59 protein-coding genes and 1 pseudogene (2 of these 60 running past the window's edge) are annotated in these 54,516 nt (G+C 65.9%); 20 read left to right on the forward strand and 40 right to left on the reverse strand.

The genetic code is table 11. The features are described from left to right. The 4 genes from G4D77_RS15970 to G4D77_RS15985 form a co-directional block, all read right to left on the reverse strand. Positions 1-709 carry the 5' portion of a glycerophosphodiester phosphodiesterase gene (locus G4D77_RS15970; protein WP_193726184.1) on the reverse strand. It extends 455 nt beyond the left edge of the window, so the window shows 709 of its 1,164 coding nt (coding positions 1-709); it begins with the start codon at positions 707-709; the stop codon falls past the left edge of the window. Positions 710-779: 70 nt separating this feature from the next. Continuing rightward, positions 780-1,364 carry a methionine biosynthesis protein MetW gene (metW, locus tag G4D77_RS15975; RefSeq protein ID WP_012207840.1) on the reverse strand — a complete coding sequence of 195 codons (585 nt, stop codon included), beginning with the start codon at positions 1,362-1,364 and terminating at the stop codon, positions 780-782. Further along, positions 1,361-2,509 (reverse strand): homoserine O-succinyltransferase MetX, encoded by a 1,149-nt coding sequence (metX, locus tag G4D77_RS15980; RefSeq protein WP_026062280.1) that lies wholly within the window; start codon positions 2,507-2,509, stop codon positions 1,361-1,363. Before metX ends, metW begins: the two co-directional genes overlap by 4 nt. A 106-nt stretch (positions 2,510-2,615) precedes the next feature. Beyond that, positions 2,616-3,194 carry a TMEM165/GDT1 family protein gene (locus G4D77_RS15985; RefSeq protein WP_154832953.1) on the reverse strand — a complete coding sequence of 193 codons (579 nt, stop codon included), beginning with the start codon at positions 3,192-3,194 and terminating at the stop codon, positions 2,616-2,618. A gap of 493 nt (positions 3,195-3,687) precedes the next feature. On the opposite strand from G4D77_RS15985, the gene rbp (G4D77_RS15990) reads away from it, so the two are divergent. Together rbp (G4D77_RS15990) and rbp (G4D77_RS15995) are read left to right on the forward strand one after the other, a co-directional pair. Further along, the gene (rbp, locus tag G4D77_RS15990; protein ID WP_016447246.1) at positions 3,688-4,053 is read left to right on the forward strand and encodes an RNA-binding regulator; all 366 of its coding nucleotides are present in this window, start codon (positions 3,688-3,690) and stop codon (positions 4,051-4,053) included. Positions 4,054-4,308: 255 nt separating this feature from the next. Continuing rightward, entirely contained in the window at positions 4,309-4,836 is a 528-nt protein-coding gene (gene rbp / locus G4D77_RS15995; RefSeq protein ID WP_082001643.1) for an RNA-binding regulator, read from the forward strand. Positions 4,837-4,939: 103 nt separating this feature from the next. Here the strand turns inward: rbp (G4D77_RS15995) and G4D77_RS16000 are convergent, their stop codons facing one another. Genes G4D77_RS16000 through G4D77_RS16015 form a run of 4 tightly spaced genes read right to left on the reverse strand, consistent with a single transcriptional unit; the run spans position 4,940 to position 7,957 of the window. Then, positions 4,940-5,740 (reverse strand): SDR family oxidoreductase, encoded by an 801-nt coding sequence (locus G4D77_RS16000; protein ID WP_016447248.1) that lies wholly within the window; start codon positions 5,738-5,740, stop codon positions 4,940-4,942. 41 nt (positions 5,741-5,781) lie between these two features. Beyond that, positions 5,782-6,399 (reverse strand): LPS export ABC transporter periplasmic protein LptC, encoded by a 618-nt coding sequence (lptC, locus tag G4D77_RS16005; RefSeq protein WP_016447249.1) that lies wholly within the window; start codon positions 6,397-6,399, stop codon positions 5,782-5,784. Continuing rightward, positions 6,396-6,956, reverse strand: coding sequence for a KdsC family phosphatase (locus G4D77_RS16010; protein WP_016454196.1), 561 nt, complete (start codon positions 6,954-6,956; stop codon positions 6,396-6,398). Before G4D77_RS16010 ends, lptC begins: the two co-directional genes overlap by 4 nt. Further along, complete coding sequence (locus G4D77_RS16015) at positions 6,956-7,957, reverse strand: KpsF/GutQ family sugar-phosphate isomerase (RefSeq protein ID WP_016447251.1); 1,002 nt, start codon at positions 7,955-7,957, stop codon at positions 6,956-6,958. The genes G4D77_RS16010 and G4D77_RS16015 overlap by 1 nt, the downstream gene beginning before the upstream one ends. Positions 7,958-8,054: 97 nt before the next feature. Between G4D77_RS16015 and G4D77_RS16020 the strand changes: the two genes are divergently transcribed. Continuing rightward, positions 8,055-8,612, forward strand: coding sequence for an adenine phosphoribosyltransferase (locus G4D77_RS16020; protein ID WP_016447252.1), 558 nt, complete (start codon positions 8,055-8,057; stop codon positions 8,610-8,612). 17 nt (positions 8,613-8,629) lie between these two features. Here the strand turns inward: G4D77_RS16020 and G4D77_RS16025 are convergent, their stop codons facing one another. From G4D77_RS16025 to G4D77_RS16130, 22 genes and pseudogenes are all read right to left on the reverse strand, one after another. Continuing rightward, on the reverse strand, positions 8,630-9,367 hold the full coding sequence (locus G4D77_RS16025; protein ID WP_016447253.1) for a hypothetical protein: 738 nt from the start codon (positions 9,365-9,367) through the stop codon (positions 8,630-8,632). Between the two features lie 166 nt (positions 9,368-9,533). Then, positions 9,534-10,013 carry a Crp/Fnr family transcriptional regulator gene (locus G4D77_RS16030; RefSeq protein WP_016447254.1) on the reverse strand — a complete coding sequence of 160 codons (480 nt, stop codon included), beginning with the start codon at positions 10,011-10,013 and terminating at the stop codon, positions 9,534-9,536. Positions 10,014-10,235: 222 nt separating this feature from the next. Then, positions 10,236-11,657 carry a tRNA uridine-5-carboxymethylaminomethyl(34) synthesis GTPase MnmE gene (mnmE, locus tag G4D77_RS16035; RefSeq protein WP_016454193.1) on the reverse strand — a complete coding sequence of 474 codons (1,422 nt, stop codon included), beginning with the start codon at positions 11,655-11,657 and terminating at the stop codon, positions 10,236-10,238. Positions 11,658-11,996: 339 nt separating this feature from the next. Then, on the reverse strand, positions 11,997-12,230 hold the full coding sequence (locus G4D77_RS16040; protein ID WP_017407699.1) for a DUF2274 domain-containing protein: 234 nt from the start codon (positions 12,228-12,230) through the stop codon (positions 11,997-11,999). Beyond that, the gene (locus G4D77_RS16045; RefSeq protein ID WP_017407700.1) at positions 12,227-13,489 is read right to left on the reverse strand and encodes a TraB/TrbI/VirB10 family type IV secretion system protein; all 1,263 of its coding nucleotides are present in this window, start codon (positions 13,487-13,489) and stop codon (positions 12,227-12,229) included. Before G4D77_RS16045 ends, G4D77_RS16040 begins: the two co-directional genes overlap by 4 nt. A gap of 2 nt (positions 13,490-13,491) precedes the next feature. Beyond that, positions 13,492-14,484: a P-type conjugative transfer protein TrbG gene (trbG, locus tag G4D77_RS16050; RefSeq protein WP_035884620.1), complete on the reverse strand. Its 993-nt coding sequence runs from the start codon at positions 14,482-14,484 to the stop codon at positions 13,492-13,494. Beyond that, a complete protein-coding gene (gene trbF / locus G4D77_RS16055; RefSeq protein ID WP_035884621.1) occupies positions 14,481-15,185 on the reverse strand; it encodes a conjugal transfer protein TrbF in 705 nt (234 codons plus the stop codon). Before trbF ends, trbG begins: the two co-directional genes overlap by 4 nt. Positions 15,186-15,203: 18 nt before the next feature. Then, positions 15,204-16,547 (reverse strand): P-type conjugative transfer protein TrbL, encoded by a 1,344-nt coding sequence (trbL, locus tag G4D77_RS16060; protein WP_035884622.1) that lies wholly within the window; start codon positions 16,545-16,547, stop codon positions 15,204-15,206. After that, the gene (locus G4D77_RS16065) at positions 16,544-16,867 is read right to left on the reverse strand and encodes an EexN family lipoprotein (protein WP_017407589.1); all 324 of its coding nucleotides are present in this window, start codon (positions 16,865-16,867) and stop codon (positions 16,544-16,546) included. The genes trbL and G4D77_RS16065 overlap by 4 nt, the downstream gene beginning before the upstream one ends. A gap of 11 nt (positions 16,868-16,878) precedes the next feature. Next, a complete protein-coding gene (gene trbJ / locus G4D77_RS16070; protein ID WP_035884623.1) occupies positions 16,879-17,607 on the reverse strand; it encodes a P-type conjugative transfer protein TrbJ in 729 nt (242 codons plus the stop codon). After that, positions 17,604-20,042 (reverse strand): conjugal transfer protein TrbE, encoded by a 2,439-nt coding sequence (gene trbE / locus G4D77_RS16075; protein ID WP_035884624.1) that lies wholly within the window; start codon positions 20,040-20,042, stop codon positions 17,604-17,606. The genes trbJ and trbE overlap by 4 nt, the downstream gene beginning before the upstream one ends. Before the next feature lie 9 nt (positions 20,043-20,051). Further along, complete coding sequence (locus G4D77_RS16080) at positions 20,052-20,324, reverse strand: VirB3 family type IV secretion system protein (RefSeq protein ID WP_017407881.1); 273 nt, start codon at positions 20,322-20,324, stop codon at positions 20,052-20,054. Continuing rightward, a complete protein-coding gene (locus tag G4D77_RS16085; RefSeq protein WP_035884625.1) occupies positions 20,321-20,704 on the reverse strand; it encodes a TrbC/VirB2 family type IV secretion system protein in 384 nt (127 codons plus the stop codon). The genes G4D77_RS16080 and G4D77_RS16085 overlap by 4 nt, the downstream gene beginning before the upstream one ends. Then, a pseudogene (gene trbB / locus G4D77_RS16090) lies at positions 20,701-21,739 on the reverse strand (P-type conjugative transfer ATPase TrbB). The gene G4D77_RS16085 and the pseudogene trbB overlap by 4 nt, the downstream one beginning before the upstream one ends. Further along, positions 21,736-22,182, reverse strand: coding sequence for a CopG family transcriptional regulator (locus G4D77_RS16095; RefSeq protein WP_017407929.1), 447 nt, complete (start codon positions 22,180-22,182; stop codon positions 21,736-21,738). Before G4D77_RS16095 ends, trbB begins: the two are co-directional and overlap by 4 nt. After that, entirely contained in the window at positions 22,179-24,176 is a 1,998-nt protein-coding gene (locus tag G4D77_RS16100) for a conjugal transfer protein TraG (RefSeq protein ID WP_035884626.1), read from the reverse strand. The genes G4D77_RS16095 and G4D77_RS16100 overlap by 4 nt, the downstream gene beginning before the upstream one ends. 217 nt (positions 24,177-24,393) lie before the next feature. Beyond that, a complete protein-coding gene (locus G4D77_RS16105; RefSeq protein ID WP_016452519.1) occupies positions 24,394-24,621 on the reverse strand; it encodes an EexN family lipoprotein in 228 nt (75 codons plus the stop codon). Between the two features lie 25 nt (positions 24,622-24,646). Then, complete coding sequence (locus G4D77_RS16110) at positions 24,647-25,561, reverse strand: LysR family transcriptional regulator (protein WP_016452520.1); 915 nt, start codon at positions 25,559-25,561, stop codon at positions 24,647-24,649. A gap of 17 nt (positions 25,562-25,578) precedes the next feature. Further along, positions 25,579-26,523: an electron transfer flavoprotein subunit alpha/FixB family protein gene (locus G4D77_RS16115; protein ID WP_026382503.1), complete on the reverse strand. Its 945-nt coding sequence runs from the start codon at positions 26,521-26,523 to the stop codon at positions 25,579-25,581. 1 nt (position 26,524) lies between these two features. Then, the gene (locus G4D77_RS16120) at positions 26,525-27,274 is read right to left on the reverse strand and encodes an electron transfer flavoprotein subunit beta/FixA family protein (protein WP_035884627.1); all 750 of its coding nucleotides are present in this window, start codon (positions 27,272-27,274) and stop codon (positions 26,525-26,527) included. Positions 27,275-27,298: 24 nt separating this feature from the next. Further along, positions 27,299-29,080: an acyl-CoA dehydrogenase gene (locus G4D77_RS16125; protein ID WP_016452523.1), complete on the reverse strand. Its 1,782-nt coding sequence runs from the start codon at positions 29,078-29,080 to the stop codon at positions 27,299-27,301. A gap of 157 nt (positions 29,081-29,237) precedes the next feature. Next, positions 29,238-29,939 (reverse strand): nitroreductase, encoded by a 702-nt coding sequence (locus G4D77_RS16130; RefSeq protein WP_016452524.1) that lies wholly within the window; start codon positions 29,937-29,939, stop codon positions 29,238-29,240. A 294-nt stretch (positions 29,940-30,233) separates the two neighbouring features. Here G4D77_RS16130 and G4D77_RS16135 point away from each other — a divergent pair, with 294 nt between their 5' ends. Next, positions 30,234-31,262, forward strand: coding sequence for an AraC family transcriptional regulator (locus G4D77_RS16135; protein ID WP_016452525.1), 1,029 nt, complete (start codon positions 30,234-30,236; stop codon positions 31,260-31,262). Positions 31,263-31,284: 22 nt separating this feature from the next. Here G4D77_RS16135 and G4D77_RS16140 read toward each other — a convergent pair whose 3' ends face one another. Beyond that, positions 31,285-32,055 (reverse strand): SDR family NAD(P)-dependent oxidoreductase, encoded by a 771-nt coding sequence (locus G4D77_RS16140; protein ID WP_026062536.1) that lies wholly within the window; start codon positions 32,053-32,055, stop codon positions 31,285-31,287. 286 nt (positions 32,056-32,341) lie between these two features. On the opposite strand from G4D77_RS16140, the gene G4D77_RS16145 reads away from it, so the two are divergent. The 15 genes from G4D77_RS16145 (at position 32,342) to G4D77_RS16215 (ending at position 46,731) form a co-directional block, all read left to right on the forward strand. Then, entirely contained in the window at positions 32,342-33,373 is a 1,032-nt protein-coding gene (locus tag G4D77_RS16145; protein WP_017405984.1) for a helix-turn-helix domain-containing protein, read from the forward strand. A 147-nt stretch (positions 33,374-33,520) separates the two neighbouring features. After that, on the forward strand, positions 33,521-34,666 hold the full coding sequence (locus G4D77_RS16150) for an acyl-CoA dehydrogenase family protein (protein WP_016452528.1): 1,146 nt from the start codon (positions 33,521-33,523) through the stop codon (positions 34,664-34,666). An 11-nt stretch (positions 34,667-34,677) separates the two neighbouring features. Then, positions 34,678-35,730, forward strand: a complete 1,053-nt coding sequence (locus G4D77_RS16155; protein WP_035884637.1) for a CaiB/BaiF CoA transferase family protein — start codon at positions 34,678-34,680, stop codon at positions 35,728-35,730. Positions 35,731-35,741: 11 nt separating this feature from the next. Next, the gene (locus tag G4D77_RS16160) at positions 35,742-37,409 is read left to right on the forward strand and encodes a long-chain fatty acid--CoA ligase (RefSeq protein WP_017405987.1); all 1,668 of its coding nucleotides are present in this window, start codon (positions 35,742-35,744) and stop codon (positions 37,407-37,409) included. A 44-nt stretch (positions 37,410-37,453) separates the two neighbouring features. After that, complete coding sequence (locus tag G4D77_RS16165; protein WP_017405988.1) at positions 37,454-38,635, forward strand: thiolase family protein; 1,182 nt, start codon at positions 37,454-37,456, stop codon at positions 38,633-38,635. Between the two features lie 11 nt (positions 38,636-38,646). Further along, positions 38,647-39,432 carry an enoyl-CoA hydratase/isomerase family protein gene (locus G4D77_RS16170; RefSeq protein ID WP_223301378.1) on the forward strand — a complete coding sequence of 262 codons (786 nt, stop codon included), beginning with the start codon at positions 38,647-38,649 and terminating at the stop codon, positions 39,430-39,432. A gap of 29 nt (positions 39,433-39,461) precedes the next feature. Next, positions 39,462-40,244 carry an SDR family NAD(P)-dependent oxidoreductase gene (locus tag G4D77_RS16175; protein ID WP_026062537.1) on the forward strand — a complete coding sequence of 261 codons (783 nt, stop codon included), beginning with the start codon at positions 39,462-39,464 and terminating at the stop codon, positions 40,242-40,244. A gap of 147 nt (positions 40,245-40,391) precedes the next feature. After that, a complete protein-coding gene (locus G4D77_RS16180) occupies positions 40,392-41,114 on the forward strand; it encodes a glutathione binding-like protein (RefSeq protein WP_017405991.1) in 723 nt (240 codons plus the stop codon). A 45-nt stretch (positions 41,115-41,159) separates the two neighbouring features. Further along, positions 41,160-41,768, forward strand: a complete 609-nt coding sequence (locus G4D77_RS16185; RefSeq protein WP_017405992.1) for a 2-hydroxychromene-2-carboxylate isomerase — start codon at positions 41,160-41,162, stop codon at positions 41,766-41,768. Between the two features lie 84 nt (positions 41,769-41,852). After that, complete coding sequence (locus tag G4D77_RS16190; protein ID WP_227472655.1) at positions 41,853-43,019, forward strand: ABC transporter substrate-binding protein; 1,167 nt, start codon at positions 41,853-41,855, stop codon at positions 43,017-43,019. Positions 43,020-43,035: 16 nt separating this feature from the next. Further along, entirely contained in the window at positions 43,036-43,803 is a 768-nt protein-coding gene (locus tag G4D77_RS16195; protein WP_017405994.1) for an ABC transporter ATP-binding protein, read from the forward strand. Beyond that, on the forward strand, positions 43,800-44,516 hold the full coding sequence (locus G4D77_RS16200; RefSeq protein ID WP_026062538.1) for an ABC transporter ATP-binding protein: 717 nt from the start codon (positions 43,800-43,802) through the stop codon (positions 44,514-44,516). The genes G4D77_RS16195 and G4D77_RS16200 overlap by 4 nt, the downstream gene beginning before the upstream one ends. A gap of 20 nt (positions 44,517-44,536) precedes the next feature. Continuing rightward, positions 44,537-45,409 carry a branched-chain amino acid ABC transporter permease gene (locus tag G4D77_RS16205; protein ID WP_016452539.1) on the forward strand — a complete coding sequence of 291 codons (873 nt, stop codon included), beginning with the start codon at positions 44,537-44,539 and terminating at the stop codon, positions 45,407-45,409. 11 nt (positions 45,410-45,420) lie between these two features. Beyond that, a complete protein-coding gene (locus G4D77_RS16210) occupies positions 45,421-46,416 on the forward strand; it encodes a branched-chain amino acid ABC transporter permease (protein WP_227472656.1) in 996 nt (331 codons plus the stop codon). A gap of 9 nt (positions 46,417-46,425) precedes the next feature. Further along, positions 46,426-46,731, forward strand: coding sequence for a thiolase family protein (locus tag G4D77_RS16215; RefSeq protein WP_017405997.1), 306 nt, complete (start codon positions 46,426-46,428; stop codon positions 46,729-46,731). On the opposite strand, the gene G4D77_RS16220 is transcribed toward G4D77_RS16215, so the two are convergent. The 9 genes from G4D77_RS16220 to G4D77_RS16260 all read right to left on the reverse strand — a co-directional run bounded on the left by G4D77_RS16220 (position 46,724) and on the right by G4D77_RS16260 (position 54,168). Further along, on the reverse strand, positions 46,724-48,706 hold the full coding sequence (locus tag G4D77_RS16220) for a relaxase/mobilization nuclease domain-containing protein (protein ID WP_035884628.1): 1,983 nt from the start codon (positions 48,704-48,706) through the stop codon (positions 46,724-46,726). The two genes, G4D77_RS16215 and G4D77_RS16220, sit on opposite strands and share 8 nt — an antisense overlap. Before the next feature lie 477 nt (positions 48,707-49,183). After that, the gene (locus G4D77_RS16225; RefSeq protein WP_035884629.1) at positions 49,184-49,783 is read right to left on the reverse strand and encodes a S26 family signal peptidase; all 600 of its coding nucleotides are present in this window, start codon (positions 49,781-49,783) and stop codon (positions 49,184-49,186) included. After that, the gene (locus G4D77_RS16230; RefSeq protein WP_026063021.1) at positions 49,780-50,304 is read right to left on the reverse strand and encodes a DUF2840 domain-containing protein; all 525 of its coding nucleotides are present in this window, start codon (positions 50,302-50,304) and stop codon (positions 49,780-49,782) included. The genes G4D77_RS16225 and G4D77_RS16230 overlap by 4 nt, the downstream gene beginning before the upstream one ends. After that, on the reverse strand, positions 50,301-50,564 hold the full coding sequence (locus G4D77_RS16235; RefSeq protein WP_035884638.1) for a hypothetical protein: 264 nt from the start codon (positions 50,562-50,564) through the stop codon (positions 50,301-50,303). The genes G4D77_RS16230 and G4D77_RS16235 overlap by 4 nt, the downstream gene beginning before the upstream one ends. Further along, complete coding sequence (gene parA / locus G4D77_RS16240) at positions 50,561-51,199, reverse strand: ParA family partition ATPase (protein WP_035884630.1); 639 nt, start codon at positions 51,197-51,199, stop codon at positions 50,561-50,563. The genes G4D77_RS16235 and parA overlap by 4 nt, the downstream gene beginning before the upstream one ends. Positions 51,200-51,464: 265 nt before the next feature. Then, positions 51,465-52,325, reverse strand: coding sequence for a replication initiator protein A (locus G4D77_RS16245; protein ID WP_017407915.1), 861 nt, complete (start codon positions 52,323-52,325; stop codon positions 51,465-51,467). Positions 52,326-52,351: 26 nt separating this feature from the next. Then, positions 52,352-52,642, reverse strand: a complete 291-nt coding sequence (locus G4D77_RS16250) for a helix-turn-helix transcriptional regulator (protein ID WP_026063033.1) — start codon at positions 52,640-52,642, stop codon at positions 52,352-52,354. A gap of 83 nt (positions 52,643-52,725) precedes the next feature. Continuing rightward, positions 52,726-53,475: a DUF2285 domain-containing protein gene (locus tag G4D77_RS16255; protein ID WP_035884631.1), complete on the reverse strand. Its 750-nt coding sequence runs from the start codon at positions 53,473-53,475 to the stop codon at positions 52,726-52,728. A gap of 345 nt (positions 53,476-53,820) precedes the next feature. After that, a complete protein-coding gene (locus G4D77_RS16260; RefSeq protein ID WP_017407756.1) occupies positions 53,821-54,168 on the reverse strand; it encodes a DUF2958 domain-containing protein in 348 nt (115 codons plus the stop codon). A 223-nt stretch (positions 54,169-54,391) separates the two neighbouring features. Here G4D77_RS16260 and G4D77_RS16265 point away from each other — a divergent pair, with 223 nt between their 5' ends. Beyond that, positions 54,392-54,516, forward strand: partial view of a helix-turn-helix domain-containing protein gene (locus G4D77_RS16265; protein ID WP_016452551.1) — the start only. 169 nt of this gene lie beyond the right edge of the window; the window shows 125 of its 294 coding nt (coding positions 1-125); the start codon lies at positions 54,392-54,394; its stop codon lies off the right edge, out of view.

The raw sequence follows: 54,516 nt of genomic DNA on the forward strand, positions 1-54,516 counted from the left end.
TCTCGACCTCGAAGGACTGCACGAACACCGGCGCCTGCGCATGGTTCCAGCCGTTGTCCGCGAGCAGCTTGAGCAGCGCGGGCTCCAGCGGCAGGCCGATGGACTGGAAGTAGCTCGGGTGCTTGGTCTCGGGATAGATGCCGATGGTGCGGCCCGAGCGTGCGCTCTCGGCTCGGGCCAGGTCGATGACCTCCTGCAGCGTGGGCACCTCGAAACGGTCATTGAACTGCACATTCGCCGGGCGGATCGCCGGGATGCGTTCGCGCGCACGCAGCGTCTTCAGCTCGGCCAGCGTGAAATCCTCCACGAACCAGCCCGTGATCGCCTGCCCGTCGATGGTTTTGGTGGTCTTGCGCGCCGCGAACTCGGGGCGGTCGGCCACATTGGTCGTGGCCTCCTTGAGGCTGCCGTCGGCCGCGAGGATGGCGATGGCGTTCTCATGCCGCGCCACCAGCACGCCATCGCGCGTGATGACCAGGTCGGGCTCGATGAAGTCCGCGCCCGCGCGTATGGCCTCGCGGTATGCCTCCAGCGTGTGCTCTGGCCGCAGCGCCGATGCGCCGCGATGGGCGATCAGCGCGGGCCGGGGCGGCCAGTCGGCAGCGGCATCGCTTCGGGCGGGCGCCTGCGGTGCGGCGCAGCCGGCCACCAGCAGGCCGGCGGCCGCGCCGGCCAGGGCCAGCGCGCGGCGGCGTGGGAGGTTGTCCATGTCTGTCTCCGGGGTCTCGGGGCATTCGATTGTGCGCGCCGGGGATGACACGGGCATGGCCCGCCTGCGCTCAGGCGTGCTCGAAATGGAAGACCGCCGTGCCCGCCATGAGATTGGGCAGGGTACGCACGCTGCGGCCATCCTGCAGGCCGAAGGAGTCCAGTATGCGCAGCCGGTTCCGGGTGGCCAGCACCTCGAAGTCCTTGTAGGTGCCCACGCGGATATTGGGCGTGTCATACCACTGGTAGGGCAGGCGCCGCGTCACCGGCATGCGCCCGCGCAGCACGGACAGGCGGTTGGGCCAGTGCGCGAAGTTGGGGAAGGCGACGATGCCCGCGCGCCCTATGCGCGCCGTCTCCTGCAGCATGGTCTCGGCATTGCGCAGATGCTGCAGCGTATCGATCTGCAGCACCACGTCGAAGCTGTTGTCCTGGAAGATGGCCAGGCCGTCCTCCAGGTTCAGCTGCAGCACGTTCACGCCCCGGCGCACGCAGGCCAGCACGTTGGCGTCATCCAGCTCCACGCCGTAGCCGGTGCAGCCACGCTCGCGCTGAAGGTGCGACAGCAGGGCGCCATCGCCGCAGCCCAGGTCGAGCACGCGCGAGCCCTTGGGGATCAGGCGCGCAATCGCCTGCATGGTGTTCAGCTCGGTCATGCGGCCTCCTTGGCGGCTGTCGTGGTTTCCTGGGCGATGCCGTCGAAGTAGGAGCGCATCACGTTCATGTAGCGGGGGTCGTCGAGCAGGAAGGCGTCATGGCCGTGGGGCGCGTCGATCTCGGCATAGCTGACGTCGCGGTTGTTCTCCAGCAGCGACTTCACGATCTCGCGGCTGCGTGCGGGCGCGAAGCGCCAGTCGGTGGTGAAGCTGACCAGCAAAAAGCCGGCCTTGGCCACCGACAGCGCCTGGGTCAGGTCGCCGCCATGCGTGCGCGCCGGGTCGAAGTAGTCGAGCGCGCGCGTGATCAGCAGGTAGGTATTGGCGTCGAAGTAGCTGCTGAACTTCTCGCCCTGGTAGCGCAGGTAGCTCTCGATCTGGAACTCCACGTCCTGCGTGCTGTACTTCAGGTCCAGGCCCTCCCTCAGCTGGCGGCCGAACTTCTGGTTCATCACGTCGTCGCTCAGGTAGGTGATGTGGCCGATCATGCGGGCGATGCGCAGGCCGCGCGCCGGCACCACGCCATGCTCGTAGAAATGCCCGCCATGGAAATCCGGATCGGTGACGATGGCGCGCCGCGCCACCTCGTTGAAGGCGATGTTCTCCGCATTGAGGTTGGGCGCGCTGGCCACGACCACGGCATGGCGCATGCGGTCCGGATGGCGCAGCGACCAGGACAGCGCCTGCATGCCGCCCAGGCTGCCGCCCAGCACCGCGGCCAGCTGCGCTATGCCCAGCCGGTCCAGCAGCCGGGCCTGGGCGTCCACCCAATCCTCCACGGTGACCACGGGAAAGTCGGCGCCATAGATCCTGCCGGTGTCGGGATGCGCGTGCATGGGGCCCGTGGAGCCAAAGCACGAGCCCAGGTTGTTCACGCCGATCACGAAGAACCGGTTCGTGTCCACGGGCTTGCCGGGGCCGATCATGTTGTCCCACCAGCCCTCGCTCTTGGGCTGGCCCTCGTACACGCCGGCCACATGGTGGGAGGCGTTGAGCGCATGGCAGACCAGCACGGCATTGCTGCGGTCGGCGTTGAGCTGCCCGTAGGTCTCGTAGGCGAGGTCGTAGTCACGGATCGAGCCGCCGCCCTGCAGCGGCAGCGGCTCGTCGAAGTGCATGGATTGTGGTGTGGCGATGAAGGACATGAAAAAACCCGGCATCGCTAAAAACGAGGCCGGGTTCTCTGGTGTCGTCTTTAGCTGGATTTATAAAGCGCCCGCAAGCAGAAGCAAATCGGCGCATGAAGAATCATTATGCCAAAACGCCTGCCCCCGGAAGGATCAGGGCCAGCACGCCCAGCACCAGGAAGATCGCGGCCGAGATCACATGCACCAGCCGGATGGGCACGCGCTTGACCAGCTTGTCGCCCAGCCACACCACGGGAGCGTTGGCCAGCATCATGCCCAGCGTGGTGCCGGCCACCACCCACAGGTAGGCGTTGTACTTGGCCGCCAGCATCACGGTGGCAATCTGCGTCTTGTCGCCCATCTCGGCCAGGAAGAAGGCCACCAGCGTCGTGCCGAAGACGCCCCAGCGCGAGTGTCCGGACACCTCGTCCTCGTCGAGCTTGTCGGGGATCAGCATCCAGACCGCCATGGCGATGAAGGACAGGCCAAGAATCCAGCGCATGGCGTTCTCGCCAAGATAGCTGGTGATCCAGGCGCCCACGGCACCGGCCAGCGCATGGTTGACCAGGGTGGCCACGAAAATGCCCGCAACGATGGGCCAGGGTTTGCGAAAACGCGCGGCGAGCACCAGCGACAGCAGCTGGGTCTTGTCCCCCATCTCGGCAAGCGCGACGACGGAGGTTGAAATCAGGAAGGCTTCCATGGTGTGGGGATTTATCCGGCCGGATAGAGCACGCATTGACCACGCTCCGACTCCGGCCTTTGGATCGGTGCGCGGTCAATGGTCTCGATCGGTCACACGCAGCATTGCACTGCGCGCCGCATACGCCATAGGCCAGCGAAGGCCCAAGTTTGTTGACGCATGCATCCGGCTGCTGAGCCGAACGATCTACTCCCCAAAGACTGAGCCGGCGATCATAGCAGCCCTCGGATCTGCATGCCGGCCACCACTGCCGCCAAGGCACTTGCTTATGCGCTGCCGCAATTTCAGGGTAACTCCCAGGGGCATTCTGTGGCGGGCACGACGAATTTTTGCGAAACAGTAATAACGTGCGAAAACTTCTGCCACATAATGGGCGAGCTTTCGTTCGGGCTTCGGCTCAATGAGTGCTAGTGCGTTTGCGTCTCTAACGTTGTCATCCCGTGTTGACTCCCTAGGGCTCCATCGCGTTTTCCAGTTTTTTCAGGAGTCCTCCATGGGCAACAAGCTTTACGTCGGCAACCTGCCGTACACCTTCCGTGACAGCGATCTGGAGCAAGCCTTCAGCGAATTCGGCGCCGTTAACAGCGCCAAGGTAATGATGGAGCGCGACACCGGCCGTTCCAAGGGTTTCGGCTTCGTCGAAATGGGCAGCGATGCCGAAGCACAAGCTGCTATCCAAGGCCTGCACGGCCAAAACCGCGGCGGCCGTGACCTGGTGGTCAACGAAGCCCGCCCGATGGAGCCCCGCGCTCCCCGTAGCGGCGGCTTCGGCGGCGGCTTCGGTGGTGGCGGCGGTGGCGGCTTCGGCGGTGGCAACCGCGACGGCGGCTACGGCGGTGGCCGTCGCAACAGCTACTAAGCTCTCGCTTAGAGCATGCGTTAGCAAAAAAAGGGGCCCTCTGGGCCCCTTTTTTGTTGCCAAACGTTATCAGCTTGTGTTTTCGAGCATTTATCTTTTTGATTTTTGTGCTTCATAATTTAGTTTCGGGCAGACCCGTTCGAACGCTATGTGTTTAGGAAGGTTGGCCAGGCTCTTGTATACAAGGAACCTGATGTCTGTGCGTCCTGAAGCCGAGCGCAAACCAGTGAGCATTGAGGAGTTGAGGAGTTTTTGATGGGCAATAAGCTTTACGTCGGCAACCTTCCCTATGGTGTGCGTGACAACGACTTGGAGCAGGCATTCAGCCAGTTCGGCGCTGTCACCAGCGCCCGGGTCATGATGGAGCGCGACACAGGCCGTTCCAAGGGATTCGGGTTTGTCGAGATGGGCAGTGATGCCGAGGCTCAGGCTGCCGTTCAGGGCATGAATGGCCAGCCATTGGGCGGACGCAGCCTCGTGGTGAACGAAGCACGTCCCATGGAGCCTCGCCCCCCGCGTTCGGGCGGCTTTGGCGGCGGTGGCGGCGGCTATGGCCGTGGTGATGGTGGCGGCGGCGGTTACGGTGGCGGTGGCCGCGGTGATGGCGGTGGCTACGGACGCGGTGACGGTGGCGACCGTGGCGGCTATGGCCGTGGCGACGGCGGCGGTGGCGGCGGCTACGGCGGTCGTGGCGACGGCGGATTCCGCAGCCCTTATGGCTCCGGCCCCCGCAATGGCGGCCGTGGCGGCGGCTGGGGAAACAACAATAACAACGGGGAATGAGATCCACGGTTCTCAGTGTTACCCCGAATCAAAAAGGCTCCTTCATGGAGCCTTTTTTACGCACAAGATGCGTGCATGAGCATATTCCGAACGGCAATGGGCATCAGGGATTTTCCAAATGCCGATGTTTGCGCTTCCGTCCTACAAGCAGCCTGTCGAATATCGCGTTGGGGAGAATTTTCATCAACCGCCCCACCCAGGCCATTTGCCATGGAATGATGACCAGACTGCGGCGAGCTTCAATGGCACGCCAGGCCCTTGCGGAAAACTCCTGCGGCTCCAATAGGAATGGCATGCCATAGCGGTTACCACGCGTGAGGGGTGTATCCACATAGCCAGGAAGCAATGTCGTGACTTTTACGCCACTACTGCGCAATTCACCGCGAAGGCTTTCGCAATAGGCAATGACTGCAGCTTTGCTGGCGCAATAAGCGCCGTGTCCTGGCAGGCCGCGCAGCCCGGCCACACTGGAAATTCCGACCAGTTGCCCGCTTCCACGCTGCACCATGGGTGCGATGAAGGGGTGGAAGCTGGCCACAACCCCCATCGTGTTGACGGCCAGCACCTGCTGCATGGTGTCGATATCCTCGCGCATCGAGGTGTCCACGCCCCAGCTGACGCCAGCATTGGCGATCACGACATCGGGCAGGCCCTGCTGCTGCTCGCAGCGCCGGGCGGCGGCGATGATGCTGTCAGGCACGCCCACATCAGCCTCGTAGAGGGCGAAACGCGAGGAGTCCAGGCCCTGTTGCGCAGCCCATTGCGCCATCACGTCGCCGCGCCGAGCCACCAGCGCCAGCGACCAGCCTTGCTGGTAGGCGTGCCAGGCCAGGGCCTGGCCTATGCCGCTGGATGCGCCGGTGATGAAGGCCAGGGGTGCCGGGCTGCGCGAGGATGTCGTCATGGCTTGTTCTCCATCGGCATGCCTGCGCTTGCGCTGGCGCCTTACTTGGTCCTGGAAGGCTGCAGGGTGCCGCGCACGCGGCCCTGCAGTTTCATGACCAGATCCAGGTTGCTGTATTGCATGCTGTCGGCCGTGAAGCGGTCCTTGCCACGGGTCAGCACCACGGGCTGGTTGGAACTCACGCGCTCCTCGTTGGGCCAGGCGTGCAGGAATTCGCCCTGGAATTGCAACTGCGGCTGCGGCTGTTTACCTGCTGTCACAAATGGCTCGCGCGTGACGATGGCATTGCCGAACATCTGCACCTCGGAACCATCGGCATTGCTCAGCGCCCGGTTCGCACTGCCGCGCGTGATGCGGCCTTCGGGCGAGACCGCGAACATGCGGACGTTGTCGATTTCAAGCGTGTCGGTATCGGGATAGTGGCGGCCCATGCTGCCCTCGATCTGGCTCTTCAGACGCCCCGTGGCATCGAAGCTCTTGATCGAGAAATCCTTCATGAAATAGTCGGGCTCGTGCGCCACGGCCTTTTCGGTGCCGCTGGCCAGGGGCTGCGGTGCATTGCGCACCAGCCACCAGGTGCCCAGCGCCAGCAGGCCCATCAGCAGCACGGGCAGGTACAGGGAAAGCCGGTCACCGACGCGGCGCCAGGCCTGGGTCATGATGCGTATTCCGCCAGCAGCCCGGCATAGGCGCCACGCGCGGCCAGCAGCAGGTCGCACAGCTGGCGCACCGCTCCTTCACCGCCGCTGCGCGGCGTGACCCAATCGGCCACGGCCAGCACTTCGTCATGGGCGTTGGCCGGTGCGCAGGCGAAGGCGGAGCGCCGCATCACGGGCAGGTCCGGCCAGTCGTCGCCCATGGCTGCCGCCTGGTGCCATTGCAGGCCCAGCTCCTTCAGGATGGCCTCGGCGGCAGGCACCTTGTCTTCCGTGCCAAAGCGCGCATGCGTGACGCCCAGATTGCTCAGCCGCAGGCGAAGCGCGGGCGAATCGCGGCCCGTCACCACGGCGGGCGTGATGCCAGCCTTTTGCAGCAGTTTCAGACCATGGCCGTCCAGCGTGTTGAAGCGCTTGAGCACTTCGCCTTCGCCAGAGAACAGCAGGCCGCCATCGGTCAGCACGCCATCGACATCGAAGAATGCCACCCGCACGTCCTGCGCCAGCAGCAGCAGCGGTGCGTCCCAGTTCTGCACGGGCGTCAAGGGAGCGCGTGCCATCAGATTACCTTGGCGCGCATCAGGTCGCGGATATGGACCACGCCGCGCAGCTGGTGCTGCGCATCGGCCACCAGCACGGCAGTGATGCCGTGCTCCTCCATCATGCTGGCGGCGTCGACGGCCAGCGCGTCTTCGGCGATGGTGCGGGGGCCCTTGTGCATGACATCGCCGGCCTGCAGCGCGCGCAGGTCGGTGCCGGCCTCGACACGGCGGCGCAGGTCTCCGTCGGTGAAGATGCCTTGCAGCACGCCTGCCGCATCGACGATGGCCGAGCAGCCCAGGCCCTTGGCGCTCATCTCGCGCATCAACTCGACAAAGCTGGCATCGGCCCCGACCTTGGGCAGCTCTTTGCCGCTGCGCATGACATCGCGCACATGGGTCAGCAGCTTGCGGCCCAGCGCGCCGCCCGGATGGGAGCGCGCAAAGTCCTCGGCGCCAAAGCCGCGTGCATCGAGCAGTGCCACGGCAAGGGCGTCGCCCATGGCCATCTGCGCGGTGGTGCTGGCCGTGGGTGCCAGGTTCAAAGGGCAGGCCTCGCGCTCCACACGGGTGTCCAGCACCCAGTCGGCATGGCGGGCCAGCGTGGACTGCGCGCCGCCGGTCATGGCCACCAGGGGTATGCCCTGGCGCTTGATGGCAGGCAGCAGCACGGTGAGTTCATCGGCCTCGCCGCTGTTGGACAGCGCCAGCACCAGATCGATGCCGGTCACCATGCCCAGGTCGCCATGGCTGGCCTCGCCCGGATGCACGAAGAAGGCGGGAGTGCCCGTGGATGCCAGGGTGGCCGCCACCTTGCGCCCGACATGGCCACTCTTGCCCATGCCCATCACGACGACGCGGCCGGACAGGCTCAGGATGCGCTGCACCACTTCACCGAACACGCCATCCAGGCGCTGCGACATGGCAAGAAGGGCATCGGCCTCAATGCCCAGGGTGTCGCGGGCCAGGCGCAGGACCCTGGACGTATCCAGCGCATTCAAGGTGGCAGCATCAGAATTCATCTGGAAGATTTTAGGCGGTCTGGCTACCCGGCGGCGGCGGCCCCCATCGGGCGTCTGGGTACACTGGCCCGTTCTTTCCAGCCCCCGATCCAGCGCCATGCACACCACCCTCAGCGTCAACGACTACCTGCGATCGCACATACGCACCGTGCCCGACTGGCCGGCGCCCGGCGTGCAGTTCCGCGACATCACGCCGCTGCTGCAGGATCCCCAGGTCTTTCGCGTGATGACCGACGCCTTCGTGCACCGCTACATGCAGCGCGGCATGCGCCCCGACGTGGTGGCAGGGCTCGATGCACGCGGCTTCATCCTGGGTGCCGTGGTGGCCCACGAGCTGGGCGTTGGCTTTGTGCCCATCCGCAAGAAGGGCAAGCTGCCGTTCACCACGGTGGAGGAAACCTATGAGCTCGAATACGGCAGCGCCACGGTGGAGCTGCACACAGATGCCGTCAAGACCGGCGATCGCGTACTGCTGATCGACGACCTGATCGCCACCGGTGGCACCATGATGGCCGGCAAGAGATTGCTGGAAAAGCTGGGCGCCACGGTGATCGAGGGCGCGGCCATCGTGGATCTGCCCGAACTGGGCGGCTCCACCCTGCTGCGCGGTGGCGGCCTGCCGCTGTTCACGCTGGTGGATTTCGCCGGCCACTGAATCAGGCCGGCGCCCGGTCAGCGCAGTTCGCCGTACTGGGTGACACCCAGGTCCAGATGGTCCAGCGTGCTGTGGTGAAAGTCCGCGCCGCGTTCGCCTGCGCCCGGCCCGAGCAAGGGGCCCGAGCGGCGCACGCCGGCGGGCGCCGCAGCTGCAGAGCCCGCACCACGGGCTGCAGCGGGCATGGCCGCCACGGCCATCTTGAAGGCGGCCATTTCCTGATCGTCTATGGGCTCGAACGGCGCCGTGTCCTGCCTGCGGCGCTGGGGCGCCACGGCCTCCATCGCAGCCACGGCGGGTACGGCCACGGGCTGGACGGGACGCGGTGTGCGCACGGCCACGGAATGCACCTGGGCCTGGGCGGCGGCGTTCTGGTCGCTGACCCGCCAGTACACGGCTGTCACGACCGCGCCCATGCGGGCCTTGGCCGCCTGGGCCAGCATGGCCTCGATCTCGCTGAGCCGAGCGGTTTCGCTGGCATAGGCCCGTGCCAAGTCCATCATCACCACGAAGCGCTGGCCCACGCTGTCCAGCGAGAGCACCTTGAACTTGTAGCTGGCCGACAACACCCCGGCACGCACCATGACATCGCGCACCACGCCATAGAGCTGCTCACGGCGCTCGGACCGCTCGCTGCGGCGCCCGGCCGCGACGGCATCACGGCGTGCCGCAGGGTTGGCCTGGCCATCGTTTCCAGGCGAACCACGACCCTGTTCGGGCAAAGGCTTGCGGGAAAACCAGTTGAACACAGACATGGGGGCTCTCATTGTCACGAATAGTCACAAACTCGCGGCATTGTGCCTGCAACTTGGCGACATTTTGAGCACAGGTGTTGCAAAAACCGCTGTATCAATTTGTCGCAGAGCAAAGCCCGGTCTGTAATCCCACCCGGCCCCCGGAGAGCCTTCGCCCAAGTGCCGTTCAGGTGCTCGCCACCCGGCGGCGGCTGTCCACCGCGCGTCGCGCCAGGACCTGGCCGGCGGCCATGACCAGGGCCAGCGCCACCCCGGGCTGGCGGTTGCTGAGTTCGGCGAAGCGCATGGCCGTCAGGCACCACAGGCGCCCCGGCGCGGCAGCCTGCACCGTGGCGTGGCGCGCGCGGTGCGCAAAGAAGGCGCCCTCGCCCAGGATGGAGCCCGGACCGACGATGGCCAGGCGGATGCGCTCCTTGGCATCCTGGTAGTGCACGCTGAGGCTGCCGGACTCCACGAAGTACAGATTGCGGTCCAGCGAACCTTCGGCGAACAGCAGCTCGCCCGCGGCCAGAGTGACGGGCACCAGGTAAGGTGCCAGCAGATCCCACTGCTCCGAGGTCAGCGCGTTCTGCACACCGTCGACAGCCACGGCCGACGACATGGCCTGGGCCAAGGGCCGCAAATCATTGTGGGAGGAAGAAGACATGGCGGATCCGGTTCGAAGTGGGCCGCGTACCCGCTCCGGGACGGCACCCGGCGACAGGCAGCGGCAAGGGCCGCTGCGGCACGCCGCATGCTAAGCGACGGCAGCGGGCACGCCAATGCCGGCGCGTGGGTTTTCGACGGCAAATTTTGTAGCAAAAGATAAATATTGCCGCCATCCCATCAGCCGTGCTGGGCATGCCGCGCTCAGCCCGGATCCCCTCCGTCACTTGCCAATGCAAAAGCTCGAGAAGATCACACCCAGCAGGTCATCCGAGCTGAATTCCCCGGTGATGGAGTTCAGCGAGACCTGGGCCAGGCGCAGTTCCTCGGCCAGCAGGTCCAGATGGGCGGCCTGGGCCGCCAGCTGCAGCTCGGCCTCTTCCAGGTGCGCGGCCACGGCCTGCAGCGCCTCCACATGGCGTGCGCGCGCCAGGTACAGGCCTTCGGGGGCGGACTGCCATCCGGCCACATCCAGCAGGCGCCGGCGCAGCGCATCCAGGCCGTCGCCGGTGCGTGCCGACAGCGCCACGCTGCCTTCGCGCCCGCCATGCGCCTGCAGCTGGGCCGGCTCGGCGCGATCGGTCTTGTTCCAGACATCGATCACGGGCACCTGGCCCGGCAGCTTCTGGGCCAGGGTTTCGGCGATGGCCGCGTCTGCGGCCAGATAGTCGTTGTCGCCCATGCGCGTGAGGTCGTGCAGGAAGAGCACGGCATCGGCCGCAGCGATCTCCTCCCAGGCGCGGGCGATGCCGATGCGCTCGACTTCGTCACTGCTCTCGCGCAGGCCGGCTGTGTCTATCACGTGCAGCGGCACGCCCTCGATCTGGATGGTCTGCTGCACCTTGTCGCGCGTGGTGCCGGCGATGGGCGTGACGATGGCCAGCTCGGCACCGGCCAGCGCATTGAGCAGCGAGCTCTTGCCCGCATTGGGCTGCCCTGCGATCACGACCTTGATGCCTTCGCGCAGCAGCGCACCCTGGTGGGCGCGCGACAGCACCTGGTCCAGCTTGCCGCGCAGCCGCGCGAGCTGGCCGCTGGCATCGGCCTTTTGCAGGAAGTCGATCTCTTCCTCGGGAAAGTCCAGCGTGGCCTCGACCAGCATGCGCAGGTGCACCAGCGCATCGCGCAGGCCATGGATCTCCTCGGAGAAGGCTCCCGACAGCGAGCGGCTCGCGCTGCGCGCGGCGGCCTCGGTGCTGGCGTCGATCAGGTCGGCAATGGCTTCGGCCTGGGCCAGATCGATCTTGTCGTTGAGAAAGGCACGTTCGGTGAATTCCCCAGGCTGGGCCAGGCGCAGGCCAGGCAGTACGCTGCGATGGCCTTCGAGAGGCTCTTGCGCCGCCTCCAGGCAGCGTGCCAGCAGCAGCTGCAGCACGACCGGGCCGCCGTGGGCCTGCAGCTCCAGCACGTCCTCGCCGGTGTAGCTGTGCGGCGCCGGGAAGAACAGGGCCAGGCCGTGGTCTATGGGTCCGCCTGCGGCATCGCGCAACGGCAGGTAGGTGGCCTCGCGCGGCTTGAGGTCGCGCCCGCACAGCACCCGCACCAGCGGCGCCACCCCCTTGCCGGAGACGCGCACGATGCCCACGGCGCCGCGCCCCGGAGCGGTGGCGATGGCGGCAATGGGGTCGTTGTGGCGGGGCAGCATGGATGGAGCTTTCTAGGGAAGGGATTTCAGGCCGCCGATGATAGGCCGCCCATGAAAAATGTCCGCTGTCAAGTCCTTCATTCAGACATGCAGTGGGGAAAAAGCTCTTACAGGGCAATAGGTTAGGCTAGATTTCAGCCGCTGAGTGCTCTTGCTGCTTTTCGAGCTAGGTGCTGCATAGGCGCTTCGCGGCGGTAAGCGTGGGGGCGCCGCGGCGGGCAAGATCGCACCATCATAGTCTCGCCCTGCCGCAAGCCCCGTCAAAAGCGAAAGCGCAGTCAGTGGACTGCGCTTTCATCGTGAAGGGGTAGCGGATGCGTCCACATCGTCAACCCTACTTCAGGGTATGGCCTTGCTCCCGCCACCCTTCCTGAATCCCCGGTCGCCGGCCATGAACGCCTCCAGCATAAGAGGAATCAACGTAGTGGCATCGACTGCCTCGCCATACGCCTGCGAGTGCGCCACGGCATAGCGGTCGAGATCAGCTTTTAGGCTGACCGGGCACAAAAACGTGAGCTTCGTGCTCTCGGTCTTGGGTAGCGGCCCAAGCCGCAATTTCTTGGAGGTGTTCATTTCGCCGCTCCTCTCTGGACGAAAAGCGGCTGGTACGGTCGCAGCATCAGGTCACGGTTGACGATGATCCGCACCGGCAGGCCCGGCCGCCCCGTCAAGGTCGGCTGAATGTTCATGTTGCGCCGGGTCATCTCCTGGCCGACCTGATTGATGCTGTCCTGCGCGCTGTCGCGCCCGGCAATCACGATGCGGTTGCCGTTCTGCCGGTTCTCCGGCGCGGCCAGCTCCGCGCCCACGCCCAGCAGTGTCGTCAGCGCCGCACCGGCAAAGACGCGATCCCAGTGCCAATCGACGCCATCCTCCAGGCCGGAGTAGCCGGCCGGGTCGGTGCCCGCGAGGTTGTCGAGCTTCAGCGAAGACGTGTCCGGCAAGATGATGCGGTTCCACACCAACTGCACGCGGCTCTGCCCATAGCTCACCTGGCTGTTGTACTTGCCCATGAGGCGCGAGCCCTGAGGGATCAACAGAAACTTGCCGGTGGCCGAGTCGTAGACCGACTCCGTCACCGTGCCAATCACGTCGCCCGGCAGGTCAGACTTGATGCCTGTCACCAGCGCCCCGGCGATCACCGTCCCGGCCATCACCTGGTACGGCGAGGTCGGCATTTGCAGATTGCCGGAATTGCGGGTTTCCGTAGAACCGCCTTTCAGGAAAGCCTCTTTCTGGTCTTGCCGGTTCTGCACGGCGGTCGGGTCGGCAGGCAGGGCAGCCGTCGAGGCCGGCCCAGCGGCCAGCGGGTCGAAGCCCGCCAAGGTCGATGCCGGGCCAGCCGCTTGCGCATTCGCTGGCGCTGCGGTCTTGCCGGGCGTACCAGAACGGAAGAACACCGAGGAAGCCGCTGCCGCTTCGGCTTCCTTGCGCCGAGCGTCCTCCGGGTCGTGGCCCGGTGGCGCATACGTGGGTGTCACCGGCTGCTGCGCCTTCACGATGGCAGGGCCGAGATCGCCCGGCAGCGGCGGCCCCAGCTCCGGCACCTTCGGCAGCTTGGAGTAATCCGAAGGCAGGCCATCCAGCCCCTCGGACTTCGAGACTCGATCCACGTTGTAAAGCTCGGTCTGCTCGCCTGCGCCGCGCCGATGTGGCTGCAATGACCAGATCGTGGCCCCTAGCACGGCGACCGACAGGCCGCCCGTGAGCATGGCCAAGGTGCGCCGATTCAGACGTGTGACCGGGCGCGGCTGGGCGCGCAGCGCCACCGCCTCGGGCGCGACCTTGCCCGCCTGTGGCGTGCCAAGATCGCGAGTGTCGTCCTGGCTCATGGTCAGTTCCTCCGCGTGCCACCGGAAACGCCATCGGTGCGCTCGATCCGCACCACATCGCCCTTGTCTCCGCCCAGGCGCAGTTCGGCCGCACCGAACAGGCGATCCACGATGTAGTACGGCGCACGGAATCGGTAGTTCACCAGTTGCCCATCGCCCTGCGCGCCGATCACGAACAGCGGCGGCAGCTCGCCCTGCGCGATGCCCGGCGGGAACTGGATGTAGACCTTCTCGCCATCGTCGAAAGCGCGCAGCGGCTTCCACGGCGGATTGCTGCCACTGACCGCATAGCGAAAGCGGATCTTCTCCAGCGACAGGCCAGCATCGACCGGCGCGGCGGCGCTGGCCGCCTGCGCCTGGCGCTGCAAGGCCAGCATCTTGTCCTTCGGATACTCCCAGGACACCGACGCCATCCACGTCTTCTCAGTCGAAGTCAGTTCAATCAGGTACGTGCGCCGGCTGGTCGTGATGACCAGATTGGTCTTGAGGCCCGAGCGGATCGGCTTGACCATCACATTGACGCGCAGCGCATCGCCGCTGCCGCTCGATGTATCGCCCACGATCCAGCGCACGGTATCGCCGGCGGCCACCGTTACCAGTTCCTCACCGGGCTGGAGCGCGATCACCGTCACGCGACCCACGGCCGCATAGACCTGATACAGCGCGCCATCGGTGAAAGGCCACACCTGAATCGCGTTGACGTACCCCTCGCGCGTGGGCGCGATACGCGCCTCGGCGTTGGCGCGGGACACACGCACGGTTTCATCGGCAGGTTCTGCTGCGGGCTTGGCATCCGGCACAGGCTTCATCTGAGCCGGCATCGGCAGCACTTGCGGCATGGCCACCACCTCCACCGGCGCAGGCGGCTCCGGTAGCGGCTGCGCCTGTACCGGCTCGTCGAGCGAAATGGACGGCGGCGGCTTGCCCTGCGTGGCGCAGCCCGCGAGGGCAAGCAGCATGATCGGCAAGACGGATTTACGGAAAAGATCATTCATGGTTTTGCTCCTTCGTTAGCTTCCAGTTCGCGGCTCCACGACAGCCCGTTGACGTAGATGCCCAGGGGGTTCTTGCGCACACGCTGCTCGGTGCGCGGCGTCTGCTGCACGATGGACACGACAGCGTTCCAGCGTTCGGTGCGGTCCAGCGCACCGTTGACGAAACGGGTCTCCGTCCAGCGCACGTTGAACGACGTATCGCTCGCGCGAGTCACGCTGCTGACCTGCACCGTCACCGACTCCTTGCCAATGCGCGCGAACGGATCGTTCACGCGGGCGTACTCGTTGAGCACCACGGCGCCCTTGTCGGTCGTGTAGTCATAGGCATCGAGCCAGTTCTGCCGCACCACGATGGGGTCGATGGACAGCGAGCGCACCAGACCGATGAAGCGGCCGAGGTGGTAAGCAATCTGCGCATCGCTGGGCCGGTACGGCGTGGCCGCTTCGCCGACAGCGCGCACCTGACCCGAGTTGTCCACCTCGATGACGTAGGGGGTGACGATGGACTGCGCGGAACGCCAGACCAGGCCACCGGCCATCAGTACGGCCAAAGTGAGGCAGCCGAAGGCCATGAGCCGCCAGTTCTTCGCCTGTGCGCGGGCCGAGCCGATGCGCTCGTCCCAGGCCTGGGCAGCGGATTGGTACGGGGTAGCAGGCTGCGGTGTGTTGGCATAGCGCACCTGCGGTCTTTTGAATCGCATGGAAGTTCTCCTTCAAGATCAGGAATCGGAATCACGCAGGCTTGGCCCCTGGCTGGAGCTGCCGCCGTCGCCGCCGCGCAGCGTGTGGGCGGCGGTCGTCGCGGCATGGGTGAGTTGCTGCCTGCGGTGCAGGCGCTTGGCCCAGGCGGGTTGCTCGGTGGATGGGGCTGTGGCGGGAGCCTCGCTTGCGGCCTGTGCGGCGCCGCCCCCCGACGCCGATCCGGCGTCATCGGGCCGAAAGGCCGCCGCCATGCGCTCCTTCATCGACCGCGCCCCATCGGCGACTTTCTGCCCGGCCGCCTGCGCGCCGGTCTTGGCAACATTGCCCACGCCGGCGGCGGCACCCTTCAGGCCGCCACCGGCCGAAGTGGAGCCCGCCTGGTACGCCGACTTGGCGCTGCTGGCGGTCGATGCCATCGAGCGGGCGGCGGCGGGTGCCATGCGTGCCCCGGCCGCCACTGCGCTTCCGACGCCGGTAGCCGCGGCACCGACCGCCACGGCGGTTCCGGCTGCGCCGATGGCAGCACCGGCCATCGCGCCCGCGCCGAGCTGTGGCCCACCGGACACCAAGCCTGTCGCAATGCCCGGCCCAAAGATGCCCAGGGCCAGCAGGGACAACGAGGCCAGCATGATGACCAGCGCCTGGTCGATGGACGGCTCGGAACCGGGCGGTATCCTGAATTCGGCGAATAGCCCCGAGCCGATACCCACGATGACGGCGAGCACCAGCACCTTGATGCCCGAGGACACCACGTTGCCCAGCACCTTCTCGGCCATAAACGCTGTCTTGTTCCAGAGGGCAAACGGCACCAGCACGAAGCCCGCCAGCGTGGTCAGTTTGAACTCGATCAGGGTGACGAAGAGCTGCACCGCCAGCACGAAGAAGCTAACGATAACCACCAGCCACGCGAGGAACAGCACGACGATGGGCGCGATGTGGATGAACACCTCGGGGAAGCCCGCCATCTCCCTGATCTGGTCGAGGATCGGCGCCGCTGTGTCGATGCCGGCCTTGGCCAATCGACCTGGTTGCAAGAAGTTGCCCATGCTCAAGGTCGAGCCGCTGGCTGTCAGGCCAAGACCCGCGAAGGAGCGGAACAGGACACCGGCCAGCATGTTGAAGTTGCCGATGATGTAGGCGAAGGCACCGACGTACAGCACCTTGCGGATCAGCTTGGCAATCACGTCCTCGCCCTGGCCGGTCGCGTGCCCCATCGCCCAGAACAGCCCGGCGAGCGTCATGTCGATGACGATCAGCGTGGCCGTGAGGAATGCGACCTCGCCGTGCAGCAGGCCGAAGCCCGAGTCGATGTAGCGCGAAAAGACATCGAGAAAATGGTCGATGACCGAAATGTCATTCATGGCGAGTCCTCCTGCACAGGCGAGGCCGTGGCCACCGCATTGCTGTCCTCTGCGGGTTCATCGAAGCTGGGCGGAATCGGCGGCAGATCGGCCAGCGTCTGGTACTCATCTGGCCCGGTCTTGCCGGAGAGAAAGCGGCGCAAATCGGCCTGGGCCACCTGCGCGCAAGACGCGTCGTCGAGCTGGCCCGCGCGGCATTGCTCCTTGAGCAAGTGCAGCCGCGACGGATCTGCCGAGAGCGCATCGACCGAAGGCCCCTCCTGCTGGCCGCAGCCGGCCAGCAGGAGCACGAAACCGCAGAGAGCAGGCACGCGGGTCATGACAGCACCCGTCACCGGCCGTAGAAATCGACGGACTGCGGTGTGTACGGCGTGCCTTCGCCCAGGAAGCGCCGATTCACCTCGCGGCCACGCTCCACAGCAGCGGCCTGCCGTGCCAGTTCCAGCGACGCAGCGCGATCCTGGGTGATGCTCAGGCGCTGCGTCTGGATGGACTGCTTGGCTTGCAGGGCCAAGAGCTGGTTCATGGCCTGCATCGCCTGCAAGGCACCCACTGCCGATTGGCTCTTGCCCACGAGGTCGGCCAGCACGCCTTCGTCGTCGCTCAGGTTCTGTGAGGCCTGGGCCTGCATCTGCATGGTGGTCTGCAAACCATTGAGCGTGTTCTTCCAGCGTTCCTGCGTATCGCGGTACATCTGGTCGCCGCTCACGGTGGCGGCGTATTGCTCGGGATACAGGCGCTGGAACTCCCGATCCAGATTCGTCACGTCATAGGCCAGGCCCTTGGCTTGCGCGATCAGCCGCTGGGTGGTCGCCAGATTGGCGCGCAACTGGCCCACCACGCTGGACGGCAGGCTGGCCAGGTTGCGCGCCTGGTTGATGAGCATCTGCGCCTCGTTCTGGAGCTGCTTGATCTGGTTGTTGATCTGCTCCAGCGTGCGGATCGCGGTCAGCGTGTTCTGCACGAGGTTCGTGGGGTCGATCACGACCCATTGCGCCTGCACGGCGGTAGCGGTGCAAAGCATGGCCGCGACGGCGGCGGCGAGAAGACGCTTTTTCATGATGGGTTCTCCTGGGGGTGGGTGGACAGGAACGAGGACAGCAGGTCGGCGGCCCAATGCAGGCCACGGTGGCGCAGCCACGCGGCTGCGAAGGGAGAGGAATCGGAATGCGCAGCGGCAAGCACCGCGTCGATGTCGCGCTGGTCTTGCGGCGTGGAAGCACCCGCGAAGGCCAGCGTCGCGGCGCCCAGGTCGAGGTCAAACAGGCGATTGCCGAGACGCGATTGGTAGTAGTAGTCGCGCTTGGGCTGCGCGGTGGCGACAATCTCGATCTGGCGGCTGTTGAGGCCGAAGCCTTCGTAGATCGTGCGAATCTGCGGCTCGGTCGCCTGCGGGTTCGGCAGGAAGATGCGGCTTGCGCAGCTCTCGATGATGGCCGGCGCGATGCTCGAATCCTTGATGTCGGCGAGGCTCTGCGTGGCGAAGATGACGCTGACGTTCTTCTTGCGCAGCGTCTTGAGCCACTGGCGGATGCGCGCCGCAAACACCGGATCGTCAAGGAACAGCCACGCCTCGTCGAGGATCAGCAGCGTGGGGGCGCCGTCAAAGCGTTCGTCGAAGCGCGCAAAGAGGTAATGCAGCACCGCCATGACGGCGGCCTTGCTGTGCATCAGCTCCTCCATCTCGAAGCACTGCACGTCGGCCATGCCCAGCCGGTCATGGTCGGCATCCAGCAGCTTGCCGTGCGCGCCGCCGAGCACATAGGGCGCGAGGGCCTGCCGCAGTGCGTTCGATTGCAGCAGGACGGAAAGCCCTGTCATCGTGCGCTGCTCCACGGGCGCACCGGCGAGACTGCCGAGCGCCGACCAGATCGCTGCCTTCTCGTCAGGGCCAACCGCGACGCCTTCATGCCGTAGCCGGCCTTCGATCCATTCGGCCGCCCAAGTGCGGTAGCCCTCGCGGTCGATACGGGCCAAGGGCTGGAAGGCGATCTCGCCATCCATCCCGAGGTCGTAGTGCTCACCGCCCAGGCCCAGGATGGTGGCGCGCATCGAGCGCCCCATGTCGAAGGCGAAGACGCGCGATCCGCGATAACGACGGAACTGCATCGCCAAGGTGGCGAGCAGCACCGATTTGCCCATGCCCGTGGGGCCGGCCACCAGCGTGTGGCCCACATCGCCGATGTGCGTGACCAGCCGGAACGGCGTCGCGCCCTCGGTGCGGGTCACGATCAGCGGCGGGCCGTCGAGATGCGCGTTCTTCTCTGGCCCGGCCCATACGGCGGACACCGGCACCAGATGCGCCAGGTTCAGCGTCGAGACGATGGGCTGGCGGACATTGGCGTAGGCATGACCCGGAATCGATGACAACCACGCATCCACCGCATTAAGCGTTTCGGGAATGGTGACGAAGCCGCGCCCCTGGATGACACGCTCCACCATGCGCAGCTTCTCGTCGGCCACGGCGGCATCCGCGTCCATGACGATGACGGTTGCCGTCAGGTAGCCAAAGGCCACCTGGTCGCTGCCCAGCTCCTGCAAGGCAGCATCGGCATCGGCCGATTTGTTGCTAGCGTCGGTATCGACCAGCGGGGATTCCTGCTGGAAGATGGTTTCGCGCAATAGCGCGATGACGTTCTTGCGCTTGGCGAACCATTGGCGGCGCAGGCGAGAAAGCTCTCTTTCCGCATCGGCTTTGTCCATGCAAAGGAACCGGGTTGACCAGCGATAGCCAAAGCTGAGGCGGTTGAGGTCGTCCAGAATCCCCGGCCAGGTCGAGGTGGGGAAGCCCCGCACCGTCGCCACGCGCAGGTGCTGGTCGCCCAGCATCGGCGCCAGACCACCGATCAGCGGCGCGTCGGCCAGCAGCGCGTCGAGGTGGAATGGCACTTCCGGCACGCCCACGCGGTATCGCCGTGGGGAAATGGTCGAGTGCAGGTAGGTCAGCGTCTGGCTGTCATCGAGCCACGCAATCTCCGGCATCACGCCATCGAGCAGGTCGAAAATCCGATCCGTCTCCGCGACGAAGGCGGTCAGGCGCTCACGCCAGTCCACTCCCTCGGTCGGACGGTTCTCGTACAGCATTCCGGCCGCACGAGCGCGGGCTTCCTCCGGCGGCAGGTACACCAATGTCAGGTGGTAGCCGCTCTCGAAGTGGTTGCCCGAGTCCTCAAATGCGGCGCGGCGTTCTTCATCGACCAGCCAGGACAAGGGCTCCGGGAAGTCCGAGTGTGGGTAGCCGGCAGCAGCTCGCCGTTCGGCCTCGATGAACAGCGCCCAGCCCGAACCGAGCCGGCGCAGCGCGTTGTTCAGCCTCGCCGACGTGGAAATCAGTTCGCCCTGTGTCGCGCTGTCGAGGTCTGGCCCCCGAAAGCGCGCAGTGCGCTGGAAGGAGCCATCCTTGTTCAGCACGACTCCGGGCGCGATCAGCCCGGCCCAGGGTAGCCAGTCGGCCAGCAGCGCGGGCCGCTGGCGGTATTCGGCAAGGTTCAGCATGGCATCACCTCACACGTCCAGCAGCGGCCGGTGCTTGATGTGGCGGGCGAAGACCTGCATGAACTGCGGATCGACACGAGCGCCCCAGACCGCCAGCGCATGGCCGACGATCCAGAGCACCACGCCCGGAATCCACATCTGCAAGCCCAGGCCCACGGCAGCGGCCAAGGTGCCGTTGGTGATGGCCACGGTGCGCGGGGCACCGCCCATCAGAATCGGCTCGGTCAAAGACCGATGCAGCGGCACCTCGAAGCCAGGCATCCCATCGTGCGGGCCGTTCATACGACGGCCCCACCGGAGAAGCTGAAGAACGACAGGAAGAAGCTCGAAGCCGCGAACGCGATCGATAGGCCAAAGACGATCTGGATCAGCTTGCGGAAGCCGCCCGAGGTATCGCCGAAGGCCAGCGCCAGGCCCGTGGCAATGATGATGATGACCGCGATGATCCGGGCCACAGGTCCCTGGATCGACTCCAGGATGGATTGCAGCGGGCCTTCCCACGGCATCGACGAACCGGCGGCCTGAGCCGCGCCCGCAAGCAGCAGCATCAGCGCCGCGAGCATCAAGCCCTGCATGGCCGGGCGAGCCAGGCTATCCAGCCGCGGTGGCCGAGGAAGCGGATACGCGGAAAAACGGAAAGCAGGAACGATCATCTGCGTCATGGCAGTTCTCCAGAGTGGTCAGGGGACAGGGGGGGAAAAGTCGGACTGCGGCAGCAACTCCGGGAATGGAGCCTCCAGCGCGTCCGCCAGGTGATACCCAACGCCATCGAAGCCGACGACGCGAGCGATGCTCTCGATGCGGCGCTTGCGTCCGCGCCCGGCGATGTGGATGACCACGTTGACCGCTTCCGCGATCAGCGCACGGGGCGGGTTCACCGCCACTTCGAGAATCAGTTGCTCCAGGCGCAGCAGTGCGCCCAGCGCGGAGCCGGCGTGGATCGTGGCGATGCCGCCCGGATGGCCGGTGCCCCACACCTTGATGAGATCCAGCGCCTCGGCGCCGCGCACTTCGCCGACGATCACGCGATCCGGCCGAAGGCGCATGGACGAGCGCACCAGCTCGGTCATGGACACCACGCCCGCGCGTGTGCGCAGCGGCACGTGGTCGCGGGCCGCGCATTGCAGCTCCACCGTGTCTTCGAGCACCAGCACGCGGTCGCCGGTGGCGGCGATCTCGGAAAGCAAGGCATTGGCGAGCGTGGTCTTGCCGGTGCTAGTGCCACCTGCGATCAGAATGTTCTTGCGCTCGCGCACTGCACGCACCAGCAAGCCCGCCTGCGCGGCGGTCATCATTCCATCCTCGATGTAGCGCGACAGCGGGATCACGCCAAAGGCGCGCTTGCGCAGTGCGAAGGCAGGCCCCGGCGCGGCCGGCGGCAAGATGCCCTCGAAGCGTTCGCCCGTCTCGGGCAGCTCCGCCGTCAACAGCGGCTGGCCCCGATGCACCTCGGCACCGACATGGGCCGCCACGAGCCGAATAATGCGTTCACCGTCCGCTTCGGACAGCTCCACGCCCATCGGCGCGCGGCCCGTGGAAAGCCGATCCACCCAGAGCGTCCGGTCGGGGTTGAGCATGATTTCCACCACGTCCGGGTCTTCGAGCGCAGCGGCGATCAGCGGCCCCATCGCTGTGCGCAACATCTGGATGCGGCGATCTAGCGAAACGGCGGTGAAGGAAGAAGGCGTGGTACTCATGACGTACGCTCCTGCACTTCACCCATGCGCGAAGGGTCGGGATGCAGTTCCTCCACCACGTCGCGCACCAGACTGCGCCCACGCAGCAGGTGGCGGCCCAACTGCTCCACGAACTGCTCGAAGCGGGCCTTGCCCTGGGCGCGAGCGGCGTCCTGATGTGCTTCGGGCACGGGTGTGCTGACCGTGAGGAAGTAGCGGATGAACAGCGCCAGCGTCTCGATCTGAATGTTCTGGTCGCGCTCCATGCGCTCGGCGTGGCGCGACAGCCGATCCAACCGTTTGGCAATGGCCGCCTCCCGCTGGTCGGCGGCATCGGGCGACAGCCACGATGCGAGTGCCGCCGCGACGATGCTGGACTTCGATACGCCTTTGGTGGCGGCCAGTTCGTCGAGCCGTTTGCTGTGCTCCGGCTGAATGAACACATTGAGGCGGTGCTGGGTCATAGGTCGATTCCGTCGTCAGGGTCGAGGGAAGCCAGCCGGGCCGTGCGTTGCAGGGCCGGATCGAACCGGCGCGGGAGGGGAAGCGGCATGTCGTCGTCATCGAGCAGGCCAAGGTCGGCCACGGGTGCGGCCTGCTCGGGGTCGTAGGCGACGGTTTCGGAAAGCTCGGGCTGACGGCGCGGACCACCGTCGTCGGTCGAACCCAAGTTCTCCAGGCCATCAGCGGACGCCGCGGCCGGTGCGGCGGGAATCGCCAGTCCGCTCCAGTCGTCGGGACGCGATGGCGGCGCGTCGGCGTATCGCTCGCTCGCCAGCGCGGGCGGCGGCAACACGCGCCGCTTGAAATTGCTGTCCGCGTAGTAGCGCAGCTTCTTGGCCTTGATCGGCGCCACGCTGGACACCATCACCACTGCTTCGTCGGGCGGAAGCTGCATGACTTCGCCCGGCGTCAACAGCGGGCGCGCGGTTTCCTGGCGCGACACCATCAAGTGCCCGAGCCACGGCGCGAGCCGGTGGCCCGCGTAGTTGCGCTGCGCGCGCAGCTCGGTCGCAGTGCCGAGCGTCTCGGAGATCCGTTTGGCGGTGCGCTCATCGTTGGTGGCGAACGTCACGCGCACATGGCAGTTGTCCAGGATCGAATGGTTCTGGCCGTAGGCTTTGTCGATCTGGTTGAGCGACTGCGCGATGAGGAAGCTGCGGATGCCATAGCCAGCCATGAAGGCCAACGCCGTCTCGAAGAAGTCGAGGCGTCCGAGTGCCGGAAACTCATCGAGCATCAGCAGCAGCTTGTGACGACGCTCGATGCCGTCGCTGCCATCGAGTGATTCGGTGAGGCGCCGGCCGATCTGGTTGAGGATCAGGCGGATCAGCGGCTTCGTCCGCGAAATGTCCGAAGGCGGCACCACCAGGTACAGCGACCCCGGATGCTCGGCCGCGATCAGGTCGGCAATGCGCCAGTCGCAGCGCGAGGTGACTTCGGCCACCGTCGGGTCGCGGTAGAGGCCGAGGAACGACATGGCCGTGGACAACACGCCCGAGCGTTCGTTGTCCGATTTGTTGAGCACTTCGCGCGCCGCCGAGGAAACGACCGGATGCGGGCCATCGCCGAGATGCGATGTGGTCATCATCCGATGCAGCGTCAGCTCAAAGGGACAAGCCGGGTCGCTGAGGAAGTTGGCGACACCGCGCAGCGTCTTGTCTTCGCCCGCGTAGAGCACATGCAGAATGGCCCCGACCAGCAATGCGTGCGAAGTCTTCTCCCAGTGGTTGCGCTTCTCCAGCGCGCCATCGGGATCGACCAGGATGTCCGCGATGTTCTGCACGTCGCGCACCTCATGCGCGCCGCGCCGGACTTCCAGCAGCGGGTTGTAGGCCGCCGACTTGCTGTCCGTCGGATTGAACAGCAGGCAATGCGAGAAGCGCGAACGCCAACCTGCGGTGATGCTCCAGTTCTCGCCCTTGATGTCGTGGATGACGGCAGACGCTGGCCAAGAAAGAAGCGTTGGCACCACCAGGCCCACGCCCTTGCCTGAGCGCGTGGGCGCGAAGGTCAGGACATGTTCCGGGCCCTCGTGCCGCAGGTACTGCTGCCGATGCAGGCCGAGGAACACGCCTGCAGGCTGGTCAAGGCCCGCCTTGTGAATGTCCTCCGCGTTGGCCCAGCGCGCCGTGCCGTAGGTCGTGACCAGCTTGGACTGGCGCGAGCGCCAGATCGACATGCCGATGGCAACCACCACCGCGATCAGGCCGCTGCCTGCGGCAATGGCACCGCCCACGTCGAATACATGCGGCGCGTAGGCGTCGAAGAAGAACCACCACTCGAACAGGCGCCAGGGGTGATAGACCGGCGTGCCGAGGAAATCGAACCAGGGCGAACCCAGGCGTAGCTGGTAGCCCAGCGCCGCTGCTGTCCATTGCGTGGCGCTCCATACGCCAGCGATCACGATGCCGAAGACAACGGCAATCTGACCGAACAGCACGTTCGTTCCTTGCATTGGCCAACCTCCCGCTACGGCACAGGGACATGCCGTAGTGCCGAGGATCAAGGCGAGCGTGCAGGTCGGTCAAAGACCGTTATAGCGGGGATTCAGGCCAAAATGGCCAGACTTCTTGCTGTGGCGAAGGCAATAAAAATGCCGCATGCGCGAGCGCGCTGCGGCGTGATGAGGTAACAGCAAGAACTCTGTCGCGGCCAGGCGACGGCGCGGGGCGCTATTTGGATTGCTGTTCCGGCCGATCGCCGAAGAAACGCCGGTTGGCGGCTTCGGCCGCACGGCGGCAGAGTTCTTCTCCTGCCTTCGCGCGGTCTTCCTTGCACAGGCGCTGGACTTCTTTGAGGCGCTCGGGATGGGCAACGAGGAAGTCCACGGTTTCCGTCGGTTGGGATGGTCCACAGCCCGTCAGTGCGGCAACCATCAGCAGCGGCAGGAATCGGGTCATGGCTTGGGTCCTTTCAGCAGGTGGATCAGGAGTCCTCGGCGGCGCTGGAGCCATCCGCCGAATCAATGGAGGCCACTCGTTCGATGAACCGGGCCAGCATTTCGGAGGGCTCCACGTCACGGTGCAGCAGATACGTGGCCAGCATCTGCGGCTTGCCCGCCAAGCGCCGGGCCACAACACCTGGCCCACGGCCGGATGCAATGTGCGCGGCGCCCGCCAAACCGAGCGCCAATCCGGCTGAGACCAAGGTCATCATCACCTCATAGGACGCCACGCGCTGGGCGATCAGTGGCTGTTGCTCGTAGCGCTGCAAAACGCGATCAACTTGGCGTGCATGGCCTTCGCATATCGCCGGATCGCATAGCGCCAGCGGATAGCGCAACACTTCTTCCAACGGCACGTGCTTGTGGGCCAGAACAGGATGGCGAGCTGGGACCGCCACCATCAGTTCGTCTTCCCATGCAGGCCTGACCACAATGCCGTCGCCCACCTCTTCGGCCATCGAAAAGCCGACGTCATACAGGTCATCGTGCAGACCCTTGATCTGTTGATCCAACGGCACCTCAAATAGCCGAACATCAATCTCTGGATCTTCCGCTCGGCACTGTGCCAGCAGCGTCGGCATTCGCGAGGGCGTGATGCCATCGGACAAAGCGATGCGCAACTGTCGCTGAAACCCACTGGCGGCGGACTTGACGCCGTCACACGCCTGTTTCAGAGCTTCGAAGATTCGCGGCACCCGCTCCAGGAATGCCATTCCGGCAAAGGTCAGGCGGGTGCTTCGCGTGGTTCGCGTGAACAGTTGCGCCCCGAGCTCTTCCTCTATCTCCTTGATGGTGCGCGACAAAGGGGACTGATCGATGTGCAGCTTTTCCGCTGCGCGGCCGAAGTGAAGTTCTTCGGCCACCGCTATAAAGCAACGTAAATGCCGAAGCTCCATGGTGTATCTCATCCAATTTAAAAGGCCTTGACGAATTCCGGCACAACTGCGAAAAGGTCCGCCTCCAGCCCGTAGTCGGCCACGCTGAAGATCGGGGCCTCGGGGTCCTTGTTGATCGCCACGATCACCTTGGAGTCCTTCATGCCGGCCAGGTGCTGGATGGCGCCCGAGATGCCGGCGGCAATGTACAACTGCGGCGCGACGATCTTGCCCGTCTGGCCCACTTGCAGGTCGTTGGGGGCGTAGCCCGCATCCACGGCAGCACGGCTGGCGCCGATGGCAGCGCCCAGCTTGTCGGCCAGGGGGGTGATGACTTCGTCGAACTTTTCCTTGCTGCCCAGCGCACGGCCACCAGACACGATGATCTTGGCGGCGGTGAGTTCGGGGCGGTCGCTCTTGGCGATCTCGCTGCCCACGTAGCTGCTCTTGCCAGCGTCGGCGGCCGCAGCAGCGGTTTCGACAGCGGCGCTGCCACCCGTGGCGGCGGCGGCGTCAAAGCCGGTGGTGCGCACGGTGATGACCTTCACGGCATCAGCAGACTGCACGGTGGCGATGGCGTTGCCGGCGTAGATGGGGCGCTCGAAGGTATCGGCGGAGATGACCTTGGTGATGTCGCTGATCTGGGCGACGTCGAGCTTGGCAGCCACGCGCGGGGCCACGTTCTTGCCGCTGGCGGTGGCGGGGAACAGGATGTGGCTGTAGTTGCCGGCACCACTGCCATGGAGTGCCAGCACCTGGGCGGCCACGTTCTCGGCGAGGCCGTGGGCCAGGCTGGCGCCGTCGGCGTGGATGACCTTGGCAACGCCGGCGATCTGGCTGGCTTGCTGTGCGGCAGCGCCGGCGTTGTGGCCGGCCACCAGCACGTGCACGTCGCCGCCGCAGGCTGCGGCGGCCGTCACGGTGTTGAGCGTCGCGCCCTTGATGGTCGCGTTGTCGTGTTCAGCGATTACGAGTACGGTCATGTCAGATCACCTTCGCTTCGTTCTTGAGTTTCTCGACCAGGGCGGCCACGTCGGCCACCTTCACGCCGGCGCCGCGCTTGGCGGGTTCGCTGACCTTCAAGGTCTTCAGGCGCGGGGCCACGTCCACGCCGAGGTCTTCGGGCTTGACGGTGTCCAGCGGCTTTTTCTTGGCCTTCATGATGTTGGGCAGCGTGACGTAGCGCGGCTCGTTCAGGCGCAGGTCGGCGGTGATGACGGCGGGCAGCGTAAGGCTGAGGGTTTCCAGGCCGCCGTCCACTTCGCGGGTCACGGCTGCCTTGTCGCCGGCGATCTCGACCTTGGAGGCGAAGGTGGCTTGCGGCAGGTCGGCCAGCGCCGCCAGCATCTGGCCGGTCTGGTTGCAGTCGTCGTCGATGGCCTGCTTGCCCAGGATCACGAGGCCGGGCTGTTCATTGTCGATCAGGGCCTTGAGCAGCTTAGCCACGGCCAGCGGCTGCAGTTCTTCATTGGTCTCGACCAGGATGCCGCGGTCGGCACCGATGGCCATGGCGGTGCGCAGCGTCTCCTGGCATTGGGACACGCCGCACGAGACGGCGACGATCTCCGTTGCCGCGCCTTTCTCCTTGAGCCGCACAGCCTCTTCGACGGCAATCTCGTCGAAGGGGTTCATGCTCATTTTGACATTGGCGATGTCCACGCCGCTGCCATCGCTCTGGACGCGGACCTTGACGTTGTAGTCAACCACCCGCTTGACGGGAACCAGGATTTTCATGGGAGGGTTTCCTTTCAGGATCATTCAGAGTTGATCATCCGCCAGGGCCAGCGTGCTGGCGGCGCCGCCCGTGACGATGTCGCGCAACATCGGCGCCTGCACTAGGACATGCGCTGCGTAGTGGCTGGCCGTGGCACGCTTGGCGCCGAGAAAGCCCGCATCGCCAGATCTCGCCGCGAGTTGCGCAGTGGCGGCTTCGGCCATGCGCGCCGACAGCCAGCCGCCGATCACCGTGCCCGCCAGCCGCAAGAAGGGCACGGCGCCCGCCGCGCACTGCGCGGGTTGGTCGTCGTGGGCCAGCAGCCAGTCGGCCGCGTCCCCCAGCGCACGCGCCGAAGCCGCTAACACGCCGCCGATCTGCGCCAGCGCGGCATCGGGCATCTCGGCCAACCGGCGCGCATCGCCGTCGATGCGGCCCAGCAGTGCCTTCAGCGTGCGCCCGCCCTCGCGCGCCAGCTTGCGGCCAATCAGGTCGTTGGCCTGGATGCCCGTCGTGCCTTCGTAGATGGTCGTGATGCGCGCGTCGCGCAAGTGCTGTGAGGCGCCGGTTTCCTCGACGTAACCCATGCCGCCATGCACCTGCACACCATCGGACGTGATGCCCTGTGCGCTGTCGGTGCACCAGCCCTTGACCACCGGGATCAGCAGGCCGACCAGGGCCAGCGCCTGCTCGCGCTCTTGCGCGTCGGCGTGGCCTGCGGCGCGGTCCATCTGGCCGGCGCAGAAATAGGCCAATGCGCGCATGGCCTCGGTGCGGGCCTTCATGTCCATCAGCATGCGCCGCACGTCCGGGTGGCCGGCGATGGTGGTGCTGCCGCTGAGCAGTGGCTTGCCCTGCACCCGCTCCAGCGCGTAGGCGCGTGCGCGCTGGTAGGCGCGCTCGGCGATGCCCACGCCTTCAAGGCCGACGTTCAGCCGCGCATGGTTCATCATCGTGAACATGCAGGCCAGCCCCTGGTTCGGCTCGCCGACCAGGTAGCCGATCGCGCCCCCGCAGTCGCCAAAGCTCATCGACGCCGTGGGGCTGCCGTGGATGCCCATCTTGTGCTCGATGGAGGTGCAGGCCAGGTCGTTGCGTTCGCCCAGGGAGCCGTCGTCGTTGACCAGGTACTTCGGGCACAGGAACAGCGAGATGCCTTTCACGCCGGGCGGTGCATCGGGCAGGCGCGCCAGCACGAGGTGGACGATGTTCTCGGCCATGTCGTGCTCGCCCCAGGTGATGAAGATCTTGTTTCCGCTGACGCGGTAATGGTCGCCTTCGGGCACGGCGCGACTGCGCAGCGCGGCCAAGTCGGAGCCTGCTTGGGGCTCGGTGAGGTTCATGGTGCCGGTCCAGCGGCCCGCGACCATGGGCTCCAGGAAGCGGCGCTTGAGTGCGTCGCTGCCATGGTGCGCAATGGCTTCCACCGCGCCCAGCGTGAGCATCTGGCACAGGCTGAACGCGAGGTTGGACGACTTCCACATCTCCAGCACGGCTGTGGACACCAGCGTGGGCAGGCCCTGGCCGCCCCATTCGGTGGCAGCGGGCATGCCGTTCCAGCCGTTCTCGCAGAAGCTGGCCCAGGCTTCGCGAAAGCCATCGGCTGGCGTGACCTGGCCGTCGTGCCAGCGCGCGCCCTGCACGTCGCCGGTGCGGTTCAGCGGATCAAGCACGCCGGTGGCGTAGTGGGCAGCCTCCTGCAGGATGGCCTCGACCAGGTCGGGCGTGGTTTCTTCATGGCCCGGCTGGGCACAGATCGCATCCAGGCCTCCGACTTCCTTCATCGTGAACAGCATGTCGCGCAAGGGCGCGGCGTAGGTAGACATTGCTTACTCCTCTTTGTGGGTTCAACCCGTCTGCCCCATAGGGCATACATCCATGCATGACCCTACCCACCAGGACAAGGCCCGGTCGATCAACCGCTTCAGGGCGGCTGAATTTCTCAGGCGGCTTACGACGCGATTAGTTGGTATGACAAGATTTCTAGAAGCCGCTGAAGCGTGTGAAGTTCTCGACCGGCTCACGCTCGGTGCGCACGCGGTTCACCACGGCCGCCGGGTCGGCATAGCCCAGTGCCATGCCGCACAGGACCATCTGCCCGTCCGGGATTTGCAGGGCTTCAGCCAGAAGGCGCGGGTAAAGGGTCCACGCCATCTGCGAACAGGTATCCAGGCCTCGTGCGCGGGCCGCCAGCATGATGTTCTGTAAGAACATCCCGTAGTCCACCCAACTGCTCTGCACCATGCGCCGGTCCAAGGTGAAGATCAAACCGACCGGCGCATCGAAGAAGGCAAAGTTGCGTGCATGTTGAGCGCGCATGGCATCCGTATCTCCCTTGGAGATTCCGACTGCGGCATAAAGAGCGAAACCGCACCGACGCCGCCTGGTCAGGTAGGGCTCGAAGAACTCGGCCGGGTAGATGTCGTATTCGGACTGGTGCTCTCCCTCTTCATGGTGAAAGGCGTGCAATACACGGTCGCATAGGCGCTTCCTCGCCTCGCCCGCCACGGCAATGACATGCCACGGCTGGGTGTTGGTGCCACTGGGCGCGCTGGCTGCCACCGACAGAATCTGGGCCACCGCTTCTTGCGACACCGGGGTCGGCAGAAAGGCGCGCACGGAACGACGTTCGCGCATCACCGCATCAATCAGCATGTTGCGCAAAGGCACGGCGCAGACAGACATTCACTCTCTCCTGGTTGCTGGGCTATTCGGGTGAGCACACCGACATGCCGTTGCCGAAGAAGCATTCATGCGAATGCATCGATGCCGAACGTCCACGGGTCGTCCCTGGGTGTGCTACCAAGCGGTATTCTGGGCACTCGGCACATACGCGTCTTGCCCGCCAGTGCATGGCGAGTTGACTTTGTATGCACAAGGCAAAATCCGGTTGACCGCAGCCGGACGCTACATCGTTAGCGGGCCGTTTTCTTGGTGTAATTTCGGATTCAGCGCCAGCTATCGTTGCTCCCTTTGACCATGTTGAAACCCGTCGTCACTGTTCCTGTTTTTGCCGTGCATGGCCTGCTCGACGGCGCGCGCAGCAAAGGACTGGCCACCGAGTCCTGGCTGGATGGCGTTCTGGCGCAGGCCCGCATCGCCGAGTCGCTGCTGCATCTGGAGCAGTCGCGTGTGACCATAGAGCAATACATCGCACTCTTCAGTGCCGTGAAGAACAGCTTGGACGACGAATGCCTAGGCCATCTACACGGTCGGCCGTTGCGCTGCGGCAGCTTTGCGCTGATGGCTCGCTCTACGCTCGGGGCCAAGACGCTGGCAGCCGCCTTGCAGCGCGTGAGTGCATCCTTCGCCCTGCTGCAGGACGACGTGGCGCTTGTGCCCGTCTCTGATGGCTTGCTCAAGGGTGCTGCTCTGGACGTGCGCCACGCCCTGGGCAAACATTCAGACTTCCTGCACGGGCTGCTGTTGCGCGTTTTCTGGCGTCTGCTGGTATGGCTGCACGGCGGCCGACTGGTGCCCAGAGGGCTCGATTTTGCCTTCGAGCCACCGCCGCGTGCCGCAGACTATGCCCAAATCTTCTCGGGCACGTTGCGGTTCGGGCAGGCGCGGTCGGCGGTCTGGTTCGAGGCATCCGCATTCACGCAGCCGATGCGCCGTGACACCGCCGCGCTCCAGACCTTTTTGCGTGCCACACCGGGCAACCTGATCGGCCCGCGTCTAATCGAGCGGACAGCCAGCGCGCGGGTGCGCGCGCTATTGCAGCAAGCGTGCCCGGAGTGGCCCGATCTGACTGTCGCCGCGCAGCGCTTGCACATGTCGGTCAGCGCACTGCAGCGGCATCTGGCCGTGGAGGGCAAGTCCTTTCAGGTGCTGAAGGACGAGTTACGGCGCGACATGGCGATCGTTCGGTTGACCAGCACCGATGCCGCGCTGAGCGCCATCGCCGCCGAGTTGGGGTTCGCCGACGGCACCGCCTTCCAGCGGGCCTTCAAGTCATGGACCGGCAGCACGCCAGGCGTCTATCGTTCGCGCACCCAAAAAACGTAGCGCTGCTTCGACGCGGTCGCACTCAAAGCGACGAGCACAGATGCCCGCCATCCACTGGCACGCAGGCGCCGGTCATCCACGACCCGGCCTCGGTCGCGAACAGCAGGAACAGACCGTTGAGCTCCTCCGGCTTACCCAGGCGGCGCATCGGGATGCGCTTGATAAGCGCCTTGCCATGGTCGGTATCCCACATGGCATCGGTCATCTCGGTGTCGATGTAGCCCGGCTCGATGGCATTGACGCGAATGCCGTGGCGCGCCCATTCGAGCGCCAGGCTCTTGGTCATGTGCACGACTGCAGCCTTGGACGTGGCATACAGCATGGCGCCCGGCATCACGCGTTCGCCCAGGATCGATGCGATGTTGATGACTGAGCCTCCCCGCCCCGCATCCACCCAGCGCTGCGCGGCACGCGCGGCCACCAGCCACACGCCGCGCACGTTGGTCTCCATCAGCGAGTCGAAGTCGGACGCAGGCAGCGTGAGCGACAAGGCGTCGTTGGAAGCCCCGGCGTTGTTAACCACCACGTCGAGGATGGTGCCCGAGGCGTCTATCTCGGCGAAGGCGTCGTCGATGGACTGCTCGGAAGCCACATCCATTTCCAGCACCGTGACCTGAGGCGAACCGAGCTTTTCGAGTTCCTGGGCGAGTTTGTCGAGCCGCGCCTTGCGCCGCGCCCCAATCACTACCTTGGCCTTGCAACCAGCAGCCAGCCGAGCGAAGTTCTCGCCCAGGCCCGACGAGGCCCCCGTGACCAGCACCCGCTTGCCTGCCAGCATTGCACCCAGATCCATCATCGTCTCCTTGCATCTTCAGTTCGCCGTCGATGCCGGGAGGTTAGCGCAGGGCCGCTCGGCTGCGGGGTTGCCTCGCTCCCCCATCCGTCGAAAGAGGTGCCTTGTCAGTTGATCGAGACCATCCGTCATTGCCGCGCCAAGCACCGCTGCCTACGATTGCCTGTATGCCTTGGGTACCCTGAGCGCCGCACGAAAGCACGCCACGGTGTCGACGCTCCGGTCCCGATGGGCTGCGGCGTCTGGGGGCAGATTCAGGAGACGACAAGTGCTGCAACAGTCACCCATGGAATGGTCCATCGACCATGCGCCCATCGAGGGCAGGATAGATGCGACGGAAGCGATCCTCAAGGACTCCTTCCAGCGCTGGAGTCTTTCCTCCCCGGCGAAGCCTGCTGCATTCCAGGCGAAGTTGCGGCGACACGAACTCGCCGGAGCCTCCTTGGTATGCACCGTGACCGGTGCTTGCGTCGAGCAGTCTCCTCCTGGACATTCGTCATTCGACGATGAGTTCTGCCTGGGGCTGCAGCTGAACCTGAGCGGCCGAGTACAGTTGCAGCAGTGGGACACGCCAATCTGCGAGGGCGACATGTTCCTCTGGCGTACCGATCAGCGGCAAGACTATGAGGTGCTGGAACGAACCCACAGCGTGTCGTTGATGATTCCCTGGCAGCTCATGCGCGAGCATCTACCGGGCCGCAAGCAGCCGCCCGCAGCCTGCCGCATTGACAGTCACACAGGCGTGGGCTCACTGCTCAGCCAACACCTGATGGGGTTGGCAAAGGAGATCGGCGCCGTGCCGCCCTCCGCCCACGTCGCCCTTTGCCGCACGGTGATCGGGCTTCTGGACATTGCGCTGCCAGAGCCGGAGAGCGCCACTCGATTCACGGCCATGGCCGCGTTGCGCGAACGAGTACTTGCCTACATCGCCCAGCATTTTCAAGAGGATGACCTGAGTCCGGCACGCATCGCCGCGGCGCACGGTATTTCACTGCGTTACCTTCATGCGCTGTTTGCGCAGGGCGATACCACGGTGGTCGGCCACATCCTGGAAAGCCGATTGCAAGCGTGCTGGCGGACACTCGTTGACCCGGTCTGCCGGCATCTGCAGGTCTCGGCGATCGCCTTTCACTGGGGCTTCAACTCCACCAGCCATTTCTGCCGCGCATTCAAACAACGCTTTGGAGTGTCGCCCAGCGATGCACGCGGCATGACTGCTCACGGCTCCGCCATCGGCCCGGTCGAGTCAGCCGGGCTTTCCCTTGCACACGCAAAGTCAACTTGCCATGCACTGGCGGGCAAGACGCGCACGGGCTGAATGCCGACCATATGCCCTGGACAGACTGAGAACGCAGAGATTCGACGCTTCGCCCGCCCCGTTGTGGGTATGCGGGCATGACCCGGGGCCGCATCGCTGGCCAAGTTTTCAAACCTTCATCGTACAAACCTTCTGAGGAGCGCTCCCATGCTGCCGCAATTGCACCGTCAACCCTGGATGGACAGCGACATCGAGACCTTTCGCGACCAGGTGCGCCGCTACATCGCCGCCGAGATGGCTCCGCACCTGCCCGCTTGGCGCGAACAGGGCTACGTCCCGCGCGAGACCTGGCGGCCCTTCGGCGAGATGGGGTTCATGCTGCCCGAAATGCCCGAAGCCTACGGCGGCACCGGGGCCAGCATTGCCTACCAGCTGGTGGTACAGGATGAGTTGACCAGAGCGGAAATGCCCAACAACGTCCAGGTGAACAGCATCGCTGCGCACTACATCATGGACTACGGCACCGAGGAGCAGAAGCAGCGCTGGCTGCCCAAGCTGAGCAGCGGCGAGATGCTGCTCGGCATTGCGATGACCGAACCCGGCTGCGGGACGGACCTCAAGGCCATCGCCACCCGCGCGCGCCGTGATGGCGACCACTACGTGATCGACGGTGCCAAGACCTTCATCACCAACGGCTACACCTGCAATCTGCTGATTGTGGTCGCACGCACCGGCGAGGCGGGCAGCCGAGGCCTTTCGCTGATCGTGGTGGAGACCGAGAACCTGCCAGGGTTCCGCGTGGGCCGCCTGCTCGACAAGATCGGCCTGCATGCGTCGGACACCGCCGAACTCTTCTTCGACGGGGTGCGCGTGCCGGTCGATCAAGTCCTGGGGGGCGTCGAAGGGCTTGGTTTCAAGCAGTTGATGGGCCAGTTGCCCTACGAACGCATGACCATCGCCGTGCCTGCGGCGGCCATCATCGACCGGGCCCTGGAACTCACCGTCGAATACACGAAGGAGCGCAAGATTTTCGGCGCACCGCTGTTCGAGATGCAGACCACGCGCCACAAGCTGGCCGAGATCGCCACCACCGCTCACGTGGTGCGCACCTTCGTCAACGACTGCATCCAGCGGCTGCTGGACGGAAAGCTCGACGCCGAAGCCGCGTACATGGCCAAGTGGTGGTGCAGCGAGCAGCAGTGCCGCGTGGTGGACGAGTGCCTGCAGATGTTCGGCGGCTACGGCTACATGTACGAATACCCGATCGCGCGCATGTACACCACCTCGCGCGTGCAGAAGATCTACGGCGGCGCGAACGAGGTCATGAAAGAACTGATTGCGAGGAAGCTGTGAACGCCTCGCACATGCTGCAAAAGCCACTGCACGGCGTCCGTGTGGTGGAGTTCGAAGGGATCGGGCCGGGCCCGCTGGCCGCCATGATGCTGGCCGACATGGGTGCCGAGGTGATTGCGCTGACACGGGCCGAGCAGGCCGCCGGGGCGCAGCCGCTGGGCGGGGCGGCGGCCAACCCGCTGCACCGGGGCAAGACGGTCGAGATCACCGACCTGAAGTCGCCCGGCGGCAAGGCGCGCGCCCTGGATCTGATCGGCCAGTCCGACGTTCTGATCGAAGGCTTTCGCCCCGGCGTGATGGAACGGCTGGGGTTCGGCCCCGCCGAATGCGCGGCGCGCAACCCCAAGCTGGTCTATGGCCGGATGACGGGCTGGGGCCAGGACGGCCCGCTCTCCCGGGCCGCTGGCCACGACCTGAACTACGTGGCGCTGACGGGCCTGCTGTCGCTGTCGGCCCGCAAGGGGCAGATGCCCATCGTGCCGCCCTCGGTGCTCGGGGACGCGGCCGGGGCGCTGGGCATGGCCTTCGGTGTCGCCTGCGCGCTGGTCGATGCGCGCGGTAACGGTAGGGGCAGTGGCCGCGGCCGGGTCGTGGATGCCGCCATCATCGACATCGTGGCCATGATGGGCACGCTGGTGCATTGGATTCGCGCCAATGGGCAGATCGACGGCACGAAGCCGAGCCCGTTTCACGATTCGCCGTTCTATGACGTGTACGCCTGTGCCGACGGCGGCTTCATCAGCCTCGCGGTGGTGGAGCCCGCGTTCCACGCACTGCTGCTGTCGAAGCTGGGCCTGACGGACGTGAACCCTGCCGACCAGTACGACACGACGACGTGGCCAGCGCTGAAGGAGCGCATTGCGGCCCTCATCCGCAGCCAACCCAGGGCGCACTGGTGCGCGTTGCTCGAAGGCAGCGACGCCTGCTTCGCGCCCGTGCTCAGCCTGGCCGAGGCGGCGCGGCATCCGCACAACGCGGCACGGGGTATCTACCAGACCACCCCCTCCGGCGCCATCGAGGCGGCCCCGGCCCCACGGTTCCAGGCACTCAACGCAATTACTTAGGAGACCAGAAAATGACCAGCACCACCCAGCCCATCCGCGGCTGCCCGTCCACCACGGGCAACGAACGCCAGCTCAACACCACGACGCTGATCCGGCACGCCGCGCGCACCCACGGGGACCAGGAGATCGTCTACCGCACACCCGATGGCGGCTGGGATCGCTACACCTATGCCGACTGCTACGCGCGCGTCTGCCGCAGCGCCAATGCGCTGCGCGCGCTCGGTGTCGAGCCGGGCGACCGCGTCGGTGTGCTGGACTGGAACAGCCGGCGCCACTTCGAGCTGTACTGGTCCATCCCCGGCCTGGGCGCGGTCATGCTGCAGATGAATCTGCGCCTGGGCGCCGAGGACCTGGGCTACGTGGTCGGCCACAGCAAGGTGTCTTACGTTTGCGTGGACGAGTCCTTGCTGCCGATCGCCGAATCCGTCGCAGCGAACTCGCCCCAGATCAAGGGCTGGATCGTGATGACCGACAAGCCGCTGGACCAGATCAAGACCACGCTGAAACCGCTGCTGCACTACGAAGACCTGCTGGCCGCTGCTGATGCCAAGATCGACTGGCCCGAGATCGACGAAACCTCGGCTTACAGCGCCTGCTACACCACCGGCACCACGGGCAAACCCAAGGGCGTGTACTACTCGCACCGCGGCATCTACCTGCACTCCACGGGCATGGCCACCAACATGGGCATGACGCTGGACGACTGCGTCATGCTCATCACGCCCATGTTCCACGGGCAGTGCTGGGGCTTACCACAGGCCGCCACGCTGCTGGCCGACAAGATCGTGCTGCCGGGACGCTACGCTGCCGAGGACACCAAGCCGCTGGTCGACACCATGATTGCCGAGGGCGTGACCATCACCAACGGCGCACCGGCCATCTTCCAACCGATGCTGCAGTACATCGAGACGCTGCCGGTCAAGCCGGACTTCAGCCGCATGCGCATGCTGTCCGGCGCGAGCGAGCCGCCGCTGTCGATGATGATCGGCTTCCACGAACTCACGGGTGCCGAGGTGGTGCACGGCTACGGCGCCACCGAAGCCACGACGCTGGTGACCGTCAACCGCCTCAAGCCCACGTTGAGGAAGCGCTTGACTCAGGACGAGCGGTGGAATCTCAAGCGCAAGCAGGGCCTGGTCCTGACCGGCGTGGACATCCGCATCCTCGATGCCAACGACCAGGATCTGCCGCACGACGGCCAGTCGGCCGGCGAGATTTGCCTGCGCGGCCCCTGGATCACGACCAGTTACCACGACATGCCCGATTCGGGCGATCGCTTCCTGGAGGGCGGCTGGTGGCGCTCGGGCGATGTCGGCACGGTGGACGAGAACGGCTACCTCAAGGTTACCGACCGCATCAAGGACGTGATCAAGAGCGGTGGCGAATGGATCTCTTCCATCGACATGGAAAACCTGCTCATGGGCCACCCGGCCGTGCGCGACGCCGCGGTGGTCGGGGTTCCGCATCCGAAGTGGCAGGAGCGGCCGCTGGCCCTGGTGGTGCTGAGGCCCGGCCAGCAGGCGACCCAGGAGCAATTGCAGGAACACCTGACCAGCGCCTTCGCAAAGTGGCAGTTGCCGGATCAGATCCTGTTCGTCGAGACCATCCCCAAGACCAGCGTCGGCAAGATCGACAAGAAGCGCATCCGCGTCGAGCAGGCAGAGCGCTACGCCGCCTGAACGCCACTTTGCGTGACACCCAGTTTCTTACACAGGAGAACCAGATGAATGACCATGAACCCGTTATCGTCGGTGCGCTGCGCACCCCCGTGGGCAAGCGCGGCGGGCGCCTGCACAAGTGGCATCCCGTCGATCTGATGGCCGAGACGCTGCGCCAGTTGGTCGAGCGGTCCGGCGTCAACCCCGCCGATCTGGACGACGTGATCATCGGCTGCGTGCTGCAGTGGGACCAGCAGCACGGCAACCTGGGCCGACATGCCGTATTGGCGGCGGGGCTGCCCGAATCCGTGCCGGCGGTGACGGTCGATCGGCAATGCGGCTCGGGCCAGCAGGCGGTGAGTTTTGCCGTGCATGGCATCCAGGCGGGTGCCTACCAGTTGGCCATCGGCGGGGGGGTGGAGTCGATGTCGCAGGCGCCACTGCCGCCGTCGTTCAAGCCCGGCGCGCCGCTCGGTTCGCAATACAGCCCGCGCGAACTGGCGCGCTACCAGGACAACCCGCTGATACCGCAAGGCGTTTCGTCGGAGTTGCTGAACACGCGCTTCGGCCTCACGCGTGAAACCCTGGATGCCTCCGCAGTGCGGAGCCATAAGCGCGCCACCGAGGCGATTCAGGCCGGTCGCATCAAGGACCAACTGGTGCATCTGACCGAGGACCCGGCCGACCCGAACAGTCCGGTCGTCGCCGCCGACGAGGGCGTGCGCGCCAACCCCGACCCCGAAAAGATGGCCACGCTGAAAGCCGTGTTTGCCGCCAACGGCACCACCACCGCCGGCAACTCGTCGCAGGTCAGCGATGGTGCCGCCGCGCTGCTGATCGCCAGCCGCGCCTATGCCAAGAAGCATGGCCTGAAGCCGCGTGCGCGCTTCGTCAGCACGGCAGTGGCCGCCGCCGACCCGGTGATCCAGTTCACCGCCGTGCTCGACTCCACCCGCAAGGCACTGAAGGAATCGGGCCTGACCATCAACGACATCGACCTGTTCGAGGTCAACGAGGCTTTCGGCGGCGTACCGCTGATGTTCCAGCAGGAGTTCGGCATCCCGGACGACCGCCTCAACGTCAATGGCGGCTCGATGGCCATCGGCCATCCGCTGGGCTCCACCGGCGCGCGCATGCTCACCGACCTGCTGTATGAACTGGAGCGCCGGGGCGGCCGCTATGGCCTGCAGACCATCTGCGAGGCTTCGGGCACGGCCAACACCACCATCATCGAGCGGCTTGCATGAGCGGGGCCACCATGAGCGAAGCCAGTGAAGTGCTCGTGAGCCGTGACGGCGCCGTCGTCACCCTGACCATCAACCGCCCGCGTGCGAAGAACAGCCTGAACCGCGCGGTATTCGATGGCCTGCGCGCGCAGCTTGCGCAACTGCGCGACGACGATGCCGTGCGAGCCGTCATCATCACCGGCGCCGAGGACGTGTTTTGCGCGGGCGCCGACATCACGGCCTTTGAAGTGCTGCGTGCCGCGCCGCTGCTGGGCGACCGCTCGGCAACGGGCTGGGACTTTTTTGCGGCGCTGGGGCGCTTCCCCAAGCCCGTCATCGCGGCGGTGGAAAAGGTCGCGCTGGGCGGCGGCATGGAACTGGCGCTGGCCTGCGACATCGTGATTGCTGGCGAGTCCGCCAAGTTCGGCGTGCCGGAAGTCAAGCTGGGCGCCATTCCCGGTGCCGGCGGCACCCAGCGCCTGGTTCACGCCATCGGCAAGTCCAAGGCCATGGCGCTGCTGCTGACCGGCGATTTCATGGACGCCCGCAAGGCATGCGACGTTGGCATCGTCGCCGAAGTGACGGCTGATGGCCAGGCCCTGCCGACGGCGCTGGCGATGGCCTGCCGGATTGCGGCCAATTCGCCGCTGGCCGTGGCGCTGGCGAAAGATGCGGCCCTGGCCAGCTTTGAAACCCCGCTCGCGCAGGGCCTGGAGCATGAGAAGCGCAATTTCGTTGTCGCTTTGCGTTCGGCCGACAACCTCGAAGGGCAAGCGGCATTCCTGGGCAAGCGCACCCCCAAATTCACCGGCCAATAACGCCTGTCTGTCATCTTCAAGGAAAAACCATGCAACTCAATTCCGACATTTCTGCCGTCATCACCGGGGGGGCTTCCGGCCTGGGGGCCGCCACGGCCCGGCGTTTGGCCAGCCATGGCGTCAAGGTCGCCATCTTCGACATGAACGAAGCCGTCGGCCAGGCGTTGGCCAGCGAGCTTGGCGGTGTTTACTGCAACGTGGACGTGACGTCCGAGGAGCAGGTGGACGCGGCCTTCGCCAAAGCCCGTGCCGCGATCGGGCAGGAACGCATTCTGGTCAACTGCGCCGGCACGGCCGACGCCGTCAAGACCGTCAGTCGCGACCGGAAAACGGGCGAGATCCGCCCGAGTGCGGTGGATCGCTTCAACCGCATCGTGCAGATCAACCTGGTGGGCACGTTCCGCTGCATTGCCAAATCGACGGCGGGCATGCTGGCGCTGGAACCGCTGGCCGACGGCGACCGCGGCGTCGTGGTCAACACCGCTTCGGCCGCTGCGGTGGACGGCCAGGTCGGCCAGGCCAGCTATGCCGCCAGCAAGGCCGCCGTCATGGGCATGACCTTGCCGATCGCACGCGACCTGATGGACGAAGGCGTTCGCGTCAACACCATCCTGCCGGGGATCTTCGGCACCCCCTTGCTGCTGGCCCTGCCGGACAACGTCAAGCAGGCGCTGGCGGCCAGCGTGCCCTTTCCCAAGCGTTTGGGCGACCCCGATGAATTCGCGCAGGCCGTCGAGTTTCTGGTCACTTGCGGCTACATGAACGCTGAGTCCATCCGCGTGGATGGGGCCCTCCGCATGGCGCCGCGCTGACGCCTTGAACCCTCGAAGAGCTGCGCATGATGTCGTCAACCCGAGAAAGCCACGCAACGGGAGCCTGGAATGTCAGGGGGTCGGCCACGGGTGCCTGCAAGTCATGGCGTGATGTCGATCCGCAGCTCGGCAGGAGCGTCATTCGCCATGATTGACCTGCATTACGCACCGACACCCAACGGCTGGAAGATCTCCATCCTGCTGGAGGAACTCGGACTTCCCTATACGGTGACTCCGGTCAACATCCGCGCTGGCGAGCAATTCAGGCCGGAATTTCTGGCGATCAGCCCGAACAACCGCATTCCGGCCATAGTGGACCATGCGCCGCTCGACGGCGGCGGCCCGCTTTCGGTGTTCGAGACCGGCGCCATCCTGGTCTATCTGGCCCAGAAAACCAACCGCTTCCTGCCCACGGATCTGCGCGGCTTCACCCAAACCATGCAATGGGTGATGTGGCAGGTGAGCGGACTGGGGCCCATGCTCGGCCAGCATGGTCACTTTGCGCTGTATGCGCAGGAAAAGATCGCCTACGCGATTGAGCGTTACCGCGACGAAGCGGCACGGCTGTATCGCGTGCTCGATACCCAGCTCGGCAAGACCGGCGCCTATGTCGCTGGCACCGAGTACGGCATCGCCGACATCGCTTGCTTTCCCTGGACCATGACCCACAAGGCCCAAGGCTTCACGCTCGACGACTTTCCCCACCTCAAGCGCTGGTACGCCAGCGTGCGCGGCCGGCCCCAGGTGCAAGCGGGGCTGGCGGTCGGCAAATTCGAGCAAGAGCCGCTGGACGACGAAGCGAGAAAGAACATGTTCGGCCACAAGGCCAGGGAGCTGGCGGAACGGAGCGCCATTCCGGGGCGCGAGTAGCGCGATTCCGGAATCCAGTGACGCCCCAAAAACACAGGAAACACCATGATCGAATTCTTCTTCGACTGCTCCAGCCCCTGGACTTATCTCGCCTTTCATAACATCCAGCCGCTCGCCAAGGAGCTTGACGTTGAGATCACATGGCGGCCGATCCTGGTCGGCGGCATCTTCAACACCATCAATCCCACCGTCTATGCCTCGCGCGAGACGCCGGTGCCGCAGAAGGCCCGCTACCTGAAAAAGGACCTAGCGGATTGGGCCCGCTCGACGGGGCTTGCGATCAAGATGCCGCCGACGGTGTTTCCCGTCAACAGCGTGAAGGCGATGCGCGGCTGCATCTGGCTCGGCAACGACATGGCGCCGTTTGCCCGCGCCATATTTGAAGCCTATTGGGGCGACGACCAGGACATCTCGCAGGACGCGGTGCTGGCGCAGGTGTGCCAGCGCGTTGGCATCGAGCCCGCCCAATTCTTTGCAGGCATCGGCGAGCAGGCGATCAAAGACCAGCTCAGGGCCAACACCGATGAGGTGGTCGCGCGCGGCGGCTTTGGCTCACCGACCATCTTCGTGGACAAGACGGACATGTATTTCGGCAACGACCGCATGCCGCTGATCCGCGAAGCCGTGCTGCGCTTGCAAGGGAAGGCGGCCTGATGCCGCAGGCCAGGGTTCACCCATCCATCCATTCATCTCACCACCACCACAGGAGACACCATGCAAAAAAGACAATTCATCACCATGCTTTCCGGCGCCATGCTGACCGGCGTTTCTGGCCTGGTCCGCGCGCAGGGCGCGGGCACCCCGGGCGTGACGGATCGCGAGATCAAGATCGGCTCGACCGGACCGCTCAGCGGCCCGGCCGCAGGCTATGGCATCGTCGGCAAGACCATGTCTGCATGGTTTGACCTGGTCAACGCCGAGGGCGGCGTGAATGGGCGCCAGCTCAAGCTGGTGCTGGCCGACGATGGCTACAGCCCGCCGAAAACCCTGGAGCAATCGCGCCGCCTGGTGGAGCGCGATCAGGTGGCTTTTCTCGCGGCGCAGATAGGCTCGTCCACTGGGCTGGCGTCGCGCAGCTATCTCAACAACGCCAAAGTACCGCAACTCTTCGTTTCGTCCGGCTCCGCCACGTGGCTGGATGATGCGGCTAAGTTCCCCTGGAGCATGGGCTGGCTGCCCCTGTACACCGACGAAGGGCGCATCCTGGCCAGGCACATCCTGCAGACGCGGCCCAACGCGAAGATCGCCATGTTCTACCAGAACGACGACGCCGGCAAGGATGTGCTGCGTGGCGTGAAGGAGGTTCTGGCTGCCGCCGGGAAGAAGCTCATCAGCGAAGAGTCGCATGAGGTGTCGGATCCGACGGTGGACTCGCAGATCGTCTCCATGCATGCCTCGGGCGCGGACGTGCTGGTGGCGTGGGGTTCGCCCAAAGCCACCCTCCAGTCGCTGCGCAAGACCCACGACATCGGCTGGCGCCCGGCCATCTACATCAACCCGAGCGCATCTTCGGTGCCCGCGGTGCTGACTCCGGTGGGGCTGGACAAGGTCAAGGGCATCATGAGCGCCGCGTTCCTCAAGGATCCGAGCGATCCGACCTGGAAGAACGACCCTGGTGTCCTGGCCTGGCATGCCTTCATGGACAAATACAACAAAGGCGCGGCCAAGGAATACCTCACCGTGCTCGGTGCCTGCCTTGGGCAAGTGACAGTGCAGTTGCTCAAGCAGTGCGGCAACGACCTCTCGCGCGAGAACATCATGCGGCAGTCGCGCCGCCTGGACATGGATTTGCCCATGATGCTGCCGGGCCTGCGTGTCAAGACCAGCGACGCCCGCCCTCACCCGATACCGGACATGCGCATCCAGCAGTTCGACGGCACGAGCTGGAAGGTGATGCCGTCCTGACGGGGCGAGCGCAGCGATGGAACCCATTCTTTCCGTACGCGACCTGACGATCCGCTTCGGCGGTGTCGTCGCGCTGGACGCCTTCTCGATGGACGTGCCCGAGGGCTGCATCTTCGGCCTGATCGGGCCGAACGGCGCTGGCAAGACGACCTGCTTCAACTGCATCAGCGGCCTGTACCGGCCCACCCACGGCAGCGTGCGCTTCGGCCAGGCCGAGTTGACGCGCCTGCCGCGCCACGGCGTGGCACGGCTGGGTCTGAGCCGCACCTTCCAGAACGTGGCGCTCTACCCCTCGCTCACGGTGCGCGAAAACGTGATGGTGGGTGCGCACGCGCGGCTGCCGGTGTCGATGCTGGGTGCCGCGCTGCGCTCGCGCGCCGTCCGTGCCGCCGAGGAAGAAATCGCGCACTCGGCTGACGCGGCCCTGGCCACGCTGCGGCTGTCTGACTATGCCGACCGGGGCGTGGCGGAACTGCCAGTGGGCATCCAGCACCGCGTGGAAATCGCGCGGGCGCTGGTGACGCGGCCCAAGCTGCTGCTGCTCGACGAGCCCGCCGCTGGCCTCACCGCTGGCGAGGTCGATGAACTGCGCGACGTGCTGCTGCGCCTGCACGAGGAATTGAAGCTGACCATGGTGGTCGTGGAGCACAACATGCGCTTCGTGATGAAGACCTGCTCCGACCTCGCGGTACTGAGCTTTGGCCGCAAGCTCGCCCAGGGCTCGCCCGAGGAAGTGGCCAACAACGACGCCGTGCTCGATGCCTATCTGGGAGGTGTGCTGTGACCCAACGGCTTGAAATCCGCAACCTCGCGGTGGCCTACGGCCGAACGGCGGTGGTGCATGGCATCGACCTGCACGTGCAGGCCGGCGAGATGGTGGCGCTGCTCGGCGCCAACGGCGCGGGCAAGACCTCCATCCTGCGCGCCATCAGCCACCAGCAGGTGACTGCCAAGGGCACGCTGCGCTTCGAGGGCCAGGACATCATCGACATGGCCGCGCCCGCCATCGCCTCGCTGGGCATCGCCCACGTGCCCGAAGGGCGCGGCACCTTTGGCGACCTGACGGTGCTGGAGAACCTGCGCGTGGGCGCCATCCACCGCCGCGACAAGGACGGCATCGAGCAGGACATCGCCCGGATGCAGACGCTGTTTCCCAAGCTGTCCAGCCGCGCGAAGCAAGCGGCGGGCACGCTCAGCGGCGGCGAGCAGCAGATGCTGGCCATCGCGCGCGCGCTGATGATGCGCCCCAAGATGCTGCTGCTGGACGAGCCTTCGTTCGGCATCGCGCCGCGCGTGACGCAGGAGATCTACGAACTCCTGCACCAGTTGCGCGAAACCGAGCACCTCACGGCGCTCATCGTGGAGCAGAACGCCCAGGTCGCGCTGAACCTAGTCAACCGGGCCTATGTGCTCGAAAGCGGGCGCGTCACTGCCCAGGGCACCGCAGCCGAGCTGCGCGAAGACGACGCCGTGCGCCGCAGCTACCTCGGCCACTGATCAAAAAGAGGTTCATCACCATGCAAGCATTCCTTCACCAGATAGCTTCGGGCCTGGCGGCGGGCGGCATCTATGCCAGCCTCGCCATCGCGCTCGTGCTCATCTATCGCTGCACTTCGTCCGTCAACTTCGCGCAGGGCGAACTGGCGATGTTCTCCACCTATATGAGCTGGGCGTTGGTTCAGGCGGGCGCATCATGGTGGGTGGCCTTCGCCGTTGTGGTCGTGGGTTCCTTCCTGCTCGGGCTGGCGCTGGAGCGGGTCATCTTCCAGCCCCTGCGGCACAAGCCGGTGCTCTCGGTCGTGGCGGCCAGCATCGCGCTGCTCATCATCTTGAACAGCCTGGTCGGCTGGCTGTTCGGGCATGAGATGCTGGAGTTCGCCACGCCGTTCGGTGGAGTCCTCAGCCGTGCCGAACCCTATCTGTCGGCCCACGAGGTCGGCGTTCTGCTCGTCACCCTGGCCGAACTGGCGGCGGTATTCGCGTTCTTCCGCTTCACCCGGTTCGGCCTGGCGATGCGTGCGGTGGCGGTGAACGCGCCGTCGGCGGAACTGTCGGGCATCAGCACCAACAAGGTGCTGGCCGTGGGCTGGGGTCTTGCAGCGGTGGCCGGTGCCGTGGCGGGGCTGATGGCCGCGCCCATCGTGTTCCTGGAGCCGTCGATGATGATGGGGCCGCTGATCTACGCACTGGCGGGCGCGCTGCTGGGCGGCATCGCCAGCCCTGTGGGCGCCGTGGCCGGGGGCTTCGCCGTCGGGGTACTGGAGAACCTGCTGGGCGCCTACGTGGTCGGCAACGACCTGAAACTGACCTGCATCATGCTGTTGATCATCGCGATGCTGGTCTTGCGGCCCGCCGGTATCTTCGGCAAGACGGCCCAGGTGAGGGTGTGAGCATGAGTACCATGAGCGCCCCACTCAACATCCGCCCGGTGGCATCGCCCACCTGGTTGCGCTGGACGGCCTCGGTGGTCGGGCTCGCGCTGCTGGCCTGGTCCTTTAGTTGGCAAAGTTATCCGTTGTACGTGATGACGCAGGTGCTGATCTATGGCATCGCCATCATGGGCCTGAACCTGCTCACCGGCTACACGGGCCAGATCTCGCTCGGCCACAGCGCCTTCTTCGCCATCGGTGCCTATACCGCGGCGGTGCTCTCGCATCACCTGGGCTGGCCGTTCTACGTGGGCGTGCCGGTGGCGGCGCTGTTGTGCTTCGTGGCGGGTTTCCTCTTCGGCTTCCCGGCGCTGCGGCTGCCCATGCTTTATCTGGCGCTGTCCACCTTCGCGGTGGCGGTGGTGACACCGCAGGCGCTCAAGTGGAAAAAGATCGAGTGGCTGACCGGTGGCGTGGCGGGGATCGTCCTGGAAAAACCTGTGTTCCCAGGGGTGCTGGCCGACCGGGCGGACTGGGCCATCATGGCCTGCGTTGCGGCCTGCGCGCTCTGCGCCTTCCTGCTGGCGCGGCGGATTCTCGGCTCGCAGTTCGGCCGCCTGGTGGACGCCTCGCGCGACCAGCCGCTCGCGGCGGCGGCGGGCGGACTCGACATCACCGCCCTGCGCACGCAGATGTTCGGCCTCAGCGCGGCGTTCACCGGCCTGGCCGGTGCCCTGAGCGTGGTGGCGGGCCAGTTCGTCGCGCCCGAGAACTTTCCCTTCCTGCTCTCGGTGTCCCTGCTGGTGGGCAGCTTCGTGGGCGGGGTGCGCAGCCTGTGGGGCGCCTTCCTGGGGGCTGCCTTCATCGTGCTCACGCCCAACCTGGCCGAGAGCGTGTCGCAATCCGCGCCGTGGATGATCTTCGGCTTCGCACTGCTCGCGGTGGTCTTCCTGGCCCCTAATGGCTTGAGCGGCTGGATCACCAGCCTCTGGCGCAGGCGTGCAAATTCCTCATCCGCCCAGTCTTAGACGCTTTCCATGCAGCCCGTCTTCGTCGCTGGCACGGGCATGACCCGTTTCGGCAAGCACATTGACTGCGGTCTCAAATCGCTCGCCGCCGAGGCGATTGGCGAAGCCATTGCCGATGCAGGCATCACCCCGTCCCAGCTGCAGGCCGCCGACATGGGCAACGCCGCTGCTGGTGTCATGGCCGACCAGGTGCTGATCCCCGGACAGGTGGCGCTGCGCGGCATGGGCATCGGGCGCATTCCGGTCGTCAACATCGAGAACGCTTGTAGACGCATCCTTGCAGTGGGTGCTCGATATGCTGCTGGCTTCAGATAACAGATAAGCCCTGTTGCCGTCGGATTTGCCAGGATACGCGGCCGTCATGTACCTGCGCAGAAATCGGCATACCGAGTCGTTGTTCGATGACAGGCCTCCATGGCACCAGGCTGAACCCCATGCCATCATCGAGCATGGCGTAGCGCCCGCTGGCCAGCATGACGCTGCGGCGGTAGATACCCGCCACGCGCTGGCCATCGGCCACGGGCCGGTGCTCCAGGCCAGTTTCGGCGGCCAAGTCCTTCGCGGCATGCGCTACATCCCGGCTGCGCAGCATTGCCAGCAGATTGCGCGCCAGGATGACGCGTTGGCCGCGCCGCTCGGCCAGCCCCTGTTCGGCCAGGAAGTCGGTGCGCTGTTGCATTGCCTGCTTGGCCTCGCCGCCAAAGCCCAGGTCGCCCAGGCCAGAGCCACCGCCGATCAACTGCTGGTCAAGCCAGGTGGCCCCGATCACGCGGGCCTGCCGCTCGATGGGCAGGTGCGATTTCAGCTCCACGGCCACGCCGCCCAGGCGCTGCGCGTCGTAGCGACGGCCCTGATCGGGCAGGTCGCCCGGCACCTTCCATAGCCCTTCGGCCACGCGCTCCACGATGCCTGCCCGGCGCAGGGCTTCCAAGCGCCGGACGTGGGCCGCGACGACTTCCTGCGGATCGCGGCCCGGTACGGCCTGGCCCTGCGCGATAGCAAGGTGGTGGTCGGTGCGGTACAGGCCATCGCTCGCCAGCACGGCGATGTTCTTGTCAGCCGCGCGCACGTCGGCCGATCCCTTCACCTCCACCACGGCGCCGGTGGGATAGTTCGCCAGCTCGTCGCGGGTGTTGAGCGCGACGTAGTGGGCCTTGCCGTCCACCCCGTCGATGACCAGATAGCCGCGGTCGCGCAGCTCGTCGGCCAGCCCCTTCGCGGCCACGCGGCCGAGAATGGTTCGGCTATCGTCGCCCGGCTCGAACACCGCCAGTTCGCGCGGCTCGCCGCGCATGGCACGCTGCATGGTGCGGATGATGTCGCCACGCTCGCCCAGGGCGCGCAAGGTCTTCTCGGCATCGGCATGGACGGCCCAGGTGCCCGGCTGCGCCTCGTCGGCCAGTCCCAGGCGCTGCAAGCGTTGCAGGCGGCCGATCAGCAGCAGGCGTTGGCGTTGCAGCTTCGGTTCGTTGAAGCGTTCGATCTGCACCCGGCCGTCTTCGCCGGCCTCGCGTTGCAGCGTGCGATCCAGGCTCGTCCACCGCTCCTGCTCCACCTCGCGTTGCAAGGTCTGCTGGATCTCCAGTTCGGTGCGCGGCCCCAGCCATTCGGTCGCCAGTTCAGCGGCACGATGGCGGAATCCATCAGCGATGTAGTCGCCGGCGATGATGAGGTCTTTGCCGGTGTCGTCGCGCCCGCGCACGATCAAATGCGTGTGGGGGTTGTCGGTGTTCCAGTGATCCACCGCCACCCAATCCAGCCGCGTGCCCAAGTCAGCTTCCATGCGGTTCATCAGATGCCGCGTGTAGGTGCGCAGGTCGTCCAGTTCGGCCCCGTCCTCGGGCGAGACGATGAAGCGGAAATGGTGCCGGTCGTCGGCGCAGCGTTCCTTGAAAGCATCCAGATCGGCTTCGTCGGTCTGCGGCCCATAGGCCCGGCCTGGCTCGCCATCACGGCCCACACCATCGCGCTCGATGTAGCGCAGGTGCTTGGCGAGCGATTGCGGGCTGGCCCGCTGCTGGTTGACCAGCAAGGTTTTGATAGTCACACGCCGCGACATGGGCGTGAGCTTCGCGCCCGCAAACCGCGCCGCCGTATGGCCGCGCCCCAGGCGTGAGCCGGGCCGCTGGCCGGTGGCCTTGCCGCCGATGGCCGATGCCGGACGGCGCACCGAGGACTTGCCGCCACTGGCCTTGCCGGCCTGCTGGAGCACCTTGGAAACGAAGCCCTGGCCGCGGTTTTTTGGAGCGCTGGGGCGGATGCGGAAATCGTCGTCGCGGCGGTTGATCATGACTTCTCTCCCTGAAAGCTGGGGCGTAGTCCGTCGTGCGAAGCACGCGGACAAGCCCATATCGACGCGGGCCACGCGCCACAAGCAGCACGGCGGCGAAGCCGCTGCGTGCCGCGCCGCCCCCACGTGCAGACAGGCTTTCGACGCGGCCCGGTGCCGCGTCCTTTTGTCTTGCCTTCCGCATTTGCCGCCCCTTGCACCCCAGGCTCTCGCTTCCGGCACGTGCGGCCCGGCGGCGCTGCTGCACCCGCAGCCAGCGCCCCGGCGAACACGGCGGTGGCCGCAGGCCAGCCGTGTTTGAGGCAAGACGCCTGCACGTGGGACGGCTGCGCCGGAAGCAGCGCGAAGTGCGGTGCCGGATACGCAAAATCGGCACCTGCACTGCACTGCACGCGCGACGACACGGCGACAAACAGCAGAACGACACGCCCGATGGCACGATGAGATGCACGGCGACGTGCAGCGAATCGGCGGCCATCATGGGCGCGACTCCAGCCAGACCGGGCGCGCAACGCCGATCACGGCGGATGCGCTGACCGGCCCGAAATACCGGCTGTCGAACGACGCCGGATTGGTGACGCTGAGCAGGAACAGCTCGCCGGACTCAAGGCGGCGGCACTGCGGCCAGGATAGCAGCGGCCGGCCCCAGCGATCAGCTGGCAGCACGGCGGCCGAAGGCACGCCGTCGATGCGGACAAAGCCCCTAGTGATGCACACCTCTTGTGGCGCCATCGCGCCCACACGCTTGAGCAGCGGGATGCGCGTCGGCAGGTAGCCGCGCTGCGCAGCGAGCGCGGCAGCTTCGGCGGGCAGCGGCACCAGCACGATGCTGCCCACGTGCAATGGAGGTTGCAGCGGACGTAGCGGCGAGCTGGTGCGACGGTCGAGTGGATCGACGCGATACCAGCCGACCGCTACGCTGTCCGACGGGTTGTAAGTCAGGCGCGGCAGCGGGTGCTTGAAGGACGCCCAGGCGAGCGCAGCGAGGCCGAAGGCGGACAGGCCCGCCAGCACGAGGCGAGCGCGCAAACGTGAGTGCGCTGGCGAGCGAGAAAGGGATGCTGTTGTGACCGTCATGACAGCGCCCTCCCGGCCAGCCAGGCGGCGTGCCGCTCGGCGGTGTACTCGGGCAGCGGCAAGCGCGCCGCGAGCCGGTTGCCCAGCGTGCGCCAGTACGCGGGCGAGGCGCCTGCAGGCGCGATGCCCAGCGTCTCGATGCCGTCGATGCGCTCCAGCACGGCGCGCACCGACTGTTCACCTTCGATGTGCAGCAACAAGCGCGCGCCCGGCTGCACACCGGGGATGCGCTGCGCGCCATCCATCGGCATGCACGCTTGCATCACCATGAGCTGCCAGCGGATCGTGCCGTAGTCATTGGCCTGCCAGCGAATGCGGCAGAGAACCGCGTTCGGCGTGAACACCGCGCAGCGACGCCAGCGGTCGAACCGGATGATGCGCGCAGGATCGCCGAAGCGCAGATAGAGGTCGAAGCGTTGGTCGATGTAGGCGAGTGCAACGCGCGTCAGCGGCACGCCGTCGGCTTGGCCGATCGGCGGGGCAGATGAAGGCGGCAATGCTGTCGAAACTGGTGTGGTCATGGAGACTTCTCCGGAAATTCCCGCTCCAGCAGCGCGCGCAACAGATCGGCCACCGTCACGCCTTGCGTGAAGGCCGATACCTTGATGCGCGCCCGCATGGCGGGCGCAATGTCGAGGGTCAGGCGGGCCGTGTAGAGGTCGCCTTTCTGGAGGTCATCGGCGCTGCCCTGGCGAATCCACGCCTCGGCGTGCGGATTCGCGGGCGGACGCGCACCGATGCCGATGCGCTTGCCCGAGCGTTTGCTGGCGGTACTGCTCATGACGGCCACCGCAGCAGTTCATCGACCAACGCGGTGATTTCGCGGGCGGCGACGCTGCCAGGCGCCGTTTCGCGTGCGAGCCGGCCAGCGGCCACGCTGTCGGCGAACACGATGCGCTGATGCACTTCCGCGCGCAGCGCAGGAAGCGGCTGCTCGGCCAGCGCGCCGCGTGCCTCCCGTCCGATCACGGTGGTGCTGACGCGCCGGTTGATGACAAAGGCCGCGCCGAGCAGCGGCCGGAACACCTGCGCCTCGCGGATCAGCGCCACCATCTCGGCACTGGCCCACAGGTCGTAGGGACTGGGCTGCACGGGAATCAGCACGCGCTCGGCCGCCAGCAGCGCGGAGCGCGCCAGCGCCGCGATGCGTGGTGGCCCGTCGATGACGACGTGATCGGCCCGCCTGGCGAGTTCTGGCGCTTCCTGGTGCAGGGTTTCGCGTGCAAGGCCCACAGCGCTGAACAGCCTTGGCAAGCCTTGCTGGCTGCGGCGCTGTGTCCAGTCCAGCGCGGAGCCCTGCGGATCGGCATCCAGCAGGATTACCGACTGCCCGCGCATCGCCAGCTCGCCGGCGATGTGGGTGGCGAGCGTGGTCTTGCCCACACCGCCTTTTTGGTTGAGCAGCGCGACGATCATGGCCTGGACCTCCCTGCTGGAGAACCTGGCTGTCGCTGCTGGTTTTCGTGGCTCTCGTTCGCCGGTTGGGTGGTTGTCCACCGAAACGCGGCGCTGCTACTACCAGTTAGAGAATTTAAGTTAGGGAAGTTAAGGGAAGCCGAAACCCGCGCCAGCATTGGCTTTGCGGCCGATGGACACGCCTGATAGCACGATAGTCCCACGCCTGATAGCACGATACCGGGCACGCCTGATAGCACGAGCCCGTCCACAGGACGCGCACCGTTTATCCCCGTGCCGTGGGCGGCACGGGACGCATGGGACGGAAGGTCAGCAGCTCGGCGCCATCCAGCCGCTCGATCCCCAAGACGTAGCCCGGCAGCGACTGCCGCGCTACCAGCGCGCGCAGGTCGCAGGCAAAGTCGTAGGGCTTGGCCGTGCTGCCCGACTTGCGGTGCAGGTGCCGGAAGTCGAACTGCCAGCCGCCAGGCTGGTGGCCGCCGTGCTTGCGCACCAGGCGGTACAGCCAGCGCTCGATCCCGCCCGTGAGGCGGAAGTACGCCGGGTCGATGGTCAGCACCAGAGCGGCATCGAGCACGCCCGCATAGAACCAGTCCGGCAGGATCAGCTCCAGCCCCAAGGGCGTGCCTTTGGCATCGGCCAGCTCCTTCCACTCGTTGATCCACGAGAAGCGGTGCAGGCGCCGCCCAGTCGTCTCGCGGATCGACGTGGCCACCGTGGTGGATTGCAAGCGATCTAGGGCTGCCTTGAGGCGCTGGTAGTCGCGCAGCGACGTGCCGCGCCCGATGAAGCGCAGGATCTCGTAGGGCGTGGCCTGCATTAGCCGCGACGGGCGCAAGCCCGCGTCGCGCGCTTCCACGATCTGGCTGGCCGCCCAGATCAGCACGTCGGCATCCCAGATCGTGGCGATGCCGTGCTCCTGCGTGCCCTCTACGCGGATCGTGATGCCGCTGGCGCGAAAGTCGATCGGCGCGACGCGCCGCGACTTCGTCAGCGAGAAGAACGGAAAGGCCATCAAGTCCTGGCTGTCGCGCGGCGCCATGTCGCCCGGCAAGGCGCGGAACAGGTCGAGCTGTTCGCGCTCCTGCATCGGTCGCTGCCGCATGGGCAGCGCAGGGCTGGACATGGCGAAGGCCACCCGCGCGCCAGTGATCAGCGCGCACGGCTGTCCGCCGAGTGCTGCTCGGCGTATTCGGGATCGGACGTGCTCTCGAAGCTGCGCTCGGCGGCCCAGGCATCGAGGTCGGCCACTGCGTACATGACGCGGCGGCCGAACTTGCGGAACTTGGGGCCGCCACCCAGCACGCGCTGCTTTTCCAGCGTGCGCGGCGACAGCCGCAGGTACTCGGCAGCCTCGTCGTTGGTGAGATAACGTTGCGGCTGTGCAGCAGTGGCCGGGGTAGCTGCGGGTGCGGCGGTAGGCCGCAAGGGAGCAGGACGCATGGTGAGAACCTCCATCGGTTGCAGGGCTCCGGCCACACAGCGCAACCGGATGGAGGCAGTCTCAGAAAACGAAGCGATCCTGCTCAGGGTCGTTTTGCGTCCTCTTCAAAACGACCCTTCTCAAGCGGCGGGAGCTGTGCTAGGCGGCGATAGCCGCCGCGCATCAGCGCATCGCCGCGCCGCACCAGGCGGCGCACCTTGGAGCGCAGGCCGCCGTCGCTGTACCAGCCGGCCGCGGCGTCCGCACCGAACAAGCCCTCGGCCACGTCGCGCAAGGACGCGCCCGCCAGGGTGGCGTCGAGCGCCTGCAGGGTGTGCAGCTCCAGCAGCGCCGCAGGCGGTGGCCGGGGCCGCGCCATGGGCGTAGGTGTGTCGGGTGCGTGCGTGGTGCTGCGATCGCGGTGGGCGTAAGCCACCGCCATGCCGTCCTCGAGGCCAGGCGCCAGCGCATAGCGCTGGCAAAGGCCGGGGCTGCGCGCGATCAGCGCCAGACCCTTGCCGTCGTGCAGCAGCTGCTTGTGGCCGGGGATGCGCCAGAACGCGAAGGCGGTGGCCTCCGGAGGCGGGTCGGCATCCGGGTGAAGCTGCACCACGGCCTCATGGCCGGGGAGCCAGGCAGGATGCGCGTCACGCGCATCCAGGGTCGGGTCTTCCAACAAACGCAAGCCCCAATGATGCGCAGCGTCGGGGCGGCGCGCACGGCGCAGCCAGTCGATCCGGTAGTCGGGATGGCGGCGCAGGTACTCCCAGGCCAGTGCGAGCGTGTCCAGGCACAGGACGTAGAGGTAGGCGGCAGTCGGATACCAGGGCGCGAAGTGGCGCAGCTCGGCCATGACGCAAGCTCCCATATAACCGCAGGACTGCCGTCACAGATTTCACATGCAAACTTCACCGCGTCGAACCAGCATCCAATCGTGAATAAGCTGGTAGATTAGTAACTTGCGTGTCAAGACGAAATGCATCGGATGGGTTGCATGGATCGTCTGAATGCGACGGTGGCACGCGAGGACATACGCGCCTCCTGCGATATCCACCGTGCCCGATGCCACGGCCGGCATCATGACCGTTTGCGTCACGATGGCACCGATTTGTTGCAATAGTGCGGACTAAGGCCGGACGGGTCCGGGGCAAGACCGAAAGAGTCTCAATGCGCCCGGCTTGGCCTGGGCGCGAACGGCTCAATCGAGGATGGAGCCGTTCTCCTGGGCCAGCCGTAGGTACTCCGACAACGGGCGCACCGCCCGGAAATACCGGTCCCGCATCACGGGCTGTTTGCTCGGCCCGACGATGGATGCGAGATCGGACAGCTTGATTTTGCCCAGCTCGGGCATGCCGATCCCCAAGTCGATCAGGCCATGGGCCGTATCGCCGTCGGCGGGGTCGAGCGACACCAGCAGCCAGGTGGCGTGTGCATCCGGCGTGAACAGCCGCACCACGGGCAGCGGGTCGATGACCCGGCCAGCGGCGCGGGCCTGGCCGTGTTCCAGCAACAGCCTGCGCTCGTCCTCGGTGATGAGCTGGTTCATGAGCGTCCCCTCATTCGCACAAAACCGCCGAAGCGTGAAAGCGCAAAACCGCATTGGCGGGTTTGTGGAAAGGCACGGACGCGGCTTTGCGCTTCTGTGAGAAGCCGCAGATACGGATTTCCGTAAAAGCACGAAAGCGGCAGGCGGGCATGGTTGAACACTATAGATTGTAGTCCTATAGGGCGCAATCGGCTGTCATCTTGGATTTTGGGGAGATCCAGGGTTGGCAGCGAAACATACATTGTCGGAGGCACTAAAGACCATCAGGAAAGCGCGTGGATTGAGCCAGGAGGCGTTCTCCGACGTGTCCAGCCGCACCTACATGAGCACGCTGGAGCGCGACCTCAA

The sequence above is a fragment of the Delftia sp. WY8 genome (assembly GCF_018437695.1).
Taxonomy (GTDB): domain Bacteria; phylum Pseudomonadota; class Gammaproteobacteria; order Burkholderiales; family Burkholderiaceae_C; genus Comamonas; species Comamonas tsuruhatensis.

Coding starts and splice junctions, on each gene's coding strand:
- metW (WP_012207840.1), bottom strand. CDS start 1,364: ATGACCGAGCTGAACACCATGCAGGCGATTGCGCGCCTGATCCCCAAG.
- metX (WP_026062280.1), bottom strand. CDS start 2,509: ATGTCCTTCATCGCCACACCACAATCCATGCACTTCGACGAGCCGCTG.
- G4D77_RS15985 (WP_154832953.1), bottom strand. CDS start 3,194: ATGGAAGCCTTCCTGATTTCAACCTCCGTCGTCGCGCTTGCCGAGATG.
- rbp (WP_016447246.1), top strand. CDS start 3,688: ATGGGCAACAAGCTTTACGTCGGCAACCTGCCGTACACCTTCCGTGAC.
- rbp (WP_082001643.1), top strand. CDS start 4,309: ATGGGCAATAAGCTTTACGTCGGCAACCTTCCCTATGGTGTGCGTGAC.
- G4D77_RS16000 (WP_016447248.1), bottom strand. CDS start 5,740: ATGACGACATCCTCGCGCAGCCCGGCACCCCTGGCCTTCATCACCGGC.
- lptC (WP_016447249.1), bottom strand. CDS start 6,399: ATGACCCAGGCCTGGCGCCGCGTCGGTGACCGGCTTTCCCTGTACCTG.
- G4D77_RS16010 (WP_016454196.1), bottom strand. CDS start 6,956: ATGGCACGCGCTCCCTTGACGCCCGTGCAGAACTGGGACGCACCGCTG.
- G4D77_RS16015 (WP_016447251.1), bottom strand. CDS start 7,957: ATGAATTCTGATGCTGCCACCTTGAATGCGCTGGATACGTCCAGGGTC.
- G4D77_RS16020 (WP_016447252.1), top strand. CDS start 8,055: ATGCACACCACCCTCAGCGTCAACGACTACCTGCGATCGCACATACGC.
- G4D77_RS16025 (WP_016447253.1), bottom strand. CDS start 9,367: ATGTCTGTGTTCAACTGGTTTTCCCGCAAGCCTTTGCCCGAACAGGGT.
- G4D77_RS16030 (WP_016447254.1), bottom strand. CDS start 10,013: ATGTCTTCTTCCTCCCACAATGATTTGCGGCCCTTGGCCCAGGCCATG.
- mnmE (WP_016454193.1), bottom strand. CDS start 11,657: ATGCTGCCCCGCCACAACGACCCCATTGCCGCCATCGCCACCGCTCCG.
- G4D77_RS16040 (WP_017407699.1), bottom strand. CDS start 12,230: ATGAACACCTCCAAGAAATTGCGGCTTGGGCCGCTACCCAAGACCGAG.
- G4D77_RS16045 (WP_017407700.1), bottom strand. CDS start 13,489: ATGAGCCAGGACGACACTCGCGATCTTGGCACGCCACAGGCGGGCAAG.
- trbG (WP_035884620.1), bottom strand. CDS start 14,484: ATGAATGATCTTTTCCGTAAATCCGTCTTGCCGATCATGCTGCTTGCC.
- trbF (WP_035884621.1), bottom strand. CDS start 15,185: ATGCGATTCAAAAGACCGCAGGTGCGCTATGCCAACACACCGCAGCCT.
- trbL (WP_035884622.1), bottom strand. CDS start 16,547: ATGAATGACATTTCGGTCATCGACCATTTTCTCGATGTCTTTTCGCGC.
- G4D77_RS16065 (WP_017407589.1), bottom strand. CDS start 16,867: ATGACCCGCGTGCCTGCTCTCTGCGGTTTCGTGCTCCTGCTGGCCGGC.
- trbJ (WP_035884623.1), bottom strand. CDS start 17,607: ATGAAAAAGCGTCTTCTCGCCGCCGCCGTCGCGGCCATGCTTTGCACC.
- trbE (WP_035884624.1), bottom strand. CDS start 20,042: ATGCTGAACCTTGCCGAATACCGCCAGCGGCCCGCGCTGCTGGCCGAC.
- G4D77_RS16080 (WP_017407881.1), bottom strand. CDS start 20,324: ATGAACGGCCCGCACGATGGGATGCCTGGCTTCGAGGTGCCGCTGCAT.
- G4D77_RS16085 (WP_035884625.1), bottom strand. CDS start 20,704: ATGACGCAGATGATCGTTCCTGCTTTCCGTTTTTCCGCGTATCCGCTT.
- G4D77_RS16095 (WP_017407929.1), bottom strand. CDS start 22,182: ATGACCCAGCACCGCCTCAATGTGTTCATTCAGCCGGAGCACAGCAAA.
- G4D77_RS16100 (WP_035884626.1), bottom strand. CDS start 24,176: ATGCAAGGAACGAACGTGCTGTTCGGTCAGATTGCCGTTGTCTTCGGC.
- G4D77_RS16105 (WP_016452519.1), bottom strand. CDS start 24,621: ATGACCCGATTCCTGCCGCTGCTGATGGTTGCCGCACTGACGGGCTGT.
- G4D77_RS16110 (WP_016452520.1), bottom strand. CDS start 25,561: ATGGAGCTTCGGCATTTACGTTGCTTTATAGCGGTGGCCGAAGAACTT.
- G4D77_RS16115 (WP_026382503.1), bottom strand. CDS start 26,523: ATGACCGTACTCGTAATCGCTGAACACGACAACGCGACCATCAAGGGC.
- G4D77_RS16120 (WP_035884627.1), bottom strand. CDS start 27,274: ATGAAAATCCTGGTTCCCGTCAAGCGGGTGGTTGACTACAACGTCAAG.
- G4D77_RS16125 (WP_016452523.1), bottom strand. CDS start 29,080: ATGTCTACCTACGCCGCGCCCTTGCGCGACATGCTGTTCACGATGAAG.
- G4D77_RS16130 (WP_016452524.1), bottom strand. CDS start 29,939: ATGTCTGTCTGCGCCGTGCCTTTGCGCAACATGCTGATTGATGCGGTG.
- G4D77_RS16135 (WP_016452525.1), top strand. CDS start 30,234: ATGTTGAAACCCGTCGTCACTGTTCCTGTTTTTGCCGTGCATGGCCTG.
- G4D77_RS16140 (WP_026062536.1), bottom strand. CDS start 32,055: ATGGATCTGGGTGCAATGCTGGCAGGCAAGCGGGTGCTGGTCACGGGG.
- G4D77_RS16145 (WP_017405984.1), top strand. CDS start 32,342: ATGGAATGGTCCATCGACCATGCGCCCATCGAGGGCAGGATAGATGCG.
- G4D77_RS16150 (WP_016452528.1), top strand. CDS start 33,521: ATGCTGCCGCAATTGCACCGTCAACCCTGGATGGACAGCGACATCGAG.
- G4D77_RS16155 (WP_035884637.1), top strand. CDS start 34,678: ATGCTGCAAAAGCCACTGCACGGCGTCCGTGTGGTGGAGTTCGAAGGG.
- G4D77_RS16160 (WP_017405987.1), top strand. CDS start 35,742: ATGACCAGCACCACCCAGCCCATCCGCGGCTGCCCGTCCACCACGGGC.
- G4D77_RS16165 (WP_017405988.1), top strand. CDS start 37,454: ATGAATGACCATGAACCCGTTATCGTCGGTGCGCTGCGCACCCCCGTG.
- G4D77_RS16170 (WP_223301378.1), top strand. CDS start 38,647: ATGAGCGAAGCCAGTGAAGTGCTCGTGAGCCGTGACGGCGCCGTCGTC.
- G4D77_RS16175 (WP_026062537.1), top strand. CDS start 39,462: ATGCAACTCAATTCCGACATTTCTGCCGTCATCACCGGGGGGGCTTCC.
- G4D77_RS16180 (WP_017405991.1), top strand. CDS start 40,392: ATGATTGACCTGCATTACGCACCGACACCCAACGGCTGGAAGATCTCC.
- G4D77_RS16185 (WP_017405992.1), top strand. CDS start 41,160: ATGATCGAATTCTTCTTCGACTGCTCCAGCCCCTGGACTTATCTCGCC.
- G4D77_RS16190 (WP_227472655.1), top strand. CDS start 41,853: ATGCTTTCCGGCGCCATGCTGACCGGCGTTTCTGGCCTGGTCCGCGCG.
- G4D77_RS16195 (WP_017405994.1), top strand. CDS start 43,036: ATGGAACCCATTCTTTCCGTACGCGACCTGACGATCCGCTTCGGCGGT.
- G4D77_RS16205 (WP_016452539.1), top strand. CDS start 44,537: ATGCAAGCATTCCTTCACCAGATAGCTTCGGGCCTGGCGGCGGGCGGC.
- G4D77_RS16210 (WP_227472656.1), top strand. CDS start 45,421: ATGAGCGCCCCACTCAACATCCGCCCGGTGGCATCGCCCACCTGGTTG.
- G4D77_RS16215 (WP_017405997.1), top strand. CDS start 46,426: ATGCAGCCCGTCTTCGTCGCTGGCACGGGCATGACCCGTTTCGGCAAG.
- G4D77_RS16220 (WP_035884628.1), bottom strand. CDS start 48,706: ATGATCAACCGCCGCGACGACGATTTCCGCATCCGCCCCAGCGCTCCA.
- G4D77_RS16225 (WP_035884629.1), bottom strand. CDS start 49,783: ATGACGGTCACAACAGCATCCCTTTCTCGCTCGCCAGCGCACTCACGT.
- G4D77_RS16230 (WP_026063021.1), bottom strand. CDS start 50,304: ATGACCACACCAGTTTCGACAGCATTGCCGCCTTCATCTGCCCCGCCG.
- G4D77_RS16235 (WP_035884638.1), bottom strand. CDS start 50,564: ATGAGCAGTACCGCCAGCAAACGCTCGGGCAAGCGCATCGGCATCGGT.
- parA (WP_035884630.1), bottom strand. CDS start 51,199: ATGATCGTCGCGCTGCTCAACCAAAAAGGCGGTGTGGGCAAGACCACG.
- G4D77_RS16245 (WP_017407915.1), bottom strand. CDS start 52,325: ATGTCCAGCCCTGCGCTGCCCATGCGGCAGCGACCGATGCAGGAGCGC.
- G4D77_RS16250 (WP_026063033.1), bottom strand. CDS start 52,642: ATGCGTCCTGCTCCCTTGCGGCCTACCGCCGCACCCGCAGCTACCCCG.
- G4D77_RS16255 (WP_035884631.1), bottom strand. CDS start 53,475: ATGGCCGAGCTGCGCCACTTCGCGCCCTGGTATCCGACTGCCGCCTAC.
- G4D77_RS16260 (WP_017407756.1), bottom strand. CDS start 54,168: ATGAACCAGCTCATCACCGAGGACGAGCGCAGGCTGTTGCTGGAACAC.